A 57,671-nucleotide genomic window follows, 5' to 3' on the forward strand; every position below is an offset into this window, starting at 1 on the left:
GGCTGGTGCCCAAACCGTCTGCGACGCTGCGAAGGGACAAGTCGCCCAGGCCGTTGGCAAGGACGTGTTCAGTGGCGGCGTCCAGCAATTGGATGGCCTGCTCACTGGCTGACCGGTCGATGGCAATGGCTTTGAATTTCGGCATGGAAGGATTGTGCTGGTACGCCGTCCGCAAACCAGGGACGTGTGTGGCTGGCAAAGATTCTACGTTATCCGCCCCCTGTACCTGGCATGGTGGCCCGCTGTGCCGATGCCGAATCAGCCGCAGGCTGGAATGCTCTCAACAATGAGAGGCTTCACGGATTCATGTACCATATGGTACATTCGAGCAAATCGTCAACCAGCTCGCAGGATGGAACATGGACCGCAGAACCCTACTTCTTACAGGCGCTGCAGCGCTCGGCTCCCCAGCCTATCCAGGGACCGCACAGTCAGAAAGTGAGCGCGAAAGGGGCGACCTCATGTCCGGGCTGAGTCGCGTCGCCGACGGAATAGCGGCGCACAACCAGCCTGAAAGCGGACTAGGCGCGTTGGACCAGGCGCTTGCCGCAACGATTGGGCACAGGTTATTTACAGTCTTGCTCATCAACTGGGGGCGCTCGGAGAACCGACGCATCTATACAAACCAGCCACAGGCTTATCCGCTTGGAGGCAGCAAGCCCATCGTTCGGCGGGGCGCCTTTTATGACGAAGTGATCGTTGCAGGCCGGCCGCGCATTTGCCGCAACTATCACGAAATAAAAGCCGCGTTCCCTGATCACGAGCTGATCCGATCCCTCGGCTGCGAGAGCGCAGTCAATATGCCACTTCGCTGGAACGGGAAGACCATTGGATCACTCAACTTGCTGCACCGGGCCGACTGGTACACGGGCGCAGATCTCCCTGCGCTCTCGCTTTTCGCGACAATGGCATTAGCCCCGCTCCTCTCGATCGTCACAACGGATTGAAGCGCGCATCACTGATCTTTCGACGAACCTAGAACCTCCGGGCAATCAGCTTCTGCATGGCCATTCGAAGCTTGAGCGCGTGCACCATCACGATTTGCCGCTTGGCGCCTCGGCAACGAGCGTCCGCTTGTTGGAGGAGATGAGCCGTTCAGTCTAGAGCAACAGGATGGCCGGGAAGGGTCGTTCTGAGCCATCTGTTTCGGGTCGAGAAGGCGCCGCGTCACCTGCACAACTGATCCGCCGGTGGCCAGGGCGACGAGCCAACGATCTCAATCCATAGTCCCCCTACCGGACTGAGAAGCCGTCCGCGGCGCGCAAATCGCAAGCCACTGCGGAAGGCCATGACCCGGTCGTCAGGCTGGCACGCGTGACGGGCCTGCTATGCAGCTACAGCAAGGGTGGGCAGCAACCGGCCGCGGCCCGCTAGCGCGAGCTGCGACTTTCTATGCCGCGCTCGGGATTGAGCTGCCATGAGAGACTAGCGATACGCCGGTCCGACAGATCGCTACGGCACATCGTCAGTAAACGTGGCATCAACAAAGGTCCGCAGTTGGCTCAGGTCTGTCCGGGCGTAGGCCGCGGTGGTCTGCACTGAGGCGTGCCCGAGCAGGGCCTGGGCGGCGGGCAGCGGCACCTGGTGGTCGACCACCAGCGTACGCGCATAGGCGTGACGCAGCCAGTGCGGCGACGCCGCACGCAATAAGAGCGCCTGCACCGGCTCGCGTGCCTGCAAGCCATCGGCCACGGCGGCAAAGATCGCTTTGACCTCCCGGTACAGGCCTGCCTGCTGCAGCGCTTCGCCCTTGTTGCCGTGGATCACCAGCAGCGCCTCGTGCGGCGGCGGCTCGGCCGGCAGGCCGCGGGCCCGCCGGTAGGCGCGCAGCACCGCCACGCACTGGGTCGGCAGCGGGATGGCTCGCGTCTTGCCCCCCTTGCCGCAGACATAGAGCGTCCAGCGACCGGGCGCCTCCGCCTCCAGTCTTGGCAAGCCAGTCTCGGCCGACCAGGCCAGTTCTGCGAGGCGCACCCCGCTATAGCGGTACAGCGCCCAGATCGCGCGCCGCCGCTGTGCCGACAGCGTGTTGGCGACGTTAGGCTCCGGCGCATCGAGCCACGCGTCGCACGCTGCCAGCAGCGCCTGCGGGATCAGCCGTGTCGGCGCGAAGCCGGCCCGCGCGCGGCTGCCGGCGGACAAGCCGGCGGCCGGGTTGGCGTGCAGGCAGCCGGTGTCGTACCAGTAGCGGTAAAGGCTCGCCACCACCGCCAGCGCGCGTGTGCGGGTGGCCTCCGACAGGGGCGTCGAGGCGGCCTCCGCGCCGCGCTCGCCGTGCTGCAACGCGTGCCGGTAGGCGAGTAGTTGCTGGCGCGTGAGGTCGGACAGCGGGCCGAGCTGGCGCGCGTCGCACCAGCGCATCAGGCGGCGCAATTCGGCGCCATAGGCGCGCAGCGTGTGCGGTGAGCGCCCGGTGCGGTCGCGCAGGAAGAGCGCCAGCGCCTGGGCGTCGTCGGCGGCTCCGAGCGTGTTGGTGGCGGCATGCGGCTGGGCGAAGCGGCCGGCGCGCGCGAGCCACGCGTGCTCGGCAGGGCCCTGGGTGACCAGCCACGGATTCGCTGCGACCAGCCCCGTAGCCTTCGCAGCCGCCGGCACCGCTGCTTCCTTCTCTGAGGAGGCGGCGGACCGGAAGTGGCGCCGGTGCGTGTGCAGCAGCCGGGTCAGCACCGTCTCTGGGCTGGGCGCTTCGCCTGCCGGTACCGTGCGCAGGCGTCCGCGCTCCCAGTACTCGATCGCGCCATCGTGGGCGAGCAGCAGCTTGAGCACGGCCGGCTGCGCGGCCTTGGCCTCGGCGAGCGACCCGTAGCGGCGCTTGACGCGCGCGAGCGTCCAGTGCACGTAGACCGGGTGCCCCAGCGCGTCGGCCAGGTAGACGAGCGCCGCGTCGACGCCGGCGGGCAGCGGGCGCGGCGGCACCGCCGCCGTGTCGATCCAGTCGGCCGGCTTCATGGCTTGGCGGCCCGCTTGCCAGCCGGCTTGCCCGTCGACTTGGGCGCGCGCGGCTTCGGCGCGGCGGCTAAGGTCGCGCGCAGCAGCTCGTCGAGCTGGGCACGCTGGCAGGCGGTGACGGCCTTGAGCGCGCTCGCCTCACCGGCGGCGGTCTGGCGCGCGGCCCGCTCGCTGGCCAGGTCCGCGCCGATCCGCTCGCGTTCCTGCTCCAGCGCGGCGAGGCGCCGCTCGGCGAACTTGAGCTGGGAGGCCAGTTGGGCGCGCTCGGCCTGCACCGCATCGCGCTGGTGCGCGGTTTCCTGTAGTAGCTGCTTGGACAGCGCCTCGTAGCGCGCCTGGATGGTGGCGACCGCCTCGGCGTGGGCGCGCTCGCCAGTCATGGCTCGTTCCTGCGCCGCCGCCAGCTCCGCCTCCAGTTCGCCACGGCGCGCGGCCTGCTCATTGGCGCGCGCGATTGCCGCAGCCTGGGCGGCGCGCGCTTCGGCCAGTGCGGTGTCGCGCGTGGCGAGGACCTGGCGGGTCTCCGTCAGTTCCTGGCGCAGCAGCTCGATGCGCAGCTCAGCGTCGGCGCGCGCGGCCTGCGCGGCCTCGACCGCCGACTGCGCCTCGCGCTTGAGGCGCACCACCTCGTCGAGCTGCACCGCCACCGCGGCCTGCCACAGCGCGCTCATCTGTTCGGCGATCTCGACGGGAATCTCGGGCAGCGCCAGGTCGGCCAGGCCCGCGCGTACCACCTCGGCCTCGATGGCGTTGAGCGTGCGCGACAGCGTCGCCGGGTCGCCGCCGCCCAGGCGCGCGCGTAGCTTGCGCACCGACACCACGCGGCGGAAGCGCGCGGCAGTGGGCGGGGCCGCGTCGCCGGCCTCGGTCAGCATGGCCAGCACGGTGGCGCGGATCCTGTTCGGGCGTGGCGGCGAAGCGGGGCATGGCGTCTTCCGAGCGTGATTTCCAAGCTATCTTACGTACGCTACTAACGTTATGTAAGCTATCTTTGCATGGATTTTGAATAGGCAAGACGGATAACTTTTATTATCTTGCCGAAACAACCGTCGAAGCACCGCGGACCGCAGGGAAGCGGCCTGAAGGGAGGCGCTAGCGGTGGAAAGACGTGGGATATAGACCAGTCAGCAAGTGACTGATTTGATTGGGGTTTCAGGTGGGTATCGCCCGGAAACCCGCATGGATGCTAGGGGTGGCTACCCTGGTAAACTGCGCGGGAATCAAGGGGACCCCATAGAGGAATCTCAGCGAACTGGTAGTACCGCCGCGTCGATGCTTCTCTTACCCGCGCTCAATGCAGCATTCGATACGGCGTCAACCCGCCTCGCTGCAACAAAGGAACATCCACCGAGCGTGATCTTTGGGATGTTGTTTGTGCTTTGCGGCATCGGAGCGCTGTTCGCCGGCTATGGCATGGCGAGTCGCGGTCCTCGAAACTGGTTGCATGCAGTTTTCTTCGTGGCCACGCTGACGATGACACTCTATGTCATCGTCGATTTAGAGTTTCCCCGGTTGGGACTAATCCGCGTTGACGCTTTCGACGAGATCTTGCAGGACGTCCGTAGCGGAATGCGATAAACCGACATTAAGGACCTTGTAAGGCAGACACCACTCCGGACACTTCGATCTTGACCAGTGCTGGAAAAGGCTCATTAGCGTCAATGCCGAATCGGACCCGATTGCGATTGTTTTTCGGCGTGGCTTGACAGGCTATCCCGCGGGGGCGTGCAGATCGGCGCTCGAGGCATGCGCCGGGCGAGATCGCACATCTCGGCCCGCGGCCCAGGCTAGGTCGGACCCTCGAGCTGATCAACAACTTGAAGCTGTCGTACCTTCGGTACAAGCCCGAGGCACCACCGTTTTACGAAAACCCTCGACCTCGCACAAAAAGCACGCCCGTGCCGACATTTTTTTAAGGTAGCGGGCGCGCCGACACTTCAAATCGTTCTAGGAAATGGCGTTTTAGGTATATTTTACTTATTGGGGTCGCGGCCGGCGAGCCGAAGAGCTTTTAGTGAAATCCCGGGCGGTTGGTCACCGCATCGCTTTGGAAAACACACTATCGCGTAGATGCGTGTGAGGGGGGGCCGAGGCCTGCGCTCGTCGATGTCTTGACGCGAATTCCGATCGCGTAGGCTCACTAGCCATGGTCGATGAAACCCAATTGGACGATTTTCATCTAGGAAGCGAACCTCAATCCCTTACCTTCCCAACGGGTGTGTCATGCATGTTGACTTCACGTAGGTGAAGCCGTATCTGTTTTTCTGTCTCGACGATTGCGAACAATGCAACGCCGATAAGGATCACCAGCACGCCGTCCCAAAACGGCACGGCTTCTGTGGCAAATACGGCTTGCAGTACAGGAAGGTAGGTAATAGCAAACTGTGCCAGGACGACAATCGCTACCACAAGCCACACGACCTTTGTGCCACGAACCGCTTTCCAGTTCAACGAGGTGGTGTAAAAGTTGCGAATGAAGAAAAGATGGAAAATCTCCATCACGACCAACGTGTTCACTGCGAGCGTACGTGCCAGTTCCAGCGAATAGCCGCGGTCCATCGCGTACGAATAGATACCGTAGACCCCGCACAGAAAGAGCACGGAAACCAGCACGATATGCCACACCAGGACACCATTCAAGAGCGGCTCCGTCCGCCGTCGGGGTGGGCGGCGCATCGTGTCTGCCTCGGTGGGCTCGAACGCCAGTGCCAGGCCCAGCGTGATGGCCGTGATGAGATTGATCCAGAGGATCTGCACGGGCGTGATAGGTAGTGTCAAACCAAAGAGCAACGCCACCACGATGGTCAAGGATTCACCGGCATTGGTCGGCAAGGTCCAGCTGATAACCTTCTTGAGATTGTCGTAGACGGTGCGGCCTTCGCGTACAGCGGCGACAATGGAGGCAAAGTTGTCATCCGCCAATACCAGTTCGGCAGCGTCCTTGGCCGCTTCTGAGCCCTTCTTCCCCATGGCGATCCCGGCATCTGCGCGCTTCAACGCGGGAGCGTCGTTGACGCCGTCGCCGGTCATGGCAACTGTCATGTCATGCGATTGCAGCGCCATCACCAACCGCAGCTTGTCTTCCGGGCTGGTGCGGGCAAAGATGTCGCAATGCAACGCAGCTTGGCGCAGTACGATATCGTCCATGGCGCCGAGATCAGCCCCCGTCAGTACAGTGTCAGGGTTGCGCAGCCCGATCTGCGTGGCGATCGCCGCGGCGGTCTTGGCATGATCACCCGTGATCATCTTGACGCGGATCCCGGCTGCGTGGCACTCCGCGACTGCGGCAATGGCTTCGGCGCGCGGTGGGTCCATCATCCCGACCATCCCAAGCATGGTCAGCGTGCCGGCTACATCAGCATGTTCAAGAATGGTTTGCGTGGGCGCTACTGGCCTTGATGCCAGGGCTAGCACGCGCTGTCCCTGGGTGGCAATATGCTCGGCGCCTGCGTTCCAGTAAGCGACATCCAGTGGCTCGGTCATCCCGTCTGGCCCGCGCTGGTTCCTGCACATGGCGAGTATCTGCTCGGGCGCGCCTTTGACAAATACAAAGGCATGGCCGTGGTGATCGTGGTTAAGCGTGGCCATGAACCGGTGCTTTGCATCGAACGGGATGGCGTCAGTGCGGGCCCAGACCGCATTCTGGCAGCGCGCATCGACGTCCATTTTTTCGGAAAAGACCAGCAAGGCACCTTCCATGGGGTCGCCTTCCACTTGCCAGATGCCGTCCTTCTGATGGAGACCCGCGTCGTTGCACAGCGCGGCAGCACGGGCAAGTTCCTCCAGCACATGGTGTTCAAGCGGGGATACCTGAACCTCCTCGAGCTTTAGCGCCCCCTCAGGGGCGTATCCGTCCCCCTCGAGCACAAATCGATGTTGGCAGGTCAGTACGGACGTCACCATCATTTCGTTTCGTGTCAACGTACCGGTCTTGTCGGTGCATATGACCGACACGGAGCCAAGCGTCTCGATGGCAGGCAGACGGCGGACGATGGCGTTGCACCGCGCCATCGCCTGCACCCCCACGGCGAGCGTGATAGTCAATACCGCCGGAAGACCCTCTGGAATCGCAGCCACCGACACGCCTACCACCGCCATGAACATCTCGCCGAAGTCGTGGTGGCCGACGAAATATCCATATGCAATCAACAAGGCCGCGATCAGCAGGATGAAGAGGGTCAGCCATCTGGCAAAAGCGGTCATCTGCTTCACCAGGGGTGTGGTCAGCGTTTCCACCTCGGCAAGCAGGCCGCTGATATGCCCGATCTCGGTTCGAGCGCCGGTCGCCACAACCACACCTTTACCCTGGCCGCTGGCCACCAGCGTCCCGGAGAACGCCATGCACGCGCGATCGCCGAGCGGGGCATCGGACATGACGGGATCGCATCGCTTTTCAACGGGCACCGATTCCCCGGTGAGGATGGCCTCCTGCGCCAGCAATCCGTGCGCGGTAACAAGGCGCAAATCGGCAGCCACTTTGTCACCCGCCTCGAGCAGCACGATGTCGCCGGGAACGAGGCGCTCGCCTTCTATGCTGATACGTTCGCCGCCGCGAATCACGTTGGCCCGTGGTGCTAGCATGAGCCGGATCGCTTCCATGGCCTTTTCCGCCTTGCCTTCCTGGATGAATCCGATCGCGGCGTTGGCAATGACGACTGCCAGGATGACGCCGGTATCAAGCCAGTGGCCGAGAAACGCAGTGATCGCGGCGGAGCCAATCAGTACGTAGATCAGGACATTATGAAACTGCAACAGAAGACGAACTGCTGCGCTGCGACGCGGCGCCGCTGGCAAGCGATTGAGCCCGAAATCCGTAAGTCGCGCCTCCGCTTCGCCCGGGTTCAGGCCTGTGGTGGAGGTATCCAACTGACCCAGAGCGCTCGTTACGGTGAGGCTATGCCAGGAAACGCCACCACCTTCCGTCGCCGCATTTTTTTTCATAACGGTTCTCTTTGTTTTTGTCCGAGCGTCCCATGCTTGCGCGCACGCGGTAACCAGGGACTTGCGCGGACTTGTTGCGAGTCTCCGCCGCGACTCCGCCGCCATGCCAAGCATAGCCTTTGTGGGCGAGGGGGCGTCAAGCGCCAGACCATGGCGAAGTGAATCAACAGGCTCAGCGCATGTCAGGGCATCATCGGTCACTTGTCGAGCCAGGCGACGCTGCCGTTTTTGCGCCGGATCAAACAGCGGCCGGTCTGGCGTACTAGAGTCCAGGAACAGTCAACACATCGCTGAGGTCGCCATGACATCGGCAGCAATTTCCGGCCTGGACGTGTACTCACCCCGGCAGATCGCGGAGCGGGTCAACCAGTTTTGCGTCGCCAAGGCGCGCATGCCGCTGCTGACGCTGGCGATGCTGGGCATGCTGGCGGGCGCGTTTATCGGCCTGGGCGCGCTGATGTTCGCTCTGGTGACCAGCGATGCCTCGCTCGGCTTCGCCGCAAGCCGACTGCTGGGAGGGCTGGCGTTCTCGCTGGGTCTGGTCCTGGTGACGGTGGCGGGGGCCGAACTATTTACCGGCAACAACCTGCTCGCCATGGCCTGGGCAAGCGGATGCGTAAGCACACGCGAGGTGCTGCGCAACTGGGTAGTGGTCTGCGTGGCCAACTTCGTCGGCGCGCTCGGGCTGGCGCTGCTGGTCTGGATTTCGGGCCACGCCGCCATGAATGCCGGTGCCGTTGGCAGTACCGTCATCGCCATCGCCACGACCAAGGCCGCGCTTTCGGCAACCGAGGCTTTTTTCCGTGGCGTGCTGTGCAACGTGCTTGTGTGCATGGCGGTGTGGATGGGGCTGGCAGGTCGAAGCCTGGCGGACAAGGCAGTGGCCATCGTGTTCCCGATCACCGCCTTCGTGGCCGCCGGCTTCGAGCACTCCATTGCCAACATGTATTACTTCCCGCTGGCGATGCTGTTGGGCGCGCCGCTGGGGTGGGAGGATCTCGCCCGCAACCTGGGCCTGGTGATCGCCGGCAACCTGGTCGGTGGCAGCGTGCTGGTGGCACTGGTCTATTACACGATCTACCTGCGGCCGGCGGCACGGCAGGCCGATGCGCCGCTGGCCAGATCCGTACCCAATACCGCGAATGCTGAGTCTGACGATTGACGGCGCAGCGGTCTGTGCGGCGCCCGGCCAAAGCGTGCTCGAAGCAGCCCATGCCAACGGCATTGAGATCCCAGCGTTGTGCCACCATCGTGACCTCGCCCCGGTCGGCTCTTGTCGCCTCTGCCTGGTCGAGATCGATGGCGTGGATAACCTCGTGGCCGCCTGTACACTACCGGCCCGGTCCGGCATGGTGGTACGCACCACCACACCGCGTATCGTGCAGGCGCGGCGCGCGGTGCTGGAGATGCTGCTCTTGCGCTATGACGACGAGGCCGGGCCTGAGCGGGACTCCGAGTTCATGCGCTGGGTGCGGCAATACGGGGCAAGCCGGCCGGTGAGCGCGTCCACCGCAACGCGCTTTGCCGTCGATGCCGATCCCCATCCCTTCATCCGGGTCGATCTCAACAAGTGCATCCTCTGCACCCGCTGCGTGCGCGCTTGCGCCGACGTTCAGGGACGTTTCGTGTGGGGCGTGGCCGGCCGCGGCGAATCGTCCCGCCTGGTGGCGGGCACCGATACCACCATGCTGGAGGCGCGCTGCGAGTCCTGCGGGGCATGCGCGGCGGTTTGTCCTTCGGGAGCGCTGGCGGACAGGAGCTCGCTGCTGCAAAACGCTGATGCGCCAGCGCGCAAGGTCACGACAGTCTGTCCGTATTGCGGCGTGGGCTGCAGCTTCGACCTGGAGGTACGCGAGGAGAAGATTGCGCGCGTGGTTTCCAACCCGCGTGCGCCAGTCAACGGCATCCATCTGTGTGTCAAGGGGCGCTATGGCTATGGCTTCGTGCACGACGATACGCGGCTGCAGCAGCCGCTGGTGCGGCGGACTCTGCTGGAAGGCGGCATCCGGGCGCCCGACCAGGCCCGCGGAGAGTGGATCGCTGTCGGTTGGGACGACGCGCTGGAGGTCGTGGCACGGCGCTTCGCCGCCATCGGGGTGGAGTCCGGCGCTGACGCCGTTGGCATCCTGGCCTCCGCAAAATGCACCAACGAGGAGAACTTCCTCCTGCAGAAGCTGGCGCGCCAGGTACTGGGTACACACAACGTAGACCATTGCGCTCGCTTGTGCCATGCATCTACGGTCGCGGGCCTTGCCATGGCTTACGGCTCGGGCGCCATGAGCAACACGCTGGCGGACGTCGCCGGAGAGGCGGCCGCGGTCCTCCTCATCGGCTCGAATCCCACCGAGCAGCACCCCGTATTCGGCACGATGCTGCGCCAGGCAGTGCGCAGTCGCGGGCTGCAGATGGTGGTGGCCGACCCGCGCGCCATCGGCCTGACCGAGTTGGCCGCCCTGCACCTGCGTCACCGGCCCGGCACCGACGTGGCACTGCTCAACGGCCTCATGCATGTCATGCTTGCCAACGGCTGGCACGACGCCCAGTTCATCGCGCAGCGCACCGAAGGCTTCGAGGCCTGGCACCAGAGCCTGGCGGCATACGAGCCGGCGCGGGTGGCCGGGATCACCGGCGTGACGGAAGCGGACCTGGTCCGCGCCGCATCCTTGCTGGCCCACGCCAAGCCGATGGCGGTGGTCTGGGCGATGGGTATCACCCAGCATACCAGCGGCGTCCTCAACGTATTAGCGCTTGCAAATTTGCAAATGCTGCTGGGCAATGTGGGCATGCCCGGCGGCGGAGTCAATCCACTACGTGGACAGAACAACGTGCAAGGTGCCTGCGACATGGGGGCCTTGCCGAACGTGTTCCCCGGCTACCAGGGCGTGGCGGACGCCGCCGTGCGACAGCATTTTGCCGCGGCCTGGGCGCTGGCCGGGGGCCAGCGCCCCTTGTTCGGCAATGCACCGGGCCTGACCGTGACCGAGATGATCGGCGCGGCAGGTCAGAGGACGCTGCGAGCCTTGTACATCGTCGGCGAAAACCCGGCTGCGACCGATCCGGACCGCAACCACGTCAGACGTTGTCTTCAGTCTGCCGAGTTCGTGGTGCTGCAGGAGATCTTTGCCTCGGACACGGCTGAGTTCGCCGACGTGCTGCTGCCCGGTGCGGCGTGGGCAGAGAAAAGCGGTACCTTCACCAATACGGAAAGGCGGGTGCAGCGGGTGCGCCAGGCCATTGACCCGCCAGGCCATGCCAGGGCGGACTGGGACATCGTCTGCGCGCTGGCCCGGCGCGTACTCGCGCTGCAGCGCAGAGCGCCGGCGGGAACGCACGCGGGCTGGGACTACGCCGACCCGGACGGCATCCTTGCCGAAGTGGCCGGGCTGTGCCCGAGCTACGCTGGCATTACTCCGGCGCGGCTCGCGTGCGGCGAAGCGCTGCACTGGCCGGTGCCGGATGCGAGCCACCCGGGCACCCCCATCTTGCACAAGGAACGCTTCAGTCGCGGCAAGGGGAAATTCCATCTTGCCGAATACCTGCCCCCTCGGGAACTGCCGGACGCGGACTATCCGTTGCTGCTCACTACCGGCCGCGTGCTTCCACACTGGCACGCAGGCGAGATGACCCGGCGGGTGCCGGGGTTGCTGGCGCTATATCCGCAACCGCTGCTCGAGATCAGCCCAGAAGACGCGGCGCGCCTGGGCGTGGCCGACAACCAGCCCCTGCTGCTGGCGTCGCGCCGTGGCGAAATGCGGGCCCTGGCACAAGTCACGGACCGGGTCCCGCCCGGGGTGGTGTTCGGCAACTTTCACTTTCCTGGCGACGCCAACGTGAACAATCTGACGCAAGCAGCGCTGGATCCGGTGGCGAAGATTCCCGAGTACAAGGTCTGCGCGGTGCGGGTAGTCGGCTGCGGTGTAAGAACCGGGGAGCCGTAGCGGGCCCTGGGCGCAAAAGTCGAAGCCGCCTTGGCTTGCATCCCCGCTTCGTAGCCAGTCTTGTTCCGGCACTCTAGTCGACTGACTTCCAAAGCTTAAAGATCTGGTCGGGACTGGGTCACACCCCTGCATGGCTGAGCAAACGACCAGAGCATTTCCGGATTACGCAGGAATGACACATCGCCCAAAGGGCCAGTTACCCTCGGAGTGGGCTGAATTGATCTGCGACACACGCAAATCGTGCAAGGCGACTATCGTGTCAATGAGGGCTCCGGCGCCTCGATATGATCGAGGCCATTTGTCTGCTCGGCACGCTTCTAGGAGGCTCCATGGCTCCCCCACTCGAGACTTCATCCTCCCACACACCTTCCATCTTGCGACAGAATGTACTTGCTGCTTGGCATGCCGATCATATTTATTTCGCTTCACTGCTAGACCTACTGGAGAAGCAGATCAGCACATTCCACCGAGGCGAGCAGCCAGACTACGGCCTCATGGCCACAATCATCCACTACATGCGCGAATATGGAGACTGCGTACACCACCCCCGCGAAGATGTCGCCTACGCCCTGCTCGCGGAAAGGGTACCCAGCATTCAGATCATCATCAATCGGCTACTACAGGAGCATCGCGTGATCGCCGCTGTCGGCGCAGAATTGCTTGCCCGCCTGCGTGAAGCTGACAACGACATAGTCACATCCCGGCCAGCGCTGGAAGCGGCCGTCGCCATGTATTTGGTGTACTACCGCAACCACCTGTCCACCGAGGAGAAAAAAGTCATGCCGCACGCCGCAGAGTTTCTGACCGACATGGACTGGGCCGAGGTCACCGCCATCGAGCCGGCTTGCATCCACCCACTATTCGGGGCGGATGTGGAAAATCGCTTCGCGGAGCTGCGTGCGCAGATCTGCAACCAAACACAGTCAGCGTCCTTCTCTCTCGATCTACCTCATGGCTCAAATTAGCTACGAATAGCAACCACGAGTGCCTGCCCCGAGCCGGGCGCCGGCGTGCATGCTGCTGGCGTTTGCGTCGACGCGAGGGACAGCCGTGAAGGCCGCTGCTACATCGAGTTCGGGCGCGCGTTGTTCGGGCTCAATATCGACATTCTGTGTACCAATTCGAGCCCGGAAAGGGCCAGGTCGAGCGGATGAATGGCACGTTGCAGGCCGGCTGGTCAAGGAGTTGCGGCTGCGCGGAATCAGCAGCATGGAAGCCGCCAAAGCACATCCGCTATCCCGTCACGCAACGCTGTCCATCCCCCGGTGGGACGTACCCACCTACAAACCGATGTCGGCGGCTTTGACTTGCCTCAAGCAGCGACGGAGGAGCTTTCGTAAGCTTGAATCGTTGTAACAGGAGGCCGGGATGACAATTGTCGTGCTACCGAGCGATGGCTCGTCATACAGTATTACCGCGGCCAGAAGACTGACCTCTCCCGGTCTCTTCGAGACCCCGCTGGATGTTCACCTAGTCCACGCGTATCCCGAAATTAGCGGCAGGCCCCAGGCATATTTTTCGAAGCTCCAAATCGATCAGTGGGCGCACGAGGCAGCCGAAGATGCCTTTCACGCCATTCGCCCGCTGCTGAAGGCAGCACATTGTGCCGTGACAGAACACTCGTGCGTTGGTGAGCCGGCGGCCCAAATCGTCGACCTGGTTGAAGCGTGCCGAGCCGATGTCATCGTCATGGGGACGCACGGACGGGGCGCTTTCCTCGCAGCGGTCCTTGGTTCGGTAGCAGCGCGCGTATTGGCCTCCTCCCCCGTTCCAGTCTTACTGGTTCCTAGGCACCATGGCCATGACTGAAGTACGGCTACTGTGTTACGCAACAAAAGGGAGCGGTTACGGCGCGTACCGACTCAACCAACGCAGTACTGCGGTAAATCCGCAATGGAATGCGATGACCCTACAGGGGCGGCTCAGGTATCGATTGAATGCCCCTTGAAGGGCTCGAGCGTTCTCGGCCTGGCGGTACACCAATTAACGGGAGAGATGGAAAGCAGGAATCTCCATCTGAAAACCGTCGCTCCCTCGCAAGGCCAGGATCTACGCCTAGCGCAGCGGCAAGTTGCCCCACCCTAGCTTCGTTGCCCGGCATGGCCAAGACCGCTGGAGTCATCCCGGCTCCCCGACATCGATCAGGGGGTGACTCGCCAGATATTCGAGCGCGTAGTTCAACTCGCCGGGCGCTTCGGCATGCAGAAAAAATAGCGGCATGCCTTTCTCTACCCGATCTCCAAGCCGGACATGCAACTCGAGCCCGGCAGCGGGCGCCGTCGGCGCACCAGCCAGCTTGGCCACACGGGCAAGCCGGCGGCTATCAATCGCACGCACAAGGCCGTCGCGCTGGGCCAGCACCGGCTCTCGCAGATGCGACGAGGTTGGCTCGCGCAAGCCCCCTTGCGCTTCGCAGATCGCCTGGAACTTTGCCCACGCGGCCCCGCTGGCGAGCAAGCGATGCGCGATCGCCTCACCGCTACCCGGCTTGCTGTTGCCGCAGAACTCCAGCAGGCCACCGGCCAGCACAACGGCACGCGCGCCCAAGTCCCTCGGCGCATGCGCGGCACCCTGAAGTACCGCCAGCACGTCGCGCGCCTCCAACGAAGGACCAATGCCCCGGCCCACCGGTTGCGTGCCGACCGAGCGGACCACCTGCACGTTTAAGCCGCAGGCCTGTGCCACCTGCTCCAGCAGTTCCTTCAGGCGCCGATAGTCTTCGTCACTGCGCACCTTGGCGGTCGGCCCGACCGGCACATCTATCACAGAATGGGTCGCGCCAGCCGCGATCTTCTTAGACAGCACTGACGCCACGAGCTGCGCATCGCTGTCAAGGTCGAGTGGCCGCGCGACGCGGATCAACATATCGTCCGCCGGGCTGAGCGCCAACGATCCGCCCCAGACAAAGCACCCACCCTCCCGCTGAACAACTTTCCGCATCTGCTCGATACCAAGCGCCACCGGCGTCATCGTCTCCATGACATCGGCGGTTCCAGCCGGTGAGGTGATGGCTCGCGACGATGTCTTGGGGATGGTCAGGCCAGCGGCGGCAATAATCGAGACGACGATCGGTGTGGTGCGGTTTCCCGGTAGCCCTCCTACGCAGTGCTTGTCGGCGATCGGCGAATGGCCCCAGTCGAGACGCTCTCCGGCGGCTACCATCACCCGCGTTAGGTCGATTGTCTCCTGCAAGTCCATCCGCCCCCCCGCGCAGGCGCTGAGAAAGGCTGCGATGTGCGTCCCAGGGTAGCGGCCGGCGGCGACGTCGCTGATAATCGAGCCAAGGGCTGGCGCACCAAGCCGGTGACCATAGATTTTCGCGCGTACCTGGCTCATCGAGTCCAGCGTCGGGGCATGTGCGACCATGATGAGGTCGCCCTGTACCGCCCCCAGCGCGCGCCAGGCGCTGTTCGATAGCCCCGCCTCGCCCACTTCCAGCAATGGGGGGTCGACGACATTCAGTGTTGCGATGATTGAGCGTTCGTTCAAGTAGAGTGAAACACGTGTTTGCGCTGTGAAGCCCTCCGATCGGCATACATGGCAATCGCGATGCATGTAAACGACGTATTCCTGCTGCGTCTCGATGCCCATGCGGCGAACGGCGAGGCCTGCGTTGTGGAGCGCACCAGTCATTCTTTCAACTCGACGCTTTGACCCAGCCACGGAACGTGGGCTGTCCAACCAAGTTCTCGTTCAATGCGCTGGCGCATCGCATCGGCTGGCCCCGGCTCTCCATGGGTGACGAACACCGAGCGTGGCGCAGCAGGCGCGCTGCGCAGCCACTCGATCAGCTGGTTGGCATCCGCATGTGCCGACATGCCCGGCAAGGAAATAACCTCAGCGCGCACGGCGATGTCCTCCCCGTGAATTCGGAGGCTGCGTTCGCCGCCCTGTAGCCGCGCGCCCCGGGTTCCACCCGCCTGGTAGCCGGCCAGGACTATGGTATTGCGCCGGTCGGGGGCCAGATTCTTCAGATGGTGCAGTACCCGCCCCCCGGTCGCCATGCCACTGGCGGAGACAATCACTGCCGGGAACGTCAGTCCGGCCAGCGCCTTCGACTCTTCGGCAGTGCGCACCATGCGCGCTGCTTTGTACATACCGAGGCAATCTTCCAGCGACAGCGTATGTTCGGCATGGTGGCGATGATAGATCTCGGTTGCGTCGACCGCCATGGGGCTGTCAAGGAACACGGGCAGTTCGGGAATGGTGCCTTGCTGCTTCAGCTTGTGGATCAGGTGCAGCAGCAGCTGTGCGCGTCCCACCGCGAAGGCCGGAATAACAACCATCCCGCCACGGTGTGCTGTGCGCGCAATCGCCTCGCCCAGCATGGCCTGCGCGTTCGCGGTAGGGTCATGCAGCCGGTCCCCGTAGGTCGATTCGACAATGATGTAGTCCGCGTGAGGAACCGGAGCAGGCGCGCGCATGACTGGGTCATCGGCACGTCCAACATCCCCGGAGAACAGCACCGTGGTTTGCCCCATTTTCAGCTCGACCGAGGCCGCTCCAAGGATATGCCCTGCAGGGCGCAGGCTTACCGTGACACCGGGGAAGATTTCAATAGGCCTGTCGAAGGGTAATCGCTGCAATTGCTCCAGCGCGCGACGAGCGTCGTCCTCCGTGTATAGGGGCAAGGCCGGAAGGTGTTTCGACGTGTGATGGCGGTTCGCATAGGCTGCATCCTCTTCCTGAATCCTGCCACTGTCTGGCAACAACAGGCCACACAGCTCGATCGCAGAGGGCGTGGCCAGAATAGCGCCTCGAAAGCCTTGCTTTACCAGCAGCGGCAGCGCACCGGCGTGGTCGAGGTGAGAGTGGGTCAGCACCGCAGCATCGATCATGGCTGGGTTAAACGGCAGCCGCTCCCAGTTCATCAGCCGTAACTGCTTGTAGCCCTGGAACAGCCCGCAATCGACCAGCAATCGCTTGTCCTGGTACTCGACCAGGTATTTCGAACCGGTCACCGTGCCGGCCGCGCCGTAAAAACTCAGCCTAATCGGTTCCCCCCTATCACGCATGGTGGTGGCTCCTCTGCTCGTTGTCAAAGGGTGGGATGAACCTGGAGGTACGCGATGCGAAGAGGAGCGAGTTGATAGTCACCACCGACCACAGTGTGTATACGTGGGACTTAGATCGATCCATAAGTCACTCCTTCGAGACAGTCTTTGTGATGGTGGTGCTGCGCATCCTAGGTGGGCGATTGCTTTCCGGTTGTCGGATCCGAGAGCCGGGAAGCACCGGTCAAGTCGGGCCTTGCGGCGCGAACACTGACCGCCTGCTTTGACTCATGGCTGCAACCAGCGACAGCGCACCGCTCGAGGAGTGCTGTTCATACCTTATGCGCTGAGCGTTGGCGAGACTTGAGATGGATCAACCTTGCCTGCTGATATGACTCCCCGTGTCAATCGAGATTGGTTTGTTTCAGTTGGACCACTCCATGGTGTTCCCAAATTCCTGAAGGCGACGTAGCAGTAAGTCTCGACGGTGGATCACGCTGATATCCGCGGGTTGGCTACCGCATTTCAGAGGTCCGCCCAATGAGCCTGCCGCTATCTAACGCCGCAAGTCGGATGGAATCCGTTGCCTAGCAGGCGCGCGGGTTGCTCGTGTGCCGGGCTACGCCGCCTTCAGGAAACTGGCTTCACAGTAGGTGTCAGATAGGTTGATACTCGCGCTGGATTATGTTGTATGCGCCTCCTTCGGTACGGCGAGCGACATCGCAAGCCGGCTGATGTCCCAGATGAACCCGCTCAGTTCGCGAGCCACTGCAACCACCGCAATGTTCGGGTTCTTGCCGCGAGCGGCAAGTTTCCGATAGCGTCGGCACAGTCGAAGCTGGGCGTCCCAAGACCGGTCAACGATGGCTTTTGGGATGCCTTCGTGCCGGCGCTGGATCTGAGGGCTCAAGCGTGCCGGGTGCCGGTAGCTCCAGGCGGCTTCGATCAGTAGTTTTCTTGCATAGCTATTGCCGTTTTTGGTGATGCTGCCCTGGCGCCGTTTTTCTCCCGATGAGTGTTCAGTGGGCGTCACGCCGAGCCAGGCCATCAGTTGGCGCGGATGGGCAAAGCGCGAGAGGTCGCCCAACTCGGCGAGAATGCCTATCGCCGTAGTCAATTGCACGCCGCGCATGGACTGCAAGCCCAATATGGCTGGGTAGAAGCGCCAGTTGACCACTGCTTCGCGCAAAGCTTCTTCGAGACGGCTGCATTGCGCGAGCCGATCCTCGATGGCACGTCGGTATTCGTCAAAGGCGAGTTGTTGCCACACAGTGTCGAACGCAAAGGCACTGATCCAGCGCCGGTGCGCTGGGCCCCAGTCGGCTTTGCCGGTGTAACGAACACCGTGTGAGAGCAGAAAGGCCTTAAGCCTTTGTCGAGCACGCTTCAGATCATCTTTAGTGCTAACCCACGCCCGGTGATAAATCCCGGAACGCTTCGTCTTCCACGCTGGGCACGTACACCGTCGAAAGATCGCCAGCGCGCAGCGATCGCACGAGTTTGAGCGCATCGCGTCGATCGGTCTTGATGCGTTCCCCAGGCTTTTTCGGGATCAACGACGGCGCACACACCATGCAGTCGAATCCCTTTTGTGTGAGCTCGCGGTAAAGACCATAGCCACAAGGGCCGGCCTCGTAGACGATTCGGATGTGGCGTGCTTTGGACTGCAGGCGCTTGCACAAGCGGTCGGTATCAGCCTTCGACGTACCGATCTTGCCAAGCTGTTCCACCTCACCCATGCCGAGCGCATAGGCAACCGTGATCGAGTCTTTATGAACGTCTAGACCGACATACAAAGTGATATCGTTTTCCATGCTGGCCTCCGCGCTGGAAATCGCCGGGTGTGGCACTGTCCACACCGTGCGGCTCTGGCAGTCATGCTAACCCGCGTTTGATTCCTCACGGCGGGCCAGCCCTCCTTGCCCCAGGGGAGTCATACTGACTAACTGCGCCGTGCGTCACTGGCCCCGCCCAATACAGGTGACAAACTCTCCGTGGACTGCACCGGCGTAACCAGCAGCAGTCGTCCCATCCTCTACGTGAGCCACGACAAAGCGTGAACGGCTGAACCCCGCGGCTATCGGCATTTGCCGGCCCCGCCGGTAGTCGGTACTCGTTGAGCCAAGTCAAGCGGAAGACTTCCATGCGCTCTAGGATGAATTCCGTGAATGGGCTGTGCGAAGGGTTTTGGATTCGTCAAGCGGCTGCATAGGCGCTTTGGTAGTCAAAACAGATGGCGTGGAAATGCTGAGTGCGTCGTGCGCACCTTGCCTTTCAATACCTTCACGCGCAGCTTGACGACACTCAGAATCGCCAATGCTATTGTGAGACCTATCGATACATTCGGGCAGCAAAATCAGCGAAACCAGTATTGTCAGGCCTCCGCAGATTGAGTTCGGCGGACGGCCAGCTAGTTCTCGGAGTCCCAATTGAACCCGATCAAGGCTGCGCTTATCTCATTGCTGGTACTTGCGCTATTCCTTCCGCTGACAGGGTTTCCCGAAGTCACAATCCCTGCGTTGACTGCACGCGTGACGGACCTTACCAGTACGCTCAAAGACGATCAACGAGAAGCCCTGGAGAATAAGCTGGCAGCGTTCGAAGCGCGGAAGGGAAGCCAGTTGTCTGTCCTCGTCGTGCCCAGCACCCAGCCAGAAACTATCGAGCAATACTCCCTTCGTGTCGTGGAGCAGTGGAAACTCGGGCGCAACCGCGTCGATGACGGGGCACTGCTGATTGTGGCCAAGGACGATCGAACAATTCGGATCGAAGTGGGATATGGACTTGAGGGTGTTCTCACCGACGCAACAAGTAAGCGCATCATCAGCGATATCATCGTTCCCCACTTCGCGCAGGGAGACTTCTATGGCGGCCTGACCGCAGGTATTGACGGTATGCTCAAGGTGGTTGACGGCGAGCCGCTGCCAGCCCCGGCAACCGCCGTGACTGGCGATGAGGGCACCGTTAGTCAATATATGCCGATCGTGCTCGCACTCACGCTGGTGCTGGCCGGCATACTGCGAAGCGCCTTTGGGAGATTCCGCGGGGCGATTGCCACCGGCACCGCAGTCGGTGCAGTGATATGGCTGTTCTCTGGCACCCTGCTCGTTGCAATTTCCGCCGGCGTGATTGCTTTAGCGTTCACCTTGTTGGGTGGTGGCAGCGGTCCGCACGTCGGGGGGTGGCACATGGGTGGCGCCCACTCGGGCAGATCGGGCCGATCTGGTGGCAGCTTCAAGGGTGGAGGTGGTGGATTTGGTGGCGGCGGGGCTTCGGGCAAATGGTAACGAACAGTTTCAATCGCATCGGGCGTCACATGAGCCACCAGCAAGTCCATCACCTCCTCTGTCCCGAGACTTTGGACGCCGACGAGGCCAACAAATGTGCGAGGCTGCGCGACGGCGAGGTTCGCGTCGCGCTGGAGGGTGCGTTACACAGCGCCGCACTGCGTAAACATCAATCAGCGAGGGCGCGTGCGATCGAGGTGGTCTCGCAACTCCACATGTGTCACAGTTGGCCGCGACCTGGAGATACCGGGCCATCGGGGACATAGCCATGGACCCAAGCTTTCGCCAGCCCAGTGGCGCCGATATTGGCACTGTTCAAAACCGATATAGAGACGCGGTGAGCGGCGAAACTGATTCCCCCGGTGCGCCGTCAGTCCGGAAGCGCGGGAAACGCCAAGGCGTTACGGAAGGGCACGATGAACACCGTACCAAGCCAACCGGAAAGCAGTACGTCATTGTCCGACGGCATCCCGGTTCTATGCGACGCGCTGTCACGATCATTACTGCATTCTCCGGCTTCCTGTTGTGGCTGGCCAAGCGCAAGCTCCCTTGGGCACATACTGATCAGAGCCCCGGCGAGCGCTTCGCAGAGTTGTTGCAGAACCTTGGTACAACCTTCGTCAAGCTGGGCCAACACCTCAGCTTGCGTGCTGACTTGCTGCCAGAGGACGCCCTGCGGCCCCTGGAGCGCCTTCAGGACCATGTCTCCCCGTTTTCTGTGGAAATGGCGGAGAGGATGATCGAACTTGCTTTTGGGCGTAGCACCGAAGAGATATTTGCCAGTTTCGACCGTAAGCCGCTGGCCGCTGCCTCAATCGCGCAAATTCATCGCGCGACACTCGCTGACGGGCATGAGGTCATCGTCAAGATCCGACGCCCCAATATTCGCGTACAGGTCGATTCGGACATGCGACTGTTGCGCCGCGTCGCAATGATTGCCCAACGGCTCGTCCCTGCACTGCGTCCGCTTGACCCGGTTGCCGTAGTGGATGAAATCTGGTCGAACCTAAGGCGTGAAATCGATCTGGCGCGAGAGGCGAGGAACGTCCGCCGATTTGCCGAGGCGATGCGGCATTTGCCTGCCGTCTACGTACCTGACGTAATTGATGGTCTCTGGACCGAGACGGTACTAGTCCAGGAGTTTAGCCACGGCCGTCGCATCGACGAGATCCACGGCGAGCAAGGCATGCTTGTCGCGGATACCATCGTCGATAGCTATGTGCACCAATTGTTCAGTATCGGCTACTTCCACGGCGATCCTCATCCCGGCAACTTGTTTGTCATGCCGGATCTGCGCGTTTGCTTCCATGATTTCGGCATTGTCGGCCATATCGATAGACGGCTTCGGCGTGCACTCGTGGCCTTCGCAACGGCGTTTGTAGAGCAGAATGCCGACTGGGTTGTCGATGCCTGGCTAGACATGGGCCTGATACGGCAGCACGCAGATCGCAGGATCTTCCTTGAAGTCGTAGACGACCTCCTGCGCGACTTCGCCGACTTGCCGATGCGCGAGTGGTCCATCGCAAATGCGCTATCCCGCCTGATCGCGGCGGGGCGGTCCAGCGCGGTGGGCCTGCCTTCTGACTTGCTGGTGTTTTGCCGAACGGTGCTATTGCTGGAGTCGACCTTGCAGCGGATTGCGCCCGAGTTCTCGCTGATCGAAGCCCTGTCCAGGCATGTCAGCAATGGGGAGATCGAGGTTGCCGATCAGAGATCAGGACGATCTCGGCGGCTTCCGTTTGAACTGGCGGCAACCATCGATGAGCTGCCGGATCTCATTGCGCGCAGGCTTCATAATGGACTGGGGAAGTCAGGACTGTTTGAGTTGACGCTGACTCAGGGTCCAGAGTTTGCGCGGTCCCTCGAGAACCTGGGTGCACGCGTAGCGCTGTCCATCGTGACCCTGAGTTTGTATATCGCTTCAACATTGCTGATCAGCCATCCTGTCGGACCGGCTATCGCGGGCGTACCACTCTTCTCCGTTGCAGGATATGTGTTGGCGGCACGCTTCACATTCTGCATCATGCGTGACTATCGGATCCTGAACTGATCCGCTGGCATACGGAAGATTCGACTCATAGTGCGCGTTCATGCCAGCTGCCGCCAACGCGGAACGTATCCTGCGCTGGCCGCTACCGTCCCCCGCGCGCCCACGACAAGCCCGAAAAGGGTGCCGTGTCAGAAAAAGGGGCTTCCAGCCGAAGTCCGTATTCCCTAGAGCACGCCGACAGCCAATCCGGTACCGATGCTCAACATCGCGAATGCAACAACGAGTTGCACCGTGCGCAGCGTGACCTTCTGCAGGATGCGCTTGCCTGCAAGAGCACCGATTAACGCGCAGAGGGTTCCCACGGCAACCGGTAATGCGAGTGTCCGAGCTTGGAAAGCATGGAGGGCGAGCATCGTGGTGCCATATGCCACAAGGCGCGCAGCATTGACGATCACAGCCGACACAACGCTTGTCGCCACGAAGGCATCTTTGGACAGGCCCGCCTTCAACAGGAACGCCGAACGCAGCGCACCCTGGTTTCCCGATAACCCGCCGAAGAACCCCGAGAGCGCCCCGCCAACGGGAAGCCAGCGCGCTGGAAGAGCGAGCGCCTGTAAGCGAGAGGATAGTTCAAGCAGCGCAAACAGCACGATCAAACTGCCTATGACAGCTTTTACCGCGGTGACTTCATAAATTTTGCCTGCGACGGTGTAGTGCCAGAGCGGTGGCAACTGTTCAAAGAATGTGAGCGCGCGGGCGCCAAGGATCGCCGTCATGGCCGCGGGCACGCTGAACTTCAGTACGACTCCCCAGTCTGCCTGGCGGGCCATCAGCCCAAGCTTGAAGAGGTTGCTGACGAAATGCACCACGGCGGTTGCAGCAATGGCAAGCGGCAACGGAAAAAACAAGGCGAACACGGGCATCAGGAGCGTTCCCAAGCCAAAGCCGGAAAACAACGTCAGCCCGGACGCCAACAGCGCCATGACTCCGATCAGAACGAGTCCCATGGTGGGCCGGTTTCTTTATATTTGAGCTCACACTGCCACGAGAAGGGACGCTCAACACGGTGCCCCGCTGCCCTCTTCCCCCGCGCCCGACGCGGAACCAGCGGGCTACGGAGCCTTGCGTTCGATGACGCGCTGGCCGTGCGTCAGGTCGTTGGATGGATAACGGATCAACGGGAGGCCTGGAGGCAGCGGATCAAGCAATTCTGCCTCCTCCGCATTCCGGTGACCGACTCGCACTTCGCGCCGGGACGCGCGGCTGTTCACGACCGAGAATACGCACCATGACGCCGTCTCGCACCGAAAGATTGAACTGACCGGGATCTTGAGTGCATTCTCTTCCCGCCACAGAAGGATTCTGGCGATCACTCGAAAGCCATCGCCTAGCTGTGCAGGCGGTTCCACGACGTCAATAATCACATTGGTCCGCTTTTCCTCGATGCCGAGGACCGAGACCTTGGTGAAAGCATGCGGCTCGACCCGCCGCACGATACCGCGGACCTGCGCCTCCCCGCCCCACCCGTCAATATGGACGGGCATCCCTGCCTGCACCTTCACCGCCTCGGTGGACAGCAGTTCCGCCACGACCTCCAGGTCGTGCGGATCGCCGACCGTCAGCAACGGGGTGCCTGCGCTCACGATTCGTTCGCTGCGTTCCGGCAGTTCCAGCACGGCCCCTGCTACAGGGGCCGTCACCGCTACCATGGACGAGGACCCGCCCTTGATCTCACGCAATGCCAGCATGCCGGCCTCGGCCACCCGGACCTCCTCCAGCGCTGCGCTGGCTCGTGCCTGCGCCGCTGCCAGTTCATTGCCCGCAGTGATTCCAAGATTCGCGGCTTGCTCGCCCGCTTGCGCCGACAGGAAGCGCTCGCGCACCAGGCGGTCGATCCGCTGGCGCTCGCGCTGGGCCTGTTCATAGTCCTCGGCGGCGTGCCGGACGCGTTCAAGCGCCTCCCGGTGCATTGCCCGCGCGGCGGCCACCTTCGCCCTCACCTCCTCCTGCTCGCTGGCACTTAGTGGCAATGGCGCCAGTTCGGCCAAGACCTGTCCGGCCTCGACCAGGTCGCCTTCGCGCAGTCCAATGCGCATCAGCCTGCCGCTGACCGGCGCGGTTACGACAAAGCGCTCCTTGCTTCGGGTCTCGCCTTCCTCGCTGGTCGTCACCTCGAGCGATCCGCGTACTGCCTGCACCGTGTCAACTTCCAACGGGGCCGGCGTCATCAGGTAGACAAATCCAGCAATCAGCCCGACGGCGGCGAGGACGATGGCGGCGGTACTGCTAGACAGGCGCATCGCAAACTACTCCCGCGTCTTCAGCACCGCGACCAGATCGAGGTGCTGAAGACGCCGCAGGACAAGCAGTCCTGCCACGAGTGCGGAGCACACTGCGGGCACCATGGCGAATACGATCGTGGTCCGCTCCAGGACCAGCGGAATCCGGAAGGCATCCCGATCAAACACCGGCACCAGCAGTGCGCAAAGGCCATAGCCTACGGCGATGCCGAATGGCAATGCCGCGGCCGTCAGCAGCGCCTGTTCGCCAATCAGGATGGTTGCGACTTCACCCAGCGAGAAGCCCAGGACTCGCAGACTCGCCAGTTCGTTGCCGCGCTCGGAGAGCGCGATGCGGATATTGTTGTAGACCACCCCGGCGACGATGATTGACGCAAAGCCCGCCAGAACCAGGCTGGAAATGACGAAGGTTCGATCCAGCGTATTGCGGATGCTTGCCAACACCGCGCTGCGTACGACGACGGAGCCGATCGCCGGCAGGCGCTTCAGCCGCCTATACAACGGCTCTGCCATCCGCGTGTCGATGCGCAGATGAACGCCGCTGATGGCAGCGCTCTCGCCGAGGTGCCGCGACAATGCCCGCCGTTCGACAAACGCACCAAGACCTAGCAGGTCGTCGACGATCGCTGCCACTGGCAGGGTGAAGATGTTGCGCCGTCCCTCCAGCAACGCCACCTCGACCCGGTCGCCGACTTGCAGGTGCAAGGCCGCAGCGAGCCTGGCGGAGACGACGAGTCCATCCGCGCTGACCTGCTGGCGCCCCATGGTATGGCCGACCACCTCGCGTAGCTGCGCATTGGCTTCAAGTCCCGTGAGCTCCACGCGCTTGGCGCGATGGCCGTGGCGTAGCCAAGCTGGCGCAACCCGGAAGCCTTCGGCTCGCAGGATGCCAGGCAACTGCACCACATCGAAGACGGCTGCGACGGGTTGCGCATCGGTGAAAATCAGCGTTACGTCGTCGTGCTGTGCCCGGCCGAACTGCAATGCGAGAATCTGGTTCACCCCGTCCAGGCCAAACCTGCCGACCACCATTAGTCCGACGGCCAGGGCGATCCCTATCATCGATAGCGCGGCCTTGCCTGGCCGCCTGGCAAGGTTGCGTACGATCAGCCGCAATGGGATCGGCATCGCCCGCAGCAGGCCGATGCGATCCAGCACGCCCGCGCGGAATCCCGCGGGTAGTTCCGGTCGCATGGCTTCGGCAGGTGGCAGCCTGCTCGCGCGCCACGCCGACGCGCCGGCACCGATCGTTGCGGCCACGGTGCTCGCCAGCACGGCCAGCACGACTGCCCGCGGACTTAACTCGGCCTGCAATTGCGGAAAGTGAAAGTACTGCCGATACAGGGCGACCAGCAGCTGCCCGAGATACAGCCCCGCCGGTATCCCGGCTGCGATGCCGACCCCGACAGTGACAAGCGCGAACCTCAGGTACTGGAAGGCGACAGTATGACCGGCATAACCGAATGCCTTCAGCAAGCCGATCTCGGCACGCTGGATGGTTACCAGCCGGCTCAACAGCGCGTACAGGAGAAATGCGGACACACCAAGAAACATCGCCGGCACGTAGGTAGCGGTGATGCCGATCTCGGCCAGCTCGTCGGTCAGGAATCGATGGGAAAGCTGGTCCTCCCTGCCGTAGGCACCGAGGCTGCCATAGCGCGCCAGCATGCGGTCTAGCTGGCCGATGACTTGGCGGGCATCCGTGCCTGCGTCGAGTGTCAGCGCCACATCGTTGAACGCGCCCTCCATGCCGAACGCCGACGCAATCGCATCGCGACCCATCCACAGCACGCCGAAGCGGCGATTGTCCGGGAACACCATGCCCTGGCCGACTTCATAGACAAATTCGGGCGACATGCCAATCCCGACCACTTCCAGCTCCCGTTCGCGCCCGTTCATGACGGCTGTGACATGGGAGCCCACCTTAAGGCCGTTTGCACCCGCAAACGCGGCGCTGGCAACGACCTCTTTCTCCCGGGCAGGGTTCGGATAATTGCCATACACCAGGAAAAGCGCGTTGGCCACCGGCACGCCGGTGGCCGGCAAGGAGACCAGCCGCAGCGTGGCAGGCTCGCTGAAGCCTGGGACATCGCCGGTCACGTCGCGTACGATTCGCGCCTCGACGCCCCTGACGCCAGGCAAGGCACGGATCTGGTCGGCGACACCGCCCGGCGCACGCTTGACATTGGCGAACACGTCGGCAAATCGGTGGCCGGCGTAGTAGCGCTCCTGTGCGATGGCCAGGGACTGCCAGGCACCTTGCATCCCGACCAGCACGGCGATGCCGCAGGCAACCACCAGTGCGGCGGCGACCACCTGCCCGCGCTGCCGCCACAGGTCGCGCCCAAGCATCTTGGTTGTGGCGCTTACCATGACAGCTCCGAGGGGCTGGCCCGCGTGGCATGGCGCTGAATGCTGGTGATGCTTCCGCTGCTGATATGCACAACGCGGTCGGCCATTGCCGAGATCGCGGCATTGTGTGTGATGACCACGGTAATGGCGCCCAGCTCTCGGTTCACCCGTTCCAATACCTCAAGCACCAGCTTTCCCGTGCTGTAGTCGAGCGCGCCGGTAGGCTCATCGCACAACAGGATGTCTGGGCGCTTGGCGACAGCACGGGCGATGGCGACGCGCTGTTGCTCGCCGCCTGAGAGTTGGGCCGGGAAGTGATCTTTTCGCTGCGCCAGACCTACCATGCCCAGCGCACGAAGAGGCTCTAGCGGGTGAACAGCGATCTCCGTGACCAGGGCGACGTTCTCCAGCGCGGTGAGGCTGGGAATCAGGTTATAGAACTGGAAGACAAAGCCAACATGCTCGCGTCGGTAGCGGGTCAGATCTGTGTCATCCGCCACGGTAAGGTCGTGATCGCGGTAGATCACCGTGCCGGTGCTGGGCCGGTCCAGGCCACCAAGGATGTTCAGCAGCGTCGACTTTCCGCTCCCCGATGCACCCAGCAGCACCACGAATTCGCCGCCGAACAGGTCAAGGTCGAGTCCGGCCAGCGCCCGGACCTGGATCTCGCCCATGTCGTAGGTCTTGCCGACGTTTCGCAGCCGAAACAACGGCCCCCGGCCGCTCGCCGCGCCGCTACCGCTGGCTGCCTCAATGATGCTGCCCATCCGTGCCTACGCTTGGTTTGCCTTCGGCTTGACGAGGATCACCGGGCACGGCGCATGCGCGATCACGCGGCTCGCAACCGATCCCACGATGGCGTCCAGAAACGCGCCCCGTCCATGCGTGCCCATGATGATGGCCCCGGCGTGGATCGACTGGGCGTATGCCACGATGCGCTCGGGGGCGAATCCTACCAGGCCGTGGCTGACCGTTTGCACGCCTCCCGTCTCAAGGATGTCGATCACGGACTTCATGATCCTGGCGTTCTCTTCGGCATGCCACGCTTTGATGTCTTCCTTGTCAATGTAGGACTTGACCTCGCCAGACACCTCGGGCACACAGTGCACGACATGCACACACACGTTTTCCCTGAGCAGCTCTCGGCCCGCCACGAATTGGGCTGCCGCATCGCTGTAGGCCGAGCCGTCGGTTGCCAGCACAATATTCTGCATCGCATCCTCCTCCGTATTCGACGGGCAAGCGTCATGGACATGAGTCCAGATCCGGCCAGCTACACGGCGCGCTAACGCCTTGGCCTTGCTTCTAACCTATATGTGCTCCGGCGACGTGGCTTGATGCGCATCAGCATTTGCACCGGATATCGAAAGTCCTGGCTGCCCCGGCTTTCTCGGCTCGGCCGCCCCGACGCCGGGTGAACGGCCCTGTCAGGTTCCGCTGACAACGCTGTGCGCACGGCGGACAAGCGCCGTCGCGATGCGCGTACGAAGTGCATGGCTGCAAGCCGACACGTTTTTCGGAACCGGCTGATTTCGGCATCTCCGGCCGAAAACGATACTGCAGGCATAGACGGGCGCAACCAGGCACAAGGGGAAAAGCGATGAGCGACGAACATCACATCGGACACGCACAGCGCCCTCCGGAAACAGCCGCGGACATTCCTCTTGGCGCGCATCTGAACACGGACCGCCTAGGTTATGTCCATCATGGCATCTATGTCGGCAACGGCGAGGTCGTGCACTATGTCGGGTTCAAAGGTTTCCTGCGCCGCGGCCCGGTCGAGACAATCACCCTCGCCGGTTTTGCCGGCGGGTTCGGCTTTCGCGTCGAGCCGGCCACACAAGCAAGGTATGTCGGCGCGGAGATCGTACGGCGCGCAACGGAGCGACTTGGCGAGGATGACTACCGCCTGCTCACCAACAACTGCGAGCACTTCTGCAGCTGGTGTCTGTCTGGAGAGAGCCGTAGCGAACAAGTGGAGGCAATGCTGCACCACCCGTGGCGCGCACTGCTGGCGATCGTTGGTGTAATCTGTAGCGCGACGCGCATCGTGGGACAGGATCTTGCCGACGTGACGGCATAGGCTCCGGGACCATGTGCGGCGCCGCGCTTGCGGAACCAGCTCACGATAACGCAAGGGAACAGACGGCAAGGACATGAAACGTCTATGGGGTGACGCGGACTTGATGGCCGCCTTGCAGCAACCCGACGCCTACCCTCACCCCGCGCCGGCCGTGCAGGTCGTGGAGACGCATATCTCCCTTGTCTTCCTTGCCGGGGATTTTGCGTACAAGGTGCGCAAGGCGGTGCGTTTCGACTTTGTCGACTTCTCCACCGCGCGGGCACGCCATGACGACTGTACGACTGAACTTCGCCTGAACCGCCGGTTCGCACCGGCCCTGTATCTCGATGTGGTACCGATTGTGCCAGGCCCTACGCCCGGCTCGGTCCGCATTGGCGGCAGCGGCATACCGATAGAGCATGCGGTTCGTATGCAGCGCTTTGATCAGGATGACCTGCTCAGCGCAAGAGTCGCCGCGAACCGACTGGAGGCGTGCCACATCGATGGGCTGGCACGCAGCATAGCTGCCTTTCACGAGGCGCAGCCCCCTGGCGCCCCGTCCGGTAACCTTGGTACGCCAGCATGCATCGTCGCGACGCTTGCAGAGTGCCTACGCGCCATCGAGCGGCTGGAACCCGCCAGCCATTTGGCCAGCCGCGTGGCCCGGCGCGCGCTCAGCGAGGCTACCCGGCTGACGAGTGCATTCTGGGCACGGTTGCGCAACGGCCATGTGCGGGAGTGCCATGGGGACCTGCACCTGGGCAATATCGTGCTGCTGAACGGCGTGCCGACGCCATTCGACTGCTTGGAGTTCGACGCCGCCTTGCGCTGGACTGACACCATCAGCGACCTGGCCTTCCCCGTCATGGACCTGCTGCATCATGGACAGGCAGCGCTGGCATACAGGCTGCTTAACGGCTACCTGGAGCAATCCGGGGACTACGGCGCGCTGACCGTTTTACCGTTTTATCTCGCCATGCGGTCCCTGGTGCGCGCGCGCGTGCTGCTGGAGCGTGCCAGCCAGAAGCACGCCGAGGGCTTATATGTTTCGTCGGATCAGGCCCAGGCGCGCCGGCTGCTGGCGTTGGCATGGGCGTGCCTGAGACGCGGTTGCGGGCCGATGGTGCTGATGCATGGCCTGTCCGGCAGCGGAAAATCTACGATTGCCGCACAGTTGAGCGAGGCCGGATCGATGATCCGTGTGCGCGCCGATGCGCTGCGCAAGCGTCTGCACCGCGGCGTGATGCCCTGTGGTGGCTGGTATACCGCTGACGCAACGGCGCGAGCCTACCGACGCCTGCTCGCCGTCTGCCGGCTCGGATGCCGCGCCGGGTTCCCTATGATTGCCGACGCGACTTTCCTGGTCCGCGCCGAGCGTGAACGCTTTGCTGCCCAGGCGCGCCGCCTTGGCGTGCCGTTCGCCATCGTCGACTGCGAGGCGAGTCCAGAGACATTGCGCGCCCGCATCGCTGCCCGCGCCAGTGCTGGCGGCGACCCGTCGGATGCCGACGAGAAAGTGCTGGCGTGGCAAATGCTTGTCCAGGAGCATCTGACCGAGGCTGAGCGTGCCTGTGTCGCTTCTCCGGACAGCTTTGTCAGGCCAGCGCGCGACAACGTCTGGCGCCCCAGTTCGCCGACGACGCCAAGCCGCGCTCCATCGAAGCTATTTGACGGAGCGCAACCCACGGTCAGGGAGAGTGCCTACATTCCTCCATGCTGGCGCCGTGCGAAGAGCGCTTGCGGCGCTCCTTGCAACGAATGGGAGCCTCCCATGAACGAACTCAAGTGTATCCCCTACCTGCCCATCAGGGACCTGCTGCCACGTCCCGCCTCAGGAACGAGCGAGCGCGTCATGCCCCTGCCACAGCCGGACCGCACCAACGGCCTGCCCCTAATGGGGGCGCTTTGGCAGCGCATGAGCACCCGCGAGTTTGACGAGCAGCCGTTGTCGCAGCTGCAGCTGAGCGAGTTGCTATGGGCCGCGGCGGGCGTCAACCGCTCCCACGCGGGCGGCCGCACAGCGCCTTCGCCACACGGCGAGGCGGTGATCGACGTCTACGCCGCGTTACCGGCAGGCCTCTACCGCTTCGACCCCATTCACCATTGCCTGGTGCTGAAGCGCGCGGTGGACGTGCGCAGCATGACCGGCTACCAGGACTTCGTGGGCATGGCGCCCGTGGACCTGGTCTACGTCGCCAACCATGGCCGGATGCAAGACGTTCCGCCAGGCTTGCGTGAGACCTTTGCTGCCGCCGCCGCCGGTGCCATGGTCCAGAACGCCTATCTTTACTGCGCCTCGGCCGGGTTGGGCGCAGTGGTGCGCGGCTGGCTTAACCGACGCCAGCTGGCCGAGCATATGTCGCTGAACGAAGACGAGGTGCCAATCCTGTGTCAGACCGTCGGGAAACCGGCTCGTCGTGACAGCGCGCCGGTCTAGGCATCTTGGCCGGGGCGTCTGCCAGACACGTCGCCTTGATCATGAACCACGGCAGTCGGTCCTCAACAATCCAAGCATGATGCTGCTCATGCCAGCGCCGGCAGGCGGTACAGCGCTTCGCGATCGGATATCCCGGCGACGTATGGCCAGCGGATGCGTTCATTTCCACCCAGCGCCGGATATCACTTCGAGGCCAGACGGTGGCGCGTGCGTTGAGCTTCAGTACTTCAGCATCGGCTTCCCCAACGATCATCAGCGTCGGCGCCCGTAGCTTGCATAGTGCCTCGTGCCCGGCCAGGTCGACCCAGCCACCACGCGGTGCGCCCTCGCTTGATATCGATCAACAGCCAGACCCTATTGCGTCGCTATTTTGAACTAAGCACAACCCTCTCACAGGACTCGATCGATGGTATGGAACACTGAAATCCAGGAGCTTGACCTGAAACGCTTCTTGGTCAAGTCAGCCACCTATCTGTTCCATCCGCGGCGCATCGCCGCCGTCGCGCACCGCGAGCTCCGCTGCGCGGCCCGAGCCTCGGCCACAGTCGGCATTCTGGCGCAACGAGGCCCGTGCCGCCGCCGACAGCCGACCGCTACCTGACTACGTTCATGGAACGCAGCAAACGGAGTTTTTCGCTCTGGTACCTGATCGCCGCGGCCCTGACGACCCTGGCGCTCCAGGTCTATGTCTCCACGGAAACCGTCACGCCGCTGGCCTACAGCGACTTCAAATCCTTGCTCAAGGCCGGCAAGGTGCGAACCGCCACGGTCGGCGAGACGGCGATCAGCGGCACGCTGGAGACAGTCGGAGTCCAAACCATCCTCCCGCCTGAGCAAGCGGCGGCGCTGCAGCGCGGCGGCAGCCGGGAACGGAGCTTTACCACGGCCCGCATCAGCGATCCCGGGCTGCTTGCAGACCTGGACGCGGCCCATGTGCGCTATGCAGGACAGGCCGACGCCCGATGGCTGAGCATGCTACTGTCCTGGATCGTGCCCGCCCTCGCCTTCTTCGCAATCTGGAGCTTGTTTTTCCGCCGCATCGGTAACGCTGCTGGCGGGCTGATGGAGATTGGCAAAAGCAAGGCCCGAGTTTACCTTCAGCAGGAAACCGGGGTGACGTTCGCCGACGTTGCCGGCATTGACGAAGCCAAGATCGAGTTGGTGGAGGTGGTGGATTTTCTCAGGAATCCCGAGCGATACCGGCGCCTTGGCGGCAAGATTCCTAAGGGAGTACTGTTGCTGGGCGCCCCGGGGACCGGCAAGACCTTGCTGGCACGCGCCGTGGCAGGCGAGGCCGGCGTACCGTTCTTCAGCATGAGCGGCGCCGAGTTCGTGGAGATGTTCGTCGGGGTCGGCGCGGCACGTGTGCGCGATCTGTTCGCGCAGGCCGAGCAGAAGGCACCATGCATCATCTTCATCGATGAGTTGGACGCGCTCGGCAAGACCCGTACCCTCAACGTGGCGGGCGGGCAGGATGAACGCGAACAGACGCTCAACCAGTTGCTGGTGCAGATGGACGGATTCGACACCAACAAGGGCGTGATCATCATGGCCGCCACCAACCGGCCGGAAATCCTCGACGCCGCGCTCCTGCGCCCCGGCCGCTTTGATCGCCATATTGTGCTTGATCGTCCCGACCTGAAGGGTCGCGAGCAGATCCTTGGTGTGCATGTGCGTCATGTCAAGCTGGCGCCGGAAGTTCATCTGCGGGACCTGGCAGCTCGCACTCCGGGCTTTGCCGGCGCCGACCTCGCCAACCTGGTCAACGAAGCGGCGCTGCTGGCCGCCCGCAACGACAAGCCGGCGGTTGACAATGCAGACTTCGATCTGGCCCTGGATCGAATCGTCGGCGGTCTGGAGAAGCGCAATCGGGTCATGATCCCACTGGAAAAGCAGTCGATTGCCTATCATGAGGCAGGCCACGCCCTGGTGGCCGAGTGCCGCCGGCATGCCGACCGGGTTGCGCGCATCTCCATCATTCCCCGCGGTGTTTCGGCGCTCGGCTACACGCAGCAGACACCGACCGAAGACCGCTACCTGTTACGCCGCAGTGAGTTGCTGGACCGGCTGGATGTGCTGTTGGGCGGACGCGTGGCGGAGCAGATCGCCTTCGACGACGTCTCCACAGGCGCGCAGAACGACCTGGAACGGGCCACCGAAATGGCGCGGCAGATGATCACCCAGTTTGGCATGAGTGCATCTCTCGGCCTGTCGTGCTATGAACGCGCCGGCAGCGCCCTGCTGCCGTCGGCGACCGTCCTGTCGCGGCCGGAGCGCGAGTACAGCGAGCGCACCGCGCAGGCCATCGACGAGGAAATCCGGCTCACGCTCGACCAGTCCGCCGAGCGGGCACGCCAAACGCTGGTCAGCCAGCGCGCGCGCCTGGACCGGCTGGCGCAAATGCTGCTTGAGAAGGAAGTGGTCGACCGCGCAGCGCTCGACGCGCTGTTCCAGCCTGAGCGCACTACCGAACCGTACGACGAACCCGTCATGCAGTAGCGGCCGAGGATTACCCCATGGTGGATCGGCCGGCTGGCGGCTCCAATGCGCAGCTTCCTCGCAGCCAGCGTCGCCAAGCCGCCGCTGGCTGCGCACGCTTCTGCTATCTGCAGGATGCGGCGGCTACCGGGCCCAAGCGGAGACCCCCAGACTTACGGGCAGGACTCCAGCGCCGGCACTCGTGTTGCTGGAACGTGAGGTCCTGAGCGGCGGGGTCGCTGTGGAAATCCAGGACTTAGTTCAGTGCCTCCGTTTCGCGGATGCCAGCCCTGGTCAGCCGTGCCGGCCCGCCTGGTTGTCCCCAATGAAGCCTGATCGCACCCCTGCGCGCTTCCTATTGCACCTCCGGCTCCGATGTTTCGGAACAGCCGCGAACCTTTTTGCGGTGCGCGCCAACACGTCCACGGCGGCCGGATTATCTGCGCGGACATGGCGTGGCGCAGAGCAGCCAGTCGTCCTCGAGCGTGTTGACCGGCAGCCGGAAGGTCAACTCGAGCGGCTCGCGCGCGACGACGACGTCGCGCATCTGGTCGCGCCCCTGGTAACCGACCGCGAGCCGATAGGTGCCCGGTTTGAGCCGCATGTAGAAGAGCGGGCCGCTGGCCGTCATATGGAGCATGGGGCGGCCTTCCTGACTGGCCACGACCACCGTGGCGCCGCCCAGCGGCTTGCCGCGCCTGGCATCCACCATCGTGAGCCGTACATTGAAACTCGCGGCGATGGCAAGCATGCTTTGCATGTCCGCCTCGTCAGCCCCACCCGACACGTATGCTACGCCATGCTGCTCCATGACCTGCACGCCAGCGCCAGTGGGCGTGGTACGCGTAGCGCAACCGGCCATCGCAATCGCCATCGCCATCGCTAGCGATGACAGCCCAAGTCCAAGGCTTCCTGAGACCCGCATTTTTGTCACTCCCCAAGGACTACTGCGATATCCAAGCGCTGGAAAGACAAGCGGTCACCGCGGATCGCCACCTTTCCACCGCCGAACGAGCAGCACGGGGCGCACGGTCTTACTGGCCACGTGCTCCGAGACGGACCCCAGCACCATGCGTTGCATGCCGCGACGGCCGTGTGTGCCCATGACGATCAGGTCCGCGCTCCAATGGTCCGCTTCCGCGATGATGGCCTCGCTTATCTTCGCGGGACTACCGGCCGTCTCAACCAACGTGCTGCTCCAGCGCACGCCGGCGGCACTCAGGCGCCCGCCGGCATGAGCCAGCAGCTGTTTGCCATAAGCAATCATGTCGGCCAGCTGCCAGGGCCGGTCAGCCATACTGACCTCGAATAACAGGTCACTGTCATCAACGATGAACATGCGCAGACTTCGGCGTGGGTCGCCCGCGCCAAGGACACGGCATGCTCCAAGGCCTTCAATGATGAACGGCTGCCATCGATGGCCAGGAGAATGCGGCGGTACATACGGACCTCGGTGTCGTCTTGCGTGTTTCCAAATTAGCGGCGGCGAGGACGTACGGTTTGATGCCTGTCAAGCAGAACGACGTCGCCGGCGGGCGCCGGGTCCGGCGAGGTGCATGGTTCACCGGCCATGCCGGTCAGGTCAGTCTGGCATGGCCCTTTGCCGCCATTCCACGCAGCACCCGGCCTTGCTCACACGGGTGGTAATTCCGGCAAATTCCGCACCAGGCGCTTGAATCGCTCCCAGTCCACGGCCGGATGGCGTCCCAGTGTCTCAAGCGACCGCGGCTGCAGGGACTCCATAGAGACACGGATTTCCATGATGAATATCGCCATATTCGACTCCTCAACTGGCCTCACCAAGGGCGCTGGCCGCAGCGGCACCGACTAATGGCTAGCATTAGGATCACCGCCTCTATCTTGCGCACGGGACACCTCCGGGGCGACAGGACTCTCGATTTCCCCTAGCAGGTGACAAGATCCGTATGTCCGAAGCCCTTGGTGTAGTCGAGCACGGAAATGACCATCGGGGTCACCCTGAATATTCGGACGTCTTCCACGGTTGGCATCGGCACCGGCAAGGCAATCTGCTCGGGATACTTCAATGGGAACATCCGGAGGATTCTCTCTGCTACCGCCGCCTCGACCACCCGTTGCGCGTGCGCCGCCATGGAGAGGCCGGTAATCGCCATGAGATCTGGCGTATCGTGATCAATTGTCAGCGAGACACGGTCATCCAAGGCCAAGTTGGCCGCCTTCTGGCTGCTCGGACCACAGAGAAAGTAGAGCGTGAGACCCTCATTCACATAGCCCACAGTGGTTGCCTGAGGCCAGCCATCTGGCCTTAGGGTGGCAACCGTCATGATCCTGTGTTGGTTCAACAAGGCCAGGATCTTCTGTCTGATCTCTTCGCCCATATTTGGTCACCATGGTTTCACTAGTACAAATGGTCCTAACGGGTCGGCATGGCTGCCGATCGTGGCTTATGTTCCTTTCCAAGGTAAGGGTTGACAGGGCAGGCAGGTTGATGCCCGTCAACGAAGACCTAAGTGACCAGGGGCGACCGCTTGCCCTTCCCCCTGATGTGGATCAACCGGTCTACCCTCCGCATGCCTAAGCGGGAAGCAATGTCTTTGCTCCACATATTGGCTCGCTTCACCGCGGCCCACTAGCGCTGAAAAAAGAGGCATTGCCATGTATCAGATCATCCTCGTTGCCATCGATGGCAGCGACTGCGCGGATCGCGCACTTGGCGAGGCCATCTCCTGAGAATCGGTCAGCCGGCCGCTCGGCCCGTCTACTTCCGACCCGTATATGGAAGACGCCAGTCAAGGTAGCCGGGACACGTTTACCGATGGAGCCCGCGCCGGCACCCTCGATACTTATACCGACGCGGCGCGGTCGAAGTCACGTCATTGTCCTCCGCTCTCGACGGCACAGACGCGGTAGCGGAGCCCAAGCCCGGGCTCGCACAACGCCCCCCTGACCTAGAAGACGCTAAAGTGCCCCATGGCGAGATCCATAAGCATGGCGGGCAGGCTTGCCAATTGCTGGCTAACGAGCTCGTGTATTGCTCGCTCCTGGCTCGGCGAAAGCCCACCCTCGGCTACCACGCTGATGGCTACCAACTGGGGCTGGTCAATTGGACGGCCGATCCCGGAAAGCAGGCGCACGACGGCTTCGTCGACCCCTGCCACGTCTGCAACGATACGGCGCGCCAGCTGGCTAGCGAGCACGTTATAGACCTTGCCGACATGCGCTGCAGGATTCTTGCCAGCGGCAGCCTCCAGTGACATCGGCCGGTATGGTGTTATCAACCCGTTGACGCGATTGCCGCGTCCCACCTCCCCGTCATCGCCATGTTCGGCGCTCAGTCCGGTAACGGTCAGGTGGATCTGGCTTTCCTCGCTGGCCTCAGGATCGTCCAAAGTATTGATGACAACCTCGCATTCCGGCGTGATACGTTCGGCGAGGTAGTTGGCAACCTGCCGCTTTAATGAGAAGTACTCATCTACGCCCACCACATGACGGTCGATATACGCCAGTGCGATCGTCATGCGACGGTGCGCCTCAAGCCTGCTGCCCATGACCTTGAAATCAAATCCTGCCGACGGGAATGCGTCATGAAAATGGCTTCCCCGTAGTAGGGAGGAAACAGAAAGGACCATTGACTCCAATTCCGAGAACGGCGCATAGCCGACGCCGAAAGACGTGTCGTTCGATAACGGCAAGCGCTGCTTGCCTATGACACGGCGTAGGGCAGGCGCCGATGGACGGAGTATCGGCTCTACATGGATTAGCCCGGCGTCTGCGCCGATGCATGTATTCAGATATTGGTGAATCGCCTCTGCGACGATAGGCTCGGTCTTGGCTGATGGAAGTTCAGTAACCGGGCCCGAGACAATGAGACGTACCGGTTGCAAGCGTCTGCCGCCGCCAAACCGTGGCGCGCTGATGCCGCCGACGAGCAATGCCTTGTCAAGGTTAAAATGCTGAACAACACCGTAGGCTTCCAGGTATGCACGGCAGAGCGCCAGGGCAGCGGCTTCCACGGCACCGTCACAAATGCTGTCCGGGTGCCCGATGCCCTTGTGTTCACACATCTCGGTCGGCTCGGCCAAGAAGGAAGGCATGGCCCTGATGGACAGCGCAACCTCTTCCTTGCACAGCATCGTTCATCCCTCCTGGCTCCGCTTGGAAAGAATTGTAGGACGCAGTTCGTTCCGAGCCCTTGGGGTAGCCGTCAAGACTGTCAGGCATGGCACATGCGGAGCCACCCGGATCGTCGGGGAATTCGCACCGTGAGGCTGCGCTGACAAGCGTGCCATGGCTACCTACGCAAGCCATGGGCAACGCCTACAAAGCGCGCGTCGCACCGCTGACATGACAATCAGCGTGTCCTGATGGCGGTATCCGGCCCTCCCCTTCGATACTAGACGTGGCAATGCACTGCAGTCGAGAAGGGGGTGCCATGGATCGGTATTGCACATTATGCGGACGCCTCGGGCATTCCGCATCGAGTTGCCCATGGGGCTTGTACGTTCAGCATGCATGGACCTTTCATCGAGCATCGGAGTTGTCCTCCGGCAGAGCGGAACTTCCGAGCTGCGAGGCTTCTTCTCAGCCGGCCAGGAGCCAGCGCCGAGCAAGTGAGATTGTTGACGTGTGCCTCCCCCAAACGTGAAGATTACTTAATGCCACGTCTTCCGGTAGCCCGTCCGTCCCTGCGCCGGCAATCACCAGTCGCACCGCATAGACCCTAAATTGCGGTATCTACGCCATCGGAGTTCCCGTTGAACGTCGGCGGGCTGACAAAGGCTGGTTTCCGCACTCAGCAACGTCGGGGAGGCGGCCGCCATGGAATGCTCCTGTCGCTTGCATGACGTAACGCCCACACCATTGCGGCAAGAAGACCTGTCACCCGCTCCAATAGCGCTGGACATGGGCGTAGGCAAAGCTTGCGTTCGCAAGGTGATAAGGGCTTGCTGTTCAACGCGCCATCGCCACATCGAGAGCACGGCTTCCCTCCTTGCACAACTGCCGGAAACGGCAGGAAATCGAGCAGCCGCATGGCATTCTCGTATGTTCCGCATGGCCGGACACACGCGTTTGCGCTGTCTCATTCAGCTGTCATGCCGCCCATAAAGGCTTGATGGAAATCAAGGAGCAGATCGGCTGATCGCCCAGAATGAAAATGCAGTGCTTCGCCGCAGATCCTCCTGATCGCCCCAAGGAGCGAATGGCATGCCGACCAGTCCCACCGTCGTTACCAACCCGCCGGCAGTTCCAACGGCGGCCCCGAGCCCAGCCGTTTCCCCGCCGCTCGTGCGTGATCCGGTCTGCGGCATGGAGATTTCCCCAAGGGATGCCGCCGCCAGCGCGGAGGTCGACCAGACGCGATATTGGTTCTGCACGTCGCACTGCGAGCAGGCATTCCTTGCGAACCCGGCGAAGTATACTTCTCGCCCCTTTGACAAGAGTCGTTCCGCTGGGCCCTCTGGCATGGTGAGCCCAGCGGGCGCATCTCCTGCCCCTGCGGCGGCCCCCGCGCTGGCGGGCCGCTCCGCCAGGGAACTCGCCAAGGACCCCATTTGCGGAATGATGGTGGACAAGGCTACGGCCCTGTCCGCCGAGCGTGGCAACCGCAAGTACTACTTCTGCAGCGAGAGCTGCCTTCGGACCTTCGAGTCGCCAGAGCGCGAGTTGAAAGCCATGAAGACGCGCGTCACCATTGCGCTCACGGGCGTGCTCGCGCTGGCGGTGCTGCGGGCCGGCGCCTTCCTAGCACTGGCAGCCGGCGCGACGCTCGTGACCTGGGCCCCCATTCCCGCGTTGCCATGGTTCACATGGGGGATGTGGCTATTTCTTCTCGTCACGCCCGTCCAGTTCATTGGTGGCTGGAGCTTCTACAAGGGCGCGTGGAACGCCATCCGGACGCGCAATATCAATATGGACTTCCTCATTGCGCTGGGGGCGTCCGTCGCCTACTTCTACAGCGTCGTCGTGCTGTTCTTTCCATCCTGGTTGCCCGTCAGGGTCGAAGAGAGAGACGTCTACTTTGAGGTGTCTGCGGTAATTATCGCCTTCGTACTGCTTGGAAAGTACATGGAGGAAATCATCAAGAAAAAGTCCTCCGCCGCTGTCCGACGCCTGCTCGACCTGCGCCCTCCCGTCGCGCACGTGATTCGCGGCGGGACCGAGATGGAAATTCCCGCTGAGAGCGTCATGGTTGGCGAAGCGGTCGTTGTACGGCCTGGTGAGAAGATCGCTACCGATGGCAAGGTTACCGATGGCCAATCCAGCGTCGACGAATCGATGCTAACCGGGGAGTCGATGCCGGTGGAAAAGAAGCCCGGGTCCGCTGTGATTGGCGGCACGCTCAACCGCAGTGGCGCTTTCACCTTTGAGGCCACAAAGATCGGAGCCGATACTGCGCTGGCGCAGATTATCAGGATGGTCGAGGACGCCCAGGCCAGCACCGCGCAGATTCAGAGGCTAGCGGACCAGGTTACGGGCTACTTCGTCCCTGCGGTAGTTTCGGTTGCGCTCCTGGCATTAGTGGGCTGGACAGTCGCTGGCCATTTTCCGCAGGGACTGCTCGCATTCGTGGCCGTCCTGATTATCTCCTGCCCGTGCGCGCTGGGCGTCGCCACGCCCGCAGCGCTGATGGTCGGCGTCGGCAAGGGCGCGGACAATGGCATCCTGATACGCGGCGGTGAAGTGCTGGAGCGAGCCGAGAAGCTCACCGCAGTTGTCTTTGACAAGACCGGGACTATCACGCGAGGTCAGCCGACCTTGACCGATGTGATACCCTGTTCCGGACGAGCGGAATCCGACTTGCTAACGCTTGCTGCCGCCGTGGAGGCCGGATCCGAGCATCCGTTGGGCGAAGCGATCGTGCGTGCCGCACGCGATCGTGCACTGACCATTCCCAAAGCCGCCAGCATCAGCGCATTGTCAGGCATGGGGATTCAGGGTGTCGTCGAAGGTGAGCAGGTCTGGCTGGGCAACCGGCGGTTGTTTGCCCGGAAGGGCATCCCGACCGATTCGGCGGAAACCCTGCTCGCCAAGCTCGAAGCCGATGGCAAGACGGCCATGCTGGTCGGCTCTGGCACGCAACTGCTGGGCGTAGTCGCTGTGGCTGACACAGTGAAACCCGAGGCGAGCGACGCCGTCTCCGCTTTGAAGGCACGCGCCATCAAGGTCGTGCTACTGAGCGGCGACAACCGCCGCACCGCCGAGGCAATCTCCAGGCAGGTTGGCATTGCGCATGTCATTGCCGAGGTGATGCCGGAAGATAAGGTAGAGACCATTCATGCATTGCAGAAGCATGGCGAGGTCGTCGCCATGGTGGGAGACGGCGTCAATGACGCACCGGCGCTTGCCGCGGCGGACATCGGCATCGCCATCGGCTCCGGCTCGGATGTCGCGAAGGAGACTGGAAGCATCATTCTGATTCGTGATGACGTACGTGACGTGGTTGCCGCCATTGAGCTGTCTCGCGCGACGATGCGCAAAATCAAGCAGAACCTCTTCTGGGCGTTCATCTACAACACCATCGGCATCCCCGTCGCGGCATTTGGGCTTCTCAACCCGATCTTTGCAGCAGCCGCCATGGCACTGTCCTCATTAAGTGTGGTAGCCAACTCCGCATTGTTAAAGCGTGTAAGACTTGGCTCAAAGATTCCCAGCCTGGAGACGAGATGAAACACGCGGCGGCCTGGATTTGCGCTGCCCTTGCGACACTACTCGCGGCAGCTGTCGTCTATTTGTTTGGAATAACGCCGCTCACTCTGTTGATCGGCCTGCTCCTGCTGTCATGTCCGGTCGCTGTGGTGTGGATCGGTCTTAGCCTTTCGAGACAGTGCGAGCGCGATATACGAAACGCAGTTGAGCATGAACTCGAAGAAAAACGTCGGACAGAGGGCTTTTAAACCTGTTATCACGGAATCTCCCTCGGCTCCCGTCTAGCAGACGCCTGGTAAAACTTGTACGAACGCATCCGCTGTTTCACTGTTGTCATCGGCCCGCGGACCCCGAAACCCGACGCAATCAACTTCCCGCACCGACTCACGCAGCTGCAGTGCCACCTCCGCAAGACTCCCCCTTGTTGACGAGCTCCTCCGCGACACGAAGATGCAGCGCGCGCGGTTCCATCGGAGTCGCGCTTGGTCAGGTTTCGCTGCAATGCAATGGCGCTCATCTGAATGGTTTCCGCGGCATCGCTTGCCACCATTTGCACGCTCTGGAAAAATCGCTTCGCTCGTCAGACGACGAGTTTCATCATGGCACGCTCGGCGCTGCCAGAGGCTGCCGCGCGTGTACGACCGGGAAGTAGTTCTGGATCGCGTAGTGCCGGGTCGAGCGGTTGTCCCAGAACGCCATGGTATTGGGACGCCAGCGCAGTCGCATCGGGTACTCGAGATGGCCGGCCGTTGTCCGCGCTGGATGGGCAGCCGGCTCTACCCCGCCGCGCTACAGCCGTGCAGGTCGCACCACCGCAGCGACGCGCCGGACGCAACGTGCCGGGCCAGCGTAGCCTTGACAGCGTCGCCATCCAGGACATCTGTGCCGCCGCCGGCGTCACTACTGGGACGTACGGACGCTTCGACAGCAAGGATGCGTTCTTTCGCGTCATGCAGGCGATGGCGCAACAGGGCCCGCATCGCTCGTTGCAAGGTCTTACTGGCGAAGGTGAAGGAGGAAGGAGGAAGGAGGAAGGAACGGTGGGCGCTGGAGACCGGGGGGCACGCGCTGCCTGCCGAGTTGCGGTACATCGTGTTGCGCAATCACGGCGCCCTGCGCGCAACCCTGCTCGAAGCCAACGGCACCGCCTGGCCACGCTTCAAGGAAGGACGGCATGATTTCATCGAAGAGGCGACCCCGGTACTGATGCAACGGCATGGCGGAGGTGAGCGGGCGCTGCTGGAACGGCGCCTGCGCATCGTCCTCCAGTTTTCCTGCGGCAGCATCATCCATGCCTGTCAACAACCCCGGGCCGCTGCGGCTGACGAGCCGGGAATTCGATGACGAACTGGGGCGGGCATTCTGCGCCTACCTGCGCGCCTGAGTCCGTTCTCGCGGATGGCAGTGATCGAAGGCCTATCCTCATTTTCCGAGTCGGTTGCGCAGCCAGGCGAAGAAGACTCCGGCAGCGAAAAACCAGACCGCGAATACGATGGCCGGATACACGACATCCCACCAGGATAACGCCCGCCCCGTCTGGATCCGGCTGAAATCGAGCCCGTGAAACAGCGCATTCATGAAACCCATGAACGTCTCCGGGACTGAGATCCAGACCAGGGTACACAAGAGATAGAACAACACCACCGTGACGGAAAGTACGATGCCGGTTTTGACGGGGTTCATGGCCGCCTCCTTCGTTGCGCCGCTTCAGCGAGGCCTGGCGCGGAACATCGTGCTGATTCGGATCCGTGGTAGGAACCCGGGCGTCCGCCTGCGGTACGCTTCATATTGCTGGCCGAACGCCTCCAGCACTTCCCGTTCCTCCGCCCTGGCGAGGCGAACATACATCCAGGTGAGGACCGGGAACATCAGCAAGGTAAGAATCGTCGGCCATTGCAGAAGAAAGCCGGCCATGACGAGGATGAACGCAACATACTGTGGGTGCCGGATGTGGGCGTAAAGACCCGTCGTCGCCAGACGCCCTTCCCGCTGCGCCTTGTATAGAGCACGCCAGGCTGAAGACAACATCAGGAAACCGCCGAAGATAAGGACATTGCTGGCGATATGGAACGGCCCCAGGTGCGGATTGCCTTGCCAGCCGAACAGCATCTCGGGCAGATGACCCGCGTCGTGCGACAGGAAATCGATGCCAGGGAATCTGGCCGAAAGCCACGGCAGCATGAGGTAGATCGTCAAGGGAATCCCGTACATCTCGGTGAAGAGGGCAACAATGAACGCGGAGAACGCGCCAAAGGAGCGCCAGTCACGAGATGTCTTTGGCTTGGCAAAGCTGAAGGCGAAGACGATGAATACCGCAGAATTGATGATCACCAGCGACCACAGCCCATAGCCGTATTGCGCTTGCTCAGTCATCGCCGCCCTCCATCGATGTCTCTTTGCCTTCCTGCGCGCTTCTCTGCGCGGTGATGACCATGCTTGTGCCCATGGTGCATGAACAGATGCATCAACGGGCAGGCTGCCAGGAGCAGGTAAGGCAGCGCCTGGATGACATGGGCCCGGTGCTCTGTCCAGAGAAAGTAGCCGATGACAAGCAGAAAACCAACGGTCACCAGCCTTGATCTCGATAGCCGCCGCTTCATTGCTTGAACGCGCTCATCATTGCTCGTCGCTGCCAGCTTGTCCGACATAAGAACCTCCTCGCGTACCACGGCGCAGGCAAAGCCTCGCTTTCCTCTTCAGTATCGGCGCCGAAAGGCACTCGCCCTTGCGGTCCATCAAGGAAATCAAACGCCGGCGGACGTAGCCCACCACAAGAGCCCTGGAAACCTCCTGGGCGGCCGTTGGCAGAGCCTTGTCCCGCGTCGACAAGCTGGCCCCACGGGCATCTCGCCGCATCATCCACGTCGTCACCTCCGGCACCCTTGTTGATCCCAATCAATTCGGTGACGTGCGTAGCGCATACCTTGAATCGGGAAGGCCATTTCTTTTTTATAGGAGGTTCCCCATGTTCACCATCCATCGGCTCTCCGGCGTTCTCGCCCTGGTCACCCTGATAAGCTGGGCACCCCCCTCCTTGCCGGCTTCGCCGGCCGCGAGCGCGGAGCACGAGCAGCACCATCCGAAAAAGTCATCAGCGAAGTCTGTGGGCGCGCCGCCCGGAGCTGCCGGCAATGCCGCGCTGGATGCCCAGGTCGCCCACCTGCGAGCGATCCGGGAGCGGCTGTCTCGCGCCAGTACGCCCGAAGAGCGCCAGGCCCTGCTGGCGGAGCGCCATCAGGTCATGCAGAACGCCATGTCGATCATGCACAAGGACATGATGGCAATGGGAGGTCCCGGCGGCATGTCGGCGCGCAATGGCACCGCCCGGAAAGGCACCGCATCCGCCCAGATGCCGATGTGCGGCGATATGGCGGGTAGTCACATGGCCCTCATGCAGGAAATGATGCAGGCGATGTCGAGTGAATCCGGGATGGGTTCGGGTTCGGGGATGGGTTCGGGGATGGGTTCGGGGATGGGGATGGGTGGAGACGGAATGAAGGCGCCGGGGAACATGATGCGCAACCAGCCGGCGGACGCACAGCGATAGTTTCCGGGCCGGCAGTGCCTCCGGGGCCCTGCCATTGGCCTGCCTGCTTGCACCGCAGCACGGATTCGCCACCCATTCAGTGTCCGCGCCGGCATGCGGTGGCAACGGCGCGCACCTCCTCCGTACGGTCCCGGCCGTGACTGGTGCCGTTCGCCAGCCGGGCCTGGCGACTGCCCGTCGCATCTCGCCCGCGTTCGTGCTGAACTAACCCCACAGGGACACCCCGCACAGCGGCGTGCGGCCGATTTCCGGGAGTTATGTGGACCATGCATGGTGGGTTTCGCGACTTCGACCCCGGCTTGCTACCGGTTGCGGCCGGTACGCTGACGGCTGGCTTGCTGCTGTTCGGCTTCGGCCAGACGCTGGTTGCCAGGCTGACCTTGGCATCCGGTGCGGCGGTCGTCGCCGCTGCGCTGACCATTGCCATCGTTCAGGCGCTGCGCCGCAAGCAGGCAGGCGTCGATGTGCTGGCGTTGCTCGCGATCGGACTAGCACTCGGGCTCGGCGAGTTCCTCGCCGCCGCCGTCCTGGCCCTGATGATCGAAAGCGGCAAGGCTATTGAGAACTATGCGCAGGCGCGTTCGCAGCGTGAGATGTCCGCGCTGCTCAGCCGCGCCCCCGAGTCGGCCAACCGCTTCGACGGCGGCGAATGGCATACGGTCGGCCTCGATACGATTCATCCCGGCGATCGCCTGCTGGTCCGGCATGGCGAGGTCGTGCCCGTCGACGGGGCGCTGCTTGGCGCGGCCACGGTGGACGAATCGGCACTGACGGGCGAGTCGGTGCCGCGCCAGCGCTCCACGGGAGAGACCGTACGCAGCAGCGTGCTGAATGCCGGCGCTCCGTTCGAGATGGTCGCCGCGGCCACCGCGGCGGACAGTACCTTCGCCGGTGTCGCGAGGCTGGTGCGTTCCGCCCGCGCGGAACGCCCGCCTGCCGCGCGGCTGGCCGACCGCTACGCCCTCTGGCTTGTTCCCGCCACGCTGCTTGTTGCCGGGGGGGCCTGGCTTGTCAGCGGTGATCTCGCCCGGGCGCTGGCGGTGCTGGTCATCGCCAGCCCTTGCCCGCTGATTCTCGCCGTACCGGTAGCGATCATATCCGGCGTGTCGCGCTGCGCCGGACACGGGGTGCTGGTCAAGGGCGGCGGTGCGCTGGAAACGCTGTCCCAGGCAAACATCCTCTTCTTCGACAAGACCGGGACGCTGACCAGCGGCAAGGCCCGCCTGGCCGCCATCGAAAGCGTGCCTGCCTGGCCCGCACCCGAAGCGCTGCGTCTTGCCGCGTCGCTGGCGCAGGCATCCTCGCATGTCGCCGCCGAAGCCATCACCATCGCGGCACGCGAGCAGGGCCTGTCGCTGGACCTGCCGTATGGCGTCGCCGAAGCCGCCGGTGCCGGTGTCTCCGGTCGAGTCGGCAGCCATCTGGTGGCGGTGGGATCGCCGGCCTTTGCAGCCGGCGGCGACGCCGGCCCGAGCTGGTGCCAGGACATCCTGAAGCGGGCTGCCTGCGAGGGCGCCTCGGTCTCGCTGGTCGCGGTGGATGGCGTGGTGGTCGGCGCGTTGCAGTTCGTGGACCAGATTCGCCTGGACACTCCGCGCGCCTTGCGCCTGCTACGCAACGTGGGGATACGGCGGCTCGCCATGCTGACCGGCGACCGGCCCGACGTCGCCGAAACCGTTGGCGCCATGCTCGGCGTCACCGAGGTGCATGCCGACCTTACGCCCGCGCAAAAGCTGCTTGAAGTTCAGGCGGCGCGCCACGATGGCATCGTGTTGATGGTCGGCGACGGTGTCAATGATGCGCCCGCGCTGGCCGCCGCCGACGTCGGCGTGGCGATGGGCGCGCGCGGTGCCGCGGCCTCTGCGGAGGCCGCGGACGTGGTGCTGCTCGTGGACCGGCTTGACCGGCTGGTGGACGCGATTCGCATCGCACGCCGGTCGCGCCGGCTGGCCGCGCAGAGTGCCATGACCGGAATGGGCCTGTCCTTTGTCGCGATGGCGGCCGCGGCATTCGGATACCTTCCGCCACTGGCGGGCGCTGCGCTGCAGGAAGCGATAGACGTACTGGTCATAGCCAATGCCTTGCGTGCCCTGCGCGCCGATCCGGCGGCGCCCGTCGAACGCCTGTCTCCTGCAGCCGCGGATCGGCTGACCCGCGAGCACGCTGCGCTGGCGCCGCTGATGGCGCAGATCCGCAGCCTCGCGGAAAGGGTGCCGGCGTTGTCAGGCCAGGCTGCCGCCTCCGAACTTCGCCAGTTGTGTGCGGCGCTCACCGGCACGCTCTTGCCTCACGAACGGCTCGACGATGCGCAACTCTACCCCCACCTGGCGCACCTCGTCGGTGGCGATGATCCACTGGCGGCGATGAGCGCGATGCACCGCGAGATCTTTCGCGTCATCCGGCAGCTACAGCTTATAGCCGACGCCTCCGTGCCCGACGCCCCGGAGCCTGGCCGCATCCAGGAACTTCAGCGGCTGCTCTACGGGCTCGACGCCATCCTGAGGCTGCACTGTACCCAGGAGGAAGAGCTCTTCCATGCGTTGCGCGAAGACTCGCCAGCCACGTGATGCCCGGCGCCATGTCTGCTTAACCCGCGGGCCCCGCCTTCGGATTTTCTCTTTTTGTATAGGGAATTCTGATTGCCACACAGAAGCCTTCTCCTGGCGCGCTGTCTATGTCTACCGTTCCTCCCAGCAAACGCGCGCGCTCGCGAATACCAAGGAGTCCGAGCGATTTCCGTGGCTCATCGTCCTCGACGATCTTGTCCCAACCGACACCATTGTCCTGGACCTGCAACTCCAGCCGCCCCTGGTCATGTGCAACGCCGATATGGACTTCCGTCGCGTTGGCATGCCGGACAACATTGCTTAGCGCTTCCTGAACGATACGAAACATGGCAATGGCCACTTGCTCCGGCACCTCGATATCGGTCCCATCGACAGCCACCGAGAGCCCATAGCGCTTGGCGCAGTCACCGGCAAGCCATTCGATGGCGGGCAGCATCCCCAGCTCATCGAGCAAGGCGGGCCGCAGGTCGCTGGCGATGCGCCGCACCGAGGCCACGGTTTCGTCGATCACAATGTTCATCGCCGCTACGTCCGCCAGCAGGGATTGCATGCTCTTGCCTTCCTCCAAGTCGGCGCCGAGCATGGCGAGATCCATTTTCATGGCACTCAAACGCTGGCCGAGGTCGTCGTGCAGTTCGCGGGCAATGCGACGCTTCTCCTCCTCACGGGTGGAGAGGATGCTGTCCGACAAGTGTTGCAGCGCCTCGCGCGAACGCCGCATGGCGTCCTCCGCCCGTACGCGGTCGGTGATATCGCGCAGCATCACGGTGTACAGTCGGATGCCTTGATCGACGATTTGCGAGATGGAGGCCTCGATCGGAAACTCGGTGCCGTCACGGCGCAACGCGTACAGCGCGCGCTGGCGTCCCATGGCGCGGTCCGACACGCCGGTCACGCCAAAGCGGCGCACGTGCGCTTCGTGGGCATGCCGGAAGCGTTCAGGAATGAAGTCGGCAAGCGGGCGGCCAATCGCCTCGGCGGCAGGCCACGCGAACAGTGTCTCGGCCATGGGATTAAACAGGATGACCCGCTGATCGCTGTCGACTGTGATGATCGCCTCCATGGACGACCGGATGATGCCCGCCAGCCGCGCTTCGCTGTCTTTCACGCGTTGCAGGCTCGTACGAAGCGCCTCGTCAGCCCGCGCACGTTCGGTTATGTCCCGCAGCATGACGGTGAACAATCTTGTCCCGCCCTCAACCGTTTGGGAGATGGACGCTTCAATCGGGAACTCGCTGCCGTCGCGCCTCAAGGCGAAAAGCGCGCGTTGGCGACCCATCTGTCGCTCCGAGACACCAGTGATAGCAAACCGGCGCACATGCTCTTCGTGGGCGGCGCGAAAACGTTCGGGGATGAAATCGCCAAGGGGGCGGCCTATAGCCAGTTCGGCCGGCCAGGCGAACAGTGCTTCCGCCATGGGGTTGAACAGCACAACGCGTTGCTCGCTGTCCACGCTGATGATCGCTTCCACTGACGAGCGAATGATCGCCGACATGCGCGCTTCATTTTTTTCCAGGCTTGCGCTCTTCTCGGACGACCGATGCCTCCCCCGACGCCTGCGGACCAGAAACAGTCCGACCATCAGCCCGATTCCAGCCCCAAGCCAGACAGCAAGCAGCGATGAAACCTCCCAGTAACGCAGCAGCGCTTTGTGCACCAGATATGCCAGTGCCATGAACGCCGCGACTGTGCCCATGCCGATCGTGAAATCGATGGCACGAGGATGTAATCTGTCAAATGGCTGGAACTTGCCTTGGGGGGAAGGTTGGCCGGTCATACGGGCAACTTCAGGCTGTCGCGTGCGTGTGGCAGGATTCTGACAGCAATATAGCTCGGCGTGTTCTCAGCGCAACCAAAATATGTGGGCGAGCCGATACTCTGCCGCCTCAAAGGAAAGCCGGCTCTCAATGGCGCTTATCTTGTGCGCCCATGCTTTTGCGAGTGCGGCTGATCAATTGCCTGGATGTGCTTCTCGCGCCACGCCACTTCACGTGGTCGGCTCACCTAGCCGGCGGCGAGGCGCTGTCCGACGTGCTATGCGAAGCGGTGACGCGTGCTGCCACTCACCACATGCTGCGCGGGTTCGCTGCGGCAGAACAGCCAGTTCTCCGTTGGCACCTCCGCCGGCATGCGGAACGTCATATCCAGCGGCTGTCCGTCCACGACGATATCCGTCAACTGCAGCCAATCCTGATAGCCAATGGCAATTCGGTAATCCCCTGCCGGAAGCTGAAGATAGAACATCGGCCCCGCTTCCGTGACATGCAAGGTCGCCCCCCCGCTCTTGCCGGCCAGGAAGACGGCGGTTCCCGGGAGCGGGTCGCCGCGTACCGCATCCACGATCGTCAGCCGGACATTGAACCGGTCGGCGATGGCCAGCATCGCTTTGGTATCGGCCTCATCGTTTCCCCCGGATGCGTACATGACCCCATTCGGCACCATGGCGGCGTTGCCAACGCCCCCGGGATCGTAGTGAATTGCGCACCCGGTGAGCGCCGAGGCCCATAGCGGCATCATCGCGGCCAGCAGCCATCCAATGCGCAGCATGGCCTGGGCCGCGCTGGACCACCCGCTTACCCATGACGGCAGCGACGCCAAGGCGGCTTGGATTGAGTTGGCAACCAGGTCACGGCTGTCTGCGACGACGCACGCATAGGCTTCTGCTTGCGTGGCCCGCGCCCGCGCAAGGCCTTGTCCAGGCGCTGACGCGGCGCAATGGCTGCCATCAGTGGCAGGAAGAAAGGTGGGGCGGCACATTGGTGTTTCCGGCGTTTCGGTTTCCTCGTACAAACAAGGTAGGTGACAGAGCGCTGATGGCGTTGATTCGCGTCAAGGCTGAGCGACGATCCCCGCTGCGGGCTGCACCAGTTTCTGGACTTTGCGCCGGCGTTTTGCCACACGGCGGCCCTCTTGATACAGCGCAATCCGCATCCGGGGTGCAACGTCTAGATTGACCCATACCGGTGCCAGGGCCATCTGGCTGAGCACGTGACGTTGCAGCGCGCAGGTACGGCGTTCCAACCACAGAACCACCGCTGGAGGGTCTGCGACATGATCAAGAATCTCGGCAGCGCGGAGCAGATCCGCGACGAAATCCTGCGGCGCGTGCACGAGTGCGCCGACCTTGGCGACGCCTTCCGCGACTGCAGCATCCCGTTGCCGCGCCGTGTCGACACGGCAACCAACGGTGGCTGCAACTGGACCATCGATGGCTTTCCTGCTGTACCGGCGGCTTGCCTGACTACCGTTCGCGCCGTCACCACAGAAATGATGCGCGAGTACGATCTACGGTAGCCACAAGGCGCCCTGCTCCTGTTCGGCTTACGCGCTTGGAGTCCCTCGTAGTGCCGCCGGCTATCCGGATTGCGAGCGCATCACGCGATACCACAGCGAATGGAGGTCCAATCATGTGCAACGAAAAGAATGAGGCCAGGCCACTGGACCCGGGCCGCGTCAATTTGCTGGACCCCCTGGAGGTGCAGTACTGGTGCCGGGAGTTGCATTGCAGCGAACTGGAACTGGAGATGGCCGTCAGTGCAGCCGGGGATCATATTGCCGCGGTGCGCGAAACACTGGAGGCAGGTCGACCGTCCTGATGGAGATGGCTTCCAGGCTATGCGTTGCAGCGTGCGCGCGTGGCTTCGCGCCATCGTCTGCCAATCTGCCGATGGCGCTGCGCAACGAAACCGCTTGTATCGGTGCCGGTTTAATGCGACATGAACAATGGGACGGTCATCGACTGAAGTAGTGTCCGGGTGACGCCGCCCAGCGCCAGTTCCCGGATTCGGCTATGGCCGTAGGCCCCCATGACGATCAAGTCTGCATTCCGGTCTGCTGCGTGCGACAGGAGCAGTTGCCCGATATCCTCGTCAGAGTCGACCGGAAAGCTCTGCAGTTGCGCCGTCACGCCATGACGCGCCAGCCATTCCACCGCATATTGCGGTGGCGACAACCATGGATATGTCAGCGCGCTTGACGGCGTCCATGACACCACGCTGACCGTCTCCGCACGCCTGAGAAGCGGAAGAGCGTCGTCGATGGCGCGGGCAGACTCGCGGCTCCCGTTCCAGGCCACCAGGATCGTCTTGCCAATACCGGGAAACCATCCCGCGTACGGTACGACCAGTACAGGTCGCCCACATTCCAGAACGATGGATTCGACGAAGGCCGGCTCCGTGTACGCGTCTTCGTCAGCCGGTTCATGCTGTCCGAGCACGACCAAGTCTGCCAAGCGAGACTCGGCCTGGATCGTGGCAGCGGTCGCCCAGTCCGGGGCCAGCCATTGCGTCGTAACGGCCGTCCCATCGGTGGCATCCCTCAGCGCATTCCGCGCCCGTTCGCCGACTTGGTACTGCCATTCGTTATAGGAAGCGAGATAGCGGTCGCCATCGACCAGATAGCGCATGCCGGCGGGATCGGGCTTGCCGACGGCGAGCAAGCCGACCAGCGTCGACTGGTATTGCACCGCAAGTTGCGTGGCAAGGTGCAGTCGCTGGTACACGCGCCGGCTGGCGTCCAGGTGAACCAGAATCGTGGCGTAGTCCATCAGCTGTCTCCATCAAGCAAGCTCTGTCGTACGGCCGGCGCCGGACCTTCAACGGCAGGTAACGGGCAGACCTCTTTCAATGCCAGGGCTATGATTGCCTCGTAGGGGCCCGCAGTCACGGTCAAGTGGCATGCACCTGATCCTTCCGGAGGCCGGGTATGACCGAAGCAAAATGTTCGTACAAGGGATTTCAGATCGTTCTATGCTTGCCGGACACCGTCGTGCCCGGCAAGTTGTGCGGTCGGGTAGAACTCAAAGCGCCGGACCGTGGTCTCGGCATACGCTTTACGCCGGACTGGCCCGCCCCTCCCGCCAGCCTGAAACGGGCCGAAGAATGGCTCTTTGCCTATGCGGCAGGCATCGTAGATTGCGAGCTGGCCGAAGGCTTCGGCATCGACCTGCACCACAATTAGCGATGCGCCACCGAAGGACAGCCGGTATGCCGCAGCCGGGACAGCTGGCACGTGCGCCACGGCGCGCGGTCTCGGCTGCCGCCAGAAATCCGGCACTGAAGTGCAGGCGCTGCAAAGCGACGCCAATGCGGCCACGGCAAGCGTGCGCCATACCTGGCGGCCTGACGGACCATGGCACAGCGGCTGGAACGCCATGGCAACGGCCCCCATCACACCGCAAAGCGGAAATGCCCGCTGTGCAGCACGATATGCTTCGCGCCCGTCATCTCGAACAAGGATCCAGCCACTTGTTCGATGTCCTGGCGGTTGCGCTGGAATGCGGGCACCAGGTCTTCGCTGCGGTAGGAGCGCGCGCCAAAATGGTCTTCGAGCGCCTCCGCGGTGATTTCATAGACCGCCGGTACCCCGTCCACCTTCACGGGGCACTGCAAGCTGGGCCCAGTCGGGCAATATTCCGGTACATCGCAGATGAAGTCGATCTTGGACATGGCTGACTGGCGTGACGCCCCTCCTGAATCGCAATGGCTTAAGCTGGTTGGGCCCGCACCAGCAATACCGGCGCGAGCGCCTCGGCGACGACCCCGCGCGCAACGCTGCCCATGACCAGACGCCGGACGCCCTGGCGACCATGCGTGCCCATGACAATCAGGTCCGCGCCCCAGGCGTTGGCTTCTGTCGCGATGGTGACGGCGATATCCCCCTGTACCATCGGCTTGCCGAGCAACCGCGTGGCATGGCGAACATGGCCCGCGGCCAGCCGGCCCCGCGCGGCGGCAAGCACGCTCTCGCCGGCGGTGGTGAGATCCTCCACGAGTCTCACCGGATCCAGGCCTGTCACGTCCATGAATGGGCTTCGATCATCGACGACGTAGACCACCTCCACTTCCGCCTCGCAGGCTTGTGCAATCACCATCGCCTGATCCAGCGCCAGTTCCGAGGCGGCGCCGCCGTCCATGGCAACAAGGATGCGGTGATACATGGCGGGGCTCCGGGAAGTCGAGGTATTGATCTCAGCGTAGGACAGCTCACCGCCGCGCTATTGATGCGTGTCAAGGCCGTTGCGGCTTCCACTGGGAAGTCCCGATGGATTCATGATGATCGGATCGGCCCCAGGCAGTGCTTGGCGGGCGTGGGTTGTTTTCGCCGGCGTAGGCGTCGACTTACTTGCTGCCCGGCTCGCTTGCATCTTTCACGTGGACCAGTGGAACGGCTAGCGCGCGTCCAGCGCATCAAGGTTCAACAACTCGAGCGACTTGCCTTGCACGGCCAGCAAGCCCTCGTGCTGGAACTTGGATAAGGTCCGGCTCACCGTTTCGAGCGTCACGCCAAGGTAGCTGCCGATGTCCTCCCGAGTCATGCGCAGGACGAAAGATGTGGCCGAGTAGCCGCGGGCGCGATGGCGCGCGGAGATGCTGAGCAAAAAGTTGGCGACCCGCTGCTCGGCCGACATGTTGCCCAGCAGCATCATCTGGTTTGCCTCCCGGACAATCTCGGCGCTGAGCATGCGGTGGAACTGCCGCTGCAACGGCTTGATCTCGCGGCAGAGCGCCTCGAGCAGATGGTAGGGCAGTAGGCAAACCACGCTGTCCTCCAGGGCAATAGCGTCGCAAGCGTGCGTCTCATCGCAAATGCCGTCCATGCCGATGGCGTCACCGGCCATGAAAAAGCCCGAGATATGCTCCTTGCCGCGCTCCGGCGTCACAACGGTCTTGAAGGAGCCGGCCCGCACGGCGTAGAGACTGCGGAAGGGATCGCCGGCGCGGAACAGCCGTTCGTTGTGCCTGACCGTCCGCCACCCCTGCATGACACGGTCGAGCCGCTCCACGTCATCGACTTCCAGGCTTGCAGCCATGCAGATGTGCCGCATCATGCAACTGGCGCAGCGCGCCCCGGCGCTTGCCGCGGCAGGCCGTGACGCCAGCACGGGCGAGCGGGGCTCGCACGAGGCAAAGGTATCAGCCGCGTTGTTGGTAAGCACTTCGGCCTTGCTGAGCATCTCATACATGGTTGTCTCCGGACTGTGGCCATCCTGTTCCGACCCGCTGTTACCCGGCTGTCGGAGGTCTGCATCTACCTGTGCCAAGTTCTTTTGACCGTAAGTATGGGTGGACACCCGTCCCCTTCCTAGAAGGCTCCGCTGAGTTATTCGTCAGTATTGCGGACCGTCCTGTCAGGCTTCCCTGACACAGGGCTGACCAGGACCCTCGGCGCCCCGGCAGGCGGTATGCCAGACATCTGGTTTTGCCCGGGAGCGCGACCGCAATCTCCTATCGGCTTGATGCAAGACAAGTCGAAATGCCCGGCGCTTGCCAGAGTAGAAGGACCCGGCTGGCAGTGTTGCCGCTTTTCTGGAGACTACGATGAGCAATATCCGACGCAATGACCCGTTCTCGATCGAACCGCTTGGCGACATGCTGCAGGGCATGTTCCGCAACCTGAGGCTGGGCGCGGAAGCCGACCTGCCCTTCAAGGTTGACGTGACGGAATCCGACGCCAGCTATGCCATCACCGCGGACTTGCCGGGCGTGAAGAAGGAAGATATCAACGTCAGCGTGGATCGCGGCACGGTCATGATTACCGCCAAGCTGGAGAAGGCGTCCGAGGTCAAGGAAGGCGATCGCGTGATTCGTCAGGAGCGTTATAGCGGCGCGATGCAGCGGGCCTTCACCCTGGACGGCAACATCGACACAGACAATATCGATGCCAGCTTCCAGGACGGCGTGCTGCGGGTCGTGCTACCCAAAAAGGAAGCGTCGCCGCAGCAGCGCGTAACCATCCGCTGAAGCGGCGCGGACAAGGAGAATGTCATGCGGGTTCAGGATATCTGCTCCGCCAAGGCCGTTCACGTACCGCTGTCTTGCACGCTGCAGGAAGCGGCGGTGCAGATGCGGGACCGCCATGTCGGCGCGCTGATCGTCACGGAAAATTCCCCCAATGGCACGCGCGCGGTCGGCATGGTTACCGACCGGGACATGGTCACCGGTGCCGCGGCCAGCGGCTCCGACCCCTGCCACACCGAGGTCATCGACGTGATGACGCGCGGGCTCGTCGCCATCTCGCAGGACGCCGCGTTAACCGACGCGATCCAGATGATGCTGTCGCACGGCGTCAGGCGCCTGGCGGTTCTCGACCACGAAGCCGTGAGCGGCGTGATTTCGCTCGATGATCTGCTCGGCGCGTTGGCGGCCGACTGGGGCATGATCGCCGCGCTTATTCGCAACGAGCTGCAACGCGAACGCTCAGGCAGCATCCAGTCGACGTTGCACGCGTGATGCGGCATGTGGTGTGGCTTTTATGAACGGCGCCGTATTGCGGCGCCCGCTTTCTGGAAGAGATCAAGATGAAAACCGATCATCAGATTCAAAAGGAAGTGAGCGAAGAGCTCGACTGGGACCCGTCGATTGACGCCGCGGCCATCGGGGTTGAAGTCAACGAGGGCATCGTCACGCTTAACGGCCATCTGGGCAGCTACGCCGCCAAGCTGGCGGCCGAACGCGCTGCGGAGCGCGTTGCCGGCGTGCGCGCGGTGGTCGTCAAGCTGGACGTGCATGCACCCGGTGCACTTGCGGACGAGTCCATTGCCGCAGCGGCTCGGGAAGCGCTGCAGTGGCATGTACATATTCCCCCGGATGCCGTCATGGTCCGCGTCGAGCGCGGGTGGGTGACGTTGTCCGGAGAAGTGAACTGGGGCTATCAGAAGCGGCTGGCCGAGCGTACCGTGGGCCAATTGCGGGGCCTCGTCGGCCTTGTCAACAACATTCGCCTCAACGCCACCGCCGTGCCTCCCGACATCGAGAGACGGATCGAAGACGCCTTGAAGCGGCACGCCTCACGCGAAGCACACCACATCACCGTCAAGGTGGAAGGGGGCACGGCCACACTCTCGGGAGAGGTCGATTCCCTGGCGGACCGCCGCGCCGCAGTGGGTGCGGTATGGTCCGCACCGGGCATCTCGGCAGTGATTGACCAACTCGAAACCAGGCCGTGACTCGCGTCTGCCTCTTATGAGGCAGAGCGCCCAGTGGCCCAAAGCGATGAAGGGAACAGGCGATATGCAAGGCGATATCCAACTCAAGCAGCGTGTCGTGGAAGCGCTGTCCTGGGATCCGGCCGTCGAGGCCGCCGAGGTCGGCGTCCAAGTCCGCGACGGCGTGGTCACGCTGACCGGCCACCTCGACAGCCATGCGGCCAAGTATGCGGCAGAGGATGCTGTCCGGGGCGTCGCAGGCGTGAAGGCGATCGCGGTAGAGATCGATGTGCGCCTGCCCAGCGAGTGCCGGCGCACGGACGCCGATATTGCGCGCGCGGCCAGCAATATCCTGGCGTGGACGTCCATGGTGCCGGTTGATAGCATTCGTGTCATGGTCGAAGATGGTTCGGTCACCCTGACTGGCACGGTTGACTGGAACTACCAGCGCATGGCGGCCCAACGCGCGGTGGCGGGGCTGTACGGCGTGGTCGGCGTGACGAACGCGATCGTGGTCCAGCCGTCGGTCCAGCCACAGGACGTCAAGGACCGCATCCAGCGGGCGATCGAGCGGCAGGCTACGGATGATGCGGCGCACGTCGCCGTCGAGGCCAAGGACGGCGTGGTCCGGCTGCGCGGCAGCCTGCGCACCTGGGCCGAACGCGAGGCGGCGCTGGAGGCAGCGTGGGCCGGGCCGGGCGTGATCGCCGTGGAAAACGACATCCTGGTCAACTTATAAGCACACGACCGCGCCATGGGACGGCAGCCGCCGCGCCGGTACCCGCGACGGACTTCTGCCAGACTTCGACCTGCGTTCACTGGCAGACTACCCGTCATGACAATCCGCAATCTCGATGCGCTATTTCGCCCAAGATCGGTGGCTTTGGTGGGGGCGACAAGGCGGCCGCTCAGCGTCGGCGCCACGGTGCTGGACAACCTGATGGCGAGTGGCTTCACTGGCCCGGTGTATCTGGTCAACCCCAAGTACGCGACGCTCGCCGGCGTGCCCTGCTATCCGTCGATCGGGGCTCTGCCCGCGCCGCCCGACCTCGCCATCCTCTGTACGCCCGCGGCCACCATCCCAGGTCTTGTCGCCGCCCTCGGTGCGATCGGCACGCGCGCGGCGATTGTGCTCAGCGCGGGCTTCGAGGGGCCGGCGGACAGTGCCGCCGGCGCTATGCGCCAGGCCGTTCTGGACGCAGCACGGCCCCACCTGCTCAGGGTCCTGGGACCGAACTGCCTGGGCCTGATCGCTCCGGGCGTACGCCTCAATGCGA

The 57,671-nt window shown here is 63.1% G+C and carries 47 protein-coding genes and 4 pseudogenes (2 of these 51 running past the window's edge); 25 read left to right on the forward strand and 26 right to left on the reverse strand.

The features are described from left to right. Positions 1-145, reverse strand: the start of a protein-coding gene (locus tag AC3FMM_RS17110) for a TetR/AcrR family transcriptional regulator (protein WP_488687089.1). Its footprint begins 470 nt before the window's first position; the window shows 145 of its 615 coding nt (coding positions 1-145); the start codon lies at positions 143-145; its stop codon lies beyond the left edge, outside the window. Between the two features lie 316 nt (positions 146-461). Here AC3FMM_RS17110 and AC3FMM_RS17115 point away from each other — a divergent pair, with 316 nt between their 5' ends. Then, on the forward strand, positions 462-947 hold the full coding sequence (locus AC3FMM_RS17115) for a GAF domain-containing protein (protein ID WP_488687091.1): 486 nt from the start codon (positions 462-464) through the stop codon (positions 945-947). Between the two features lie 505 nt (positions 948-1,452). Here the strand turns inward: AC3FMM_RS17115 and AC3FMM_RS17120 are convergent. Together AC3FMM_RS17120 and AC3FMM_RS17125 are read right to left on the reverse strand one after the other, a co-directional pair. After that, positions 1,453-2,949: a tyrosine-type recombinase/integrase gene (locus AC3FMM_RS17120; protein WP_488687092.1), complete on the reverse strand. Its 1,497-nt coding sequence runs from the start codon at positions 2,947-2,949 to the stop codon at positions 1,453-1,455. Next, positions 2,946-3,824 carry a DNA-binding protein gene (locus tag AC3FMM_RS17125; RefSeq protein WP_488687169.1) on the reverse strand — a complete coding sequence of 293 codons (879 nt, stop codon included), beginning with the start codon at positions 3,822-3,824 and terminating at the stop codon, positions 2,946-2,948. Before AC3FMM_RS17125 ends, AC3FMM_RS17120 begins: the two co-directional genes overlap by 4 nt. 256 nt (positions 3,825-4,080) lie before the next feature. Between AC3FMM_RS17125 and AC3FMM_RS17130 the strand changes: the two genes are divergently transcribed. After that, entirely contained in the window at positions 4,081-4,527 is a 447-nt protein-coding gene (locus AC3FMM_RS17130) for a hypothetical protein (protein ID WP_488687093.1), read from the forward strand. Positions 4,528-5,142: 615 nt separating this feature from the next. Here AC3FMM_RS17130 and AC3FMM_RS17135 read toward each other — a convergent pair. Further along, positions 5,143-7,890: a cation-transporting P-type ATPase gene (locus AC3FMM_RS17135; protein ID WP_488687094.1), complete on the reverse strand. Its 2,748-nt coding sequence runs from the start codon at positions 7,888-7,890 to the stop codon at positions 5,143-5,145. A gap of 301 nt (positions 7,891-8,191) precedes the next feature. Between AC3FMM_RS17135 and AC3FMM_RS17140 the strand changes: the two genes are divergently transcribed. The 5 genes and pseudogenes from AC3FMM_RS17140 (at position 8,192) to AC3FMM_RS17160 (ending at position 13,637) form a co-directional block, all read left to right on the forward strand. Further along, positions 8,192-9,052, forward strand: coding sequence for a formate/nitrite transporter family protein (locus AC3FMM_RS17140; protein WP_488687095.1), 861 nt, complete (start codon positions 8,192-8,194; stop codon positions 9,050-9,052). Further along, positions 9,033-11,828, forward strand: a complete 2,796-nt coding sequence (gene fdhF / locus AC3FMM_RS17145) for a formate dehydrogenase subunit alpha (RefSeq protein WP_488687096.1) — start codon at positions 9,033-9,035, stop codon at positions 11,826-11,828. The genes AC3FMM_RS17140 and fdhF overlap by 20 nt, the downstream gene beginning before the upstream one ends. 329 nt (positions 11,829-12,157) lie before the next feature. Then, the gene (locus AC3FMM_RS17150) at positions 12,158-12,793 is read left to right on the forward strand and encodes a hemerythrin domain-containing protein (protein ID WP_488687170.1); all 636 of its coding nucleotides are present in this window, start codon (positions 12,158-12,160) and stop codon (positions 12,791-12,793) included. Between the two features lie 72 nt (positions 12,794-12,865). After that, positions 12,866-13,056, forward strand: a pseudogene (locus AC3FMM_RS17155) (ISNCY family transposase); the annotation flags it as partial. A gap of 140 nt (positions 13,057-13,196) precedes the next feature. Next, positions 13,197-13,637: a universal stress protein gene (locus AC3FMM_RS17160; protein ID WP_488687097.1), complete on the forward strand. Its 441-nt coding sequence runs from the start codon at positions 13,197-13,199 to the stop codon at positions 13,635-13,637. 309 nt (positions 13,638-13,946) lie between these two features. Here AC3FMM_RS17160 and AC3FMM_RS17165 read toward each other — a convergent pair whose 3' ends face one another. The 3 genes and pseudogenes from AC3FMM_RS17165 to AC3FMM_RS17175 form a co-directional block, all read right to left on the reverse strand. Then, on the reverse strand, positions 13,947-15,461 hold the full coding sequence (locus AC3FMM_RS17165; protein ID WP_488687098.1) for a thymidine phosphorylase family protein: 1,515 nt from the start codon (positions 15,459-15,461) through the stop codon (positions 13,947-13,949). Continuing rightward, complete coding sequence (locus tag AC3FMM_RS17170; protein ID WP_488687171.1) at positions 15,458-16,822, reverse strand: MBL fold metallo-hydrolase RNA specificity domain-containing protein; 1,365 nt, start codon at positions 16,820-16,822, stop codon at positions 15,458-15,460. Before AC3FMM_RS17170 ends, AC3FMM_RS17165 begins: the two co-directional genes overlap by 4 nt. Before the next feature lie 682 nt (positions 16,823-17,504). Beyond that, positions 17,505-18,636 (reverse strand): annotated as a pseudogene (locus AC3FMM_RS17175) (IS110 family RNA-guided transposase). 615 nt (positions 18,637-19,251) lie between these two features. Between AC3FMM_RS17175 and AC3FMM_RS17180 the strand changes: the two are divergent. Both AC3FMM_RS17180 and AC3FMM_RS17185 read left to right on the forward strand, forming a co-directional pair. Further along, on the forward strand, positions 19,252-20,109 hold the full coding sequence (locus AC3FMM_RS17180) for a TPM domain-containing protein (RefSeq protein WP_488687099.1): 858 nt from the start codon (positions 19,252-19,254) through the stop codon (positions 20,107-20,109). Between the two features lie 268 nt (positions 20,110-20,377). After that, complete coding sequence (locus tag AC3FMM_RS17185; RefSeq protein ID WP_488687100.1) at positions 20,378-22,159, forward strand: ABC1 kinase family protein; 1,782 nt, start codon at positions 20,378-20,380, stop codon at positions 22,157-22,159. Positions 22,160-22,323: 164 nt separating this feature from the next. Here the strand turns inward: AC3FMM_RS17185 and AC3FMM_RS17190 are convergent, their stop codons facing one another. From AC3FMM_RS17190 to AC3FMM_RS17210, 5 genes are all read right to left on the reverse strand, one after another. Next, complete coding sequence (locus AC3FMM_RS17190; protein WP_488687101.1) at positions 22,324-23,106, reverse strand: TSUP family transporter; 783 nt, start codon at positions 23,104-23,106, stop codon at positions 22,324-22,326. Between the two features lie 105 nt (positions 23,107-23,211). Further along, positions 23,212-24,399 carry an efflux RND transporter periplasmic adaptor subunit gene (locus AC3FMM_RS17195; protein ID WP_488687102.1) on the reverse strand — a complete coding sequence of 396 codons (1,188 nt, stop codon included), beginning with the start codon at positions 24,397-24,399 and terminating at the stop codon, positions 23,212-23,214. Between the two features lie 6 nt (positions 24,400-24,405). Continuing rightward, positions 24,406-26,772, reverse strand: coding sequence for an ABC transporter permease (locus AC3FMM_RS17200; protein WP_488687103.1), 2,367 nt, complete (start codon positions 26,770-26,772; stop codon positions 24,406-24,408). After that, positions 26,766-27,518, reverse strand: a complete 753-nt coding sequence (locus tag AC3FMM_RS17205) for an ABC transporter ATP-binding protein (RefSeq protein WP_488687104.1) — start codon at positions 27,516-27,518, stop codon at positions 26,766-26,768. The genes AC3FMM_RS17200 and AC3FMM_RS17205 overlap by 7 nt, the downstream gene beginning before the upstream one ends. 6 nt (positions 27,519-27,524) lie before the next feature. Further along, entirely contained in the window at positions 27,525-27,965 is a 441-nt protein-coding gene (locus tag AC3FMM_RS17210; RefSeq protein ID WP_488687105.1) for a universal stress protein, read from the reverse strand. Positions 27,966-28,351: 386 nt separating this feature from the next. Between AC3FMM_RS17210 and AC3FMM_RS17215 the strand changes: the two genes are divergently transcribed. The 4 genes and pseudogenes from AC3FMM_RS17215 (at position 28,352) to ftsH (ending at position 33,749) form a co-directional block, all read left to right on the forward strand. After that, entirely contained in the window at positions 28,352-28,834 is a 483-nt protein-coding gene (locus AC3FMM_RS17215; protein ID WP_488687106.1) for a lecithin retinol acyltransferase family protein, read from the forward strand. 73 nt (positions 28,835-28,907) lie between these two features. Next, a pseudogene (locus AC3FMM_RS17220) lies at positions 28,908-30,401 on the forward strand (bifunctional aminoglycoside phosphotransferase/ATP-binding protein); the annotation flags it as partial. A gap of 333 nt (positions 30,402-30,734) precedes the next feature. After that, positions 30,735-31,250 (forward strand): annotated as a pseudogene (locus tag AC3FMM_RS17225) (nitroreductase family protein); the annotation flags it as partial. Between the two features lie 609 nt (positions 31,251-31,859). Beyond that, complete coding sequence (gene ftsH / locus AC3FMM_RS17230; protein WP_488687107.1) at positions 31,860-33,749, forward strand: ATP-dependent zinc metalloprotease FtsH; 1,890 nt, start codon at positions 31,860-31,862, stop codon at positions 33,747-33,749. 415 nt (positions 33,750-34,164) lie between these two features. On the opposite strand, the gene AC3FMM_RS17235 is transcribed toward ftsH, so the two are convergent. From AC3FMM_RS17235 to AC3FMM_RS17255, 5 genes are all read right to left on the reverse strand, one after another. Beyond that, positions 34,165-34,488, reverse strand: a complete 324-nt coding sequence (locus tag AC3FMM_RS17235; protein WP_488687108.1) for a carboxypeptidase-like regulatory domain-containing protein — start codon at positions 34,486-34,488, stop codon at positions 34,165-34,167. Between the two features lie 219 nt (positions 34,489-34,707). Next, positions 34,708-35,067, reverse strand: coding sequence for a universal stress protein (locus AC3FMM_RS17240; protein ID WP_488687109.1), 360 nt, complete (start codon positions 35,065-35,067; stop codon positions 34,708-34,710). Next, complete coding sequence (locus AC3FMM_RS17245) at positions 34,992-35,171, reverse strand: universal stress protein (RefSeq protein ID WP_488687110.1); 180 nt, start codon at positions 35,169-35,171, stop codon at positions 34,992-34,994. Before AC3FMM_RS17245 ends, AC3FMM_RS17240 begins: the two co-directional genes overlap by 76 nt. 461 nt (positions 35,172-35,632) lie before the next feature. After that, positions 35,633-36,085 (reverse strand): pyridoxamine 5'-phosphate oxidase family protein, encoded by a 453-nt coding sequence (locus AC3FMM_RS17250; RefSeq protein ID WP_488687111.1) that lies wholly within the window; start codon positions 36,083-36,085, stop codon positions 35,633-35,635. Between the two features lie 570 nt (positions 36,086-36,655). Next, positions 36,656-37,840, reverse strand: coding sequence for a methionine adenosyltransferase (locus AC3FMM_RS17255; RefSeq protein ID WP_488687112.1), 1,185 nt, complete (start codon positions 37,838-37,840; stop codon positions 36,656-36,658). Between the two features lie 1,174 nt (positions 37,841-39,014). Here AC3FMM_RS17255 and AC3FMM_RS17260 point away from each other — a divergent pair. Further along, positions 39,015-41,375: a heavy metal translocating P-type ATPase gene (locus AC3FMM_RS17260; RefSeq protein WP_488687172.1), complete on the forward strand. Its 2,361-nt coding sequence runs from the start codon at positions 39,015-39,017 to the stop codon at positions 41,373-41,375. A 987-nt stretch (positions 41,376-42,362) separates the two neighbouring features. Continuing rightward, the gene (locus AC3FMM_RS17265) at positions 42,363-42,698 is read left to right on the forward strand and encodes a hypothetical protein (protein ID WP_488687113.1); all 336 of its coding nucleotides are present in this window, start codon (positions 42,363-42,365) and stop codon (positions 42,696-42,698) included. 78 nt (positions 42,699-42,776) lie between these two features. Here the strand turns inward: AC3FMM_RS17265 and AC3FMM_RS17270 are convergent, their stop codons facing one another. Genes AC3FMM_RS17270 through AC3FMM_RS17280 form a run of 3 tightly spaced genes read right to left on the reverse strand, consistent with a single transcriptional unit; the run spans position 42,777 to position 44,002 of the window. After that, entirely contained in the window at positions 42,777-43,037 is a 261-nt protein-coding gene (locus AC3FMM_RS17270) for a DUF5676 family membrane protein (RefSeq protein ID WP_488687114.1), read from the reverse strand. Between the two features lie 24 nt (positions 43,038-43,061). Continuing rightward, the gene (locus AC3FMM_RS17275) at positions 43,062-43,727 is read right to left on the reverse strand and encodes a methyltransferase family protein (protein WP_488687115.1); all 666 of its coding nucleotides are present in this window, start codon (positions 43,725-43,727) and stop codon (positions 43,062-43,064) included. Beyond that, on the reverse strand, positions 43,724-44,002 hold the full coding sequence (locus tag AC3FMM_RS17280; protein ID WP_488687116.1) for a DUF2933 domain-containing protein: 279 nt from the start codon (positions 44,000-44,002) through the stop codon (positions 43,724-43,726). Before AC3FMM_RS17280 ends, AC3FMM_RS17275 begins: the two co-directional genes overlap by 4 nt. 317 nt (positions 44,003-44,319) lie before the next feature. Between AC3FMM_RS17280 and AC3FMM_RS17285 the strand changes: the two genes are divergently transcribed. Continuing rightward, entirely contained in the window at positions 44,320-44,901 is a 582-nt protein-coding gene (locus AC3FMM_RS17285; RefSeq protein ID WP_488687117.1) for a hypothetical protein, read from the forward strand. 266 nt (positions 44,902-45,167) lie between these two features. Further along, on the forward strand, positions 45,168-47,468 hold the full coding sequence (locus AC3FMM_RS17290; RefSeq protein ID WP_488687173.1) for a heavy metal translocating P-type ATPase: 2,301 nt from the start codon (positions 45,168-45,170) through the stop codon (positions 47,466-47,468). Positions 47,469-47,487: 19 nt separating this feature from the next. On the opposite strand, the gene AC3FMM_RS17295 is transcribed toward AC3FMM_RS17290, so the two are convergent. Both AC3FMM_RS17295 and AC3FMM_RS17300 read right to left on the reverse strand, forming a co-directional pair. Continuing rightward, positions 47,488-49,245, reverse strand: coding sequence for a PAS domain-containing sensor histidine kinase (locus AC3FMM_RS17295; RefSeq protein ID WP_488687118.1), 1,758 nt, complete (start codon positions 49,243-49,245; stop codon positions 47,488-47,490). A 257-nt stretch (positions 49,246-49,502) separates the two neighbouring features. Beyond that, positions 49,503-50,225 (reverse strand): peptidase associated/transthyretin-like domain-containing protein, encoded by a 723-nt coding sequence (locus tag AC3FMM_RS17300; RefSeq protein WP_488687119.1) that lies wholly within the window; start codon positions 50,223-50,225, stop codon positions 49,503-49,505. A gap of 294 nt (positions 50,226-50,519) precedes the next feature. Between AC3FMM_RS17300 and AC3FMM_RS17305 the strand changes: the two genes are divergently transcribed. Continuing rightward, positions 50,520-50,762, forward strand: coding sequence for a hypothetical protein (locus tag AC3FMM_RS17305; RefSeq protein WP_488687120.1), 243 nt, complete (start codon positions 50,520-50,522; stop codon positions 50,760-50,762). 113 nt (positions 50,763-50,875) lie between these two features. Beyond that, a complete protein-coding gene (locus AC3FMM_RS17310; protein WP_488687121.1) occupies positions 50,876-51,064 on the forward strand; it encodes a DUF3606 domain-containing protein in 189 nt (62 codons plus the stop codon). 110 nt (positions 51,065-51,174) lie between these two features. Here AC3FMM_RS17310 and AC3FMM_RS17315 read toward each other — a convergent pair whose 3' ends face one another. Then, positions 51,175-52,014, reverse strand: a complete 840-nt coding sequence (locus AC3FMM_RS17315; RefSeq protein WP_488687122.1) for a universal stress protein — start codon at positions 52,012-52,014, stop codon at positions 51,175-51,177. Between the two features lie 158 nt (positions 52,015-52,172). Between AC3FMM_RS17315 and AC3FMM_RS17320 the strand changes: the two genes are divergently transcribed. Continuing rightward, positions 52,173-52,427 (forward strand): hypothetical protein, encoded by a 255-nt coding sequence (locus tag AC3FMM_RS17320; protein ID WP_488687123.1) that lies wholly within the window; start codon positions 52,173-52,175, stop codon positions 52,425-52,427. Between the two features lie 209 nt (positions 52,428-52,636). Here AC3FMM_RS17320 and AC3FMM_RS17325 read toward each other — a convergent pair whose 3' ends face one another. The 3 genes from AC3FMM_RS17325 to AC3FMM_RS17335 all read right to left on the reverse strand — a co-directional run bounded on the left by AC3FMM_RS17325 (position 52,637) and on the right by AC3FMM_RS17335 (position 54,423). Further along, entirely contained in the window at positions 52,637-52,915 is a 279-nt protein-coding gene (locus AC3FMM_RS17325) for a DUF1488 family protein (protein WP_116347179.1), read from the reverse strand. A gap of 38 nt (positions 52,916-52,953) precedes the next feature. Continuing rightward, positions 52,954-53,406, reverse strand: coding sequence for a universal stress protein (locus AC3FMM_RS17330; protein WP_488687124.1), 453 nt, complete (start codon positions 53,404-53,406; stop codon positions 52,954-52,956). 231 nt (positions 53,407-53,637) lie between these two features. Beyond that, the gene (locus AC3FMM_RS17335; RefSeq protein WP_488687174.1) at positions 53,638-54,423 is read right to left on the reverse strand and encodes a helix-turn-helix domain-containing protein; all 786 of its coding nucleotides are present in this window, start codon (positions 54,421-54,423) and stop codon (positions 53,638-53,640) included. A 364-nt stretch (positions 54,424-54,787) separates the two neighbouring features. Here AC3FMM_RS17335 and AC3FMM_RS17340 point away from each other — a divergent pair, with 364 nt between their 5' ends. From AC3FMM_RS17340 to AC3FMM_RS17360, 5 genes are all read left to right on the forward strand, one after another. After that, complete coding sequence (locus tag AC3FMM_RS17340; protein ID WP_488687125.1) at positions 54,788-55,210, forward strand: Hsp20/alpha crystallin family protein; 423 nt, start codon at positions 54,788-54,790, stop codon at positions 55,208-55,210. Between the two features lie 24 nt (positions 55,211-55,234). Continuing rightward, entirely contained in the window at positions 55,235-55,699 is a 465-nt protein-coding gene (locus tag AC3FMM_RS17345; protein WP_488687126.1) for a CBS domain-containing protein, read from the forward strand. Between the two features lie 68 nt (positions 55,700-55,767). Next, positions 55,768-56,415 carry a BON domain-containing protein gene (locus AC3FMM_RS17350; protein ID WP_488687127.1) on the forward strand — a complete coding sequence of 216 codons (648 nt, stop codon included), beginning with the start codon at positions 55,768-55,770 and terminating at the stop codon, positions 56,413-56,415. 64 nt (positions 56,416-56,479) lie between these two features. Next, complete coding sequence (locus AC3FMM_RS17355) at positions 56,480-57,133, forward strand: BON domain-containing protein (protein WP_488687128.1); 654 nt, start codon at positions 56,480-56,482, stop codon at positions 57,131-57,133. 96 nt (positions 57,134-57,229) lie between these two features. Beyond that, a protein-coding gene (locus AC3FMM_RS17360; protein ID WP_488687130.1) for a bifunctional acetate--CoA ligase family protein/GNAT family N-acetyltransferase crosses the window boundary here: on the forward strand, positions 57,230-57,671 show its start. The gene runs 2,228 nt beyond the window's last position; the window shows 442 of its 2,670 coding nt (coding positions 1-442); its start codon is at positions 57,230-57,232; its stop codon lies beyond the right edge, outside the window.

This window comes from Cupriavidus sp. 207A1, from assembly GCF_057798955.1.

Bases quoted from the DNA above. Each gene is read 5' to 3' on its own strand.
- AC3FMM_RS17340 (WP_488687125.1), top strand. From the start codon at position 54,788: ATGAGCAATATCCGACGCAATGACCCGTTCTCGATCGAACCGCTTGGC.
- ftsH (WP_488687107.1), top strand. From the start codon at position 31,860: ATGGAACGCAGCAAACGGAGTTTTTCGCTCTGGTACCTGATCGCCGCG.
- AC3FMM_RS17285 (WP_488687117.1), top strand. From the start codon at position 44,320: ATGTTCACCATCCATCGGCTCTCCGGCGTTCTCGCCCTGGTCACCCTG.
- AC3FMM_RS17205 (WP_488687104.1), bottom strand. From the start codon at position 27,518: ATGGGCAGCATCATTGAGGCAGCCAGCGGTAGCGGCGCGGCGAGCGGC.
- AC3FMM_RS17115 (WP_488687091.1), top strand. From the start codon at position 462: ATGTCCGGGCTGAGTCGCGTCGCCGACGGAATAGCGGCGCACAACCAG.
- AC3FMM_RS17165 (WP_488687098.1), bottom strand. From the start codon at position 15,461: ATGACTGGTGCGCTCCACAACGCAGGCCTCGCCGTTCGCCGCATGGGC.
- AC3FMM_RS17305 (WP_488687120.1), top strand. From the start codon at position 50,520: ATGATCAAGAATCTCGGCAGCGCGGAGCAGATCCGCGACGAAATCCTG.
- AC3FMM_RS17335 (WP_488687174.1), bottom strand. From the start codon at position 54,423: ATGCTCAGCAAGGCCGAAGTGCTTACCAACAACGCGGCTGATACCTTT.
- AC3FMM_RS17140 (WP_488687095.1), top strand. From the start codon at position 8,192: ATGACATCGGCAGCAATTTCCGGCCTGGACGTGTACTCACCCCGGCAG.
- AC3FMM_RS17245 (WP_488687110.1), bottom strand. From the start codon at position 35,171: ATGTACCGCCGCATTCTCCTGGCCATCGATGGCAGCCGTTCATCATTG.
- AC3FMM_RS17160 (WP_488687097.1), top strand. From the start codon at position 13,197: ATGACAATTGTCGTGCTACCGAGCGATGGCTCGTCATACAGTATTACC.
- AC3FMM_RS17150 (WP_488687170.1), top strand. From the start codon at position 12,158: ATGGCTCCCCCACTCGAGACTTCATCCTCCCACACACCTTCCATCTTG.
- AC3FMM_RS17120 (WP_488687092.1), bottom strand. From the start codon at position 2,949: ATGAAGCCGGCCGACTGGATCGACACGGCGGCGGTGCCGCCGCGCCCG.
- AC3FMM_RS17270 (WP_488687114.1), bottom strand. From the start codon at position 43,037: ATGAACCCCGTCAAAACCGGCATCGTACTTTCCGTCACGGTGGTGTTG.
- AC3FMM_RS17280 (WP_488687116.1), bottom strand. From the start codon at position 44,002: ATGTCGGACAAGCTGGCAGCGACGAGCAATGATGAGCGCGTTCAAGCA.
- AC3FMM_RS17250 (WP_488687111.1), bottom strand. From the start codon at position 36,085: ATGGGCGAAGAGATCAGACAGAAGATCCTGGCCTTGTTGAACCAACAC.
- AC3FMM_RS17195 (WP_488687102.1), bottom strand. From the start codon at position 24,399: ATGCGCCTGTCTAGCAGTACCGCCGCCATCGTCCTCGCCGCCGTCGGG.
- AC3FMM_RS17330 (WP_488687124.1), bottom strand. From the start codon at position 53,406: ATGTATCACCGCATCCTTGTTGCCATGGACGGCGGCGCCGCCTCGGAA.
- AC3FMM_RS17125 (WP_488687169.1), bottom strand. From the start codon at position 3,824: ATGCTGACCGAGGCCGGCGACGCGGCCCCGCCCACTGCCGCGCGCTTC.
- AC3FMM_RS17200 (WP_488687103.1), bottom strand. From the start codon at position 26,772: ATGGTAAGCGCCACAACCAAGATGCTTGGGCGCGACCTGTGGCGGCAG.
- AC3FMM_RS17185 (WP_488687100.1), top strand. From the start codon at position 20,378: ATGGACCCAAGCTTTCGCCAGCCCAGTGGCGCCGATATTGGCACTGTT.
- AC3FMM_RS17320 (WP_488687123.1), top strand. From the start codon at position 52,173: ATGACCGAAGCAAAATGTTCGTACAAGGGATTTCAGATCGTTCTATGC.
- AC3FMM_RS17315 (WP_488687122.1), bottom strand. From the start codon at position 52,014: ATGGACTACGCCACGATTCTGGTTCACCTGGACGCCAGCCGGCGCGTG.
- AC3FMM_RS17190 (WP_488687101.1), bottom strand. From the start codon at position 23,106: ATGGGACTCGTTCTGATCGGAGTCATGGCGCTGTTGGCGTCCGGGCTG.
- AC3FMM_RS17300 (WP_488687119.1), bottom strand. From the start codon at position 50,225: ATGTGCCGCCCCACCTTTCTTCCTGCCACTGATGGCAGCCATTGCGCC.
- AC3FMM_RS17310 (WP_488687121.1), top strand. From the start codon at position 50,876: ATGTGCAACGAAAAGAATGAGGCCAGGCCACTGGACCCGGGCCGCGTC.
- AC3FMM_RS17325 (WP_116347179.1), bottom strand. From the start codon at position 52,915: ATGTCCAAGATCGACTTCATCTGCGATGTACCGGAATATTGCCCGACT.
- AC3FMM_RS17345 (WP_488687126.1), top strand. From the start codon at position 55,235: ATGCGGGTTCAGGATATCTGCTCCGCCAAGGCCGTTCACGTACCGCTG.
- AC3FMM_RS17135 (WP_488687094.1), bottom strand. From the start codon at position 7,890: ATGAAAAAAAATGCGGCGACGGAAGGTGGTGGCGTTTCCTGGCATAGC.
- AC3FMM_RS17350 (WP_488687127.1), top strand. From the start codon at position 55,768: ATGAAAACCGATCATCAGATTCAAAAGGAAGTGAGCGAAGAGCTCGAC.
- AC3FMM_RS17215 (WP_488687106.1), top strand. From the start codon at position 28,352: ATGAGCGACGAACATCACATCGGACACGCACAGCGCCCTCCGGAAACA.
- AC3FMM_RS17290 (WP_488687173.1), top strand. From the start codon at position 45,168: ATGCATGGTGGGTTTCGCGACTTCGACCCCGGCTTGCTACCGGTTGCG.
- AC3FMM_RS17295 (WP_488687118.1), bottom strand. From the start codon at position 49,245: ATGACCGGCCAACCTTCCCCCCAAGGCAAGTTCCAGCCATTTGACAGA.
- AC3FMM_RS17275 (WP_488687115.1), bottom strand. From the start codon at position 43,727: ATGACTGAGCAAGCGCAATACGGCTATGGGCTGTGGTCGCTGGTGATC.
- AC3FMM_RS17355 (WP_488687128.1), top strand. From the start codon at position 56,480: ATGCAAGGCGATATCCAACTCAAGCAGCGTGTCGTGGAAGCGCTGTCC.
- AC3FMM_RS17255 (WP_488687112.1), bottom strand. From the start codon at position 37,840: ATGCTGTGCAAGGAAGAGGTTGCGCTGTCCATCAGGGCCATGCCTTCC.
- AC3FMM_RS17260 (WP_488687172.1), top strand. From the start codon at position 39,015: ATGGAGATTTCCCCAAGGGATGCCGCCGCCAGCGCGGAGGTCGACCAG.
- fdhF (WP_488687096.1), top strand. From the start codon at position 9,033: ATGCTGAGTCTGACGATTGACGGCGCAGCGGTCTGTGCGGCGCCCGGC.
- AC3FMM_RS17240 (WP_488687109.1), bottom strand. From the start codon at position 35,067: ATGTTCATCGTTGATGACAGTGACCTGTTATTCGAGGTCAGTATGGCT.
- AC3FMM_RS17210 (WP_488687105.1), bottom strand. From the start codon at position 27,965: ATGCAGAATATTGTGCTGGCAACCGACGGCTCGGCCTACAGCGATGCG.
- AC3FMM_RS17235 (WP_488687108.1), bottom strand. From the start codon at position 34,488: ATGCAAAGCATGCTTGCCATCGCCGCGAGTTTCAATGTACGGCTCACG.